41 protein-coding genes, 1 tRNA gene and 2 pseudogenes (2 of these 44 running past the window's edge) are annotated in these 57,671 nt (G+C 74.4%); 21 read left to right on the top strand and 23 right to left on the bottom strand.

The genetic code is table 11. The features are described from left to right. Positions 1-273, top strand: the 3' end of a protein-coding gene (locus tag AB0H53_RS03375) for a superoxide dismutase (RefSeq protein ID WP_362106389.1). 372 nt of this gene lie to the left of the window's left edge; 273 of the gene's 645 nt are visible here — the last part of the coding sequence; its start codon lies beyond the left edge, outside the window; it ends in the stop codon at positions 271-273. 164 nt (positions 274-437) lie between these two features. Here AB0H53_RS03375 and AB0H53_RS03370 read toward each other — a convergent pair whose 3' ends face one another. Further along, the gene (locus tag AB0H53_RS03370) at positions 438-1,070 is read right to left on the bottom strand and encodes a disulfide bond formation protein DsbA (RefSeq protein WP_362106386.1); all 633 of its coding nucleotides are present in this window, start codon (positions 1,068-1,070) and stop codon (positions 438-440) included. 134 nt (positions 1,071-1,204) lie between these two features. Here AB0H53_RS03370 and pepN (AB0H53_RS03365) point away from each other — a divergent pair, with 134 nt between their 5' ends. From pepN (AB0H53_RS03365) to pepN (AB0H53_RS03345), 5 genes are all read left to right on the top strand, one after another. Beyond that, a complete protein-coding gene (gene pepN / locus AB0H53_RS03365) occupies positions 1,205-3,769 on the top strand; it encodes an aminopeptidase N (RefSeq protein ID WP_362106384.1) in 2,565 nt (854 codons plus the stop codon). A gap of 164 nt (positions 3,770-3,933) precedes the next feature. Further along, the gene (locus tag AB0H53_RS03360; RefSeq protein WP_362106381.1) at positions 3,934-4,920 is read left to right on the top strand and encodes a hypothetical protein; all 987 of its coding nucleotides are present in this window, start codon (positions 3,934-3,936) and stop codon (positions 4,918-4,920) included. A 182-nt stretch (positions 4,921-5,102) separates the two neighbouring features. Then, positions 5,103-8,420: a S8 family serine peptidase gene (locus tag AB0H53_RS03355; RefSeq protein WP_362106378.1), complete on the top strand. Its 3,318-nt coding sequence runs from the start codon at positions 5,103-5,105 to the stop codon at positions 8,418-8,420. A gap of 155 nt (positions 8,421-8,575) precedes the next feature. Further along, positions 8,576-9,604, top strand: coding sequence for an aspartate-semialdehyde dehydrogenase (locus AB0H53_RS03350; protein ID WP_362106375.1), 1,029 nt, complete (start codon positions 8,576-8,578; stop codon positions 9,602-9,604). A 108-nt stretch (positions 9,605-9,712) separates the two neighbouring features. Beyond that, positions 9,713-12,274: an aminopeptidase N gene (pepN, locus tag AB0H53_RS03345; protein WP_362106372.1), complete on the top strand. Its 2,562-nt coding sequence runs from the start codon at positions 9,713-9,715 to the stop codon at positions 12,272-12,274. A gap of 375 nt (positions 12,275-12,649) precedes the next feature. Here pepN (AB0H53_RS03345) and AB0H53_RS03340 read toward each other — a convergent pair whose 3' ends face one another. The 3 genes from AB0H53_RS03340 to AB0H53_RS03330 are packed head-to-tail and all read right to left on the bottom strand — an operon-like array spanning position 12,650 to position 15,222. Then, positions 12,650-12,877, bottom strand: coding sequence for a hypothetical protein (locus AB0H53_RS03340; RefSeq protein ID WP_362106369.1), 228 nt, complete (start codon positions 12,875-12,877; stop codon positions 12,650-12,652). A 20-nt stretch (positions 12,878-12,897) separates the two neighbouring features. Then, on the bottom strand, positions 12,898-14,991 hold the full coding sequence (gene malQ / locus AB0H53_RS03335) for a 4-alpha-glucanotransferase (protein ID WP_362106366.1): 2,094 nt from the start codon (positions 14,989-14,991) through the stop codon (positions 12,898-12,900). After that, positions 14,992-15,222 (bottom strand): hypothetical protein, encoded by a 231-nt coding sequence (locus AB0H53_RS03330; RefSeq protein WP_362106363.1) that lies wholly within the window; start codon positions 15,220-15,222, stop codon positions 14,992-14,994. Positions 15,223-15,537: 315 nt separating this feature from the next. On the opposite strand from AB0H53_RS03330, the gene AB0H53_RS03325 reads away from it, so the two are divergent. Beyond that, positions 15,538-18,495 (top strand): beta-N-acetylglucosaminidase domain-containing protein, encoded by a 2,958-nt coding sequence (locus tag AB0H53_RS03325; protein WP_362106360.1) that lies wholly within the window; start codon positions 15,538-15,540, stop codon positions 18,493-18,495. Between the two features lie 19 nt (positions 18,496-18,514). On the opposite strand, the gene AB0H53_RS03320 is transcribed toward AB0H53_RS03325, so the two are convergent. After that, positions 18,515-19,051: an HNH endonuclease gene (locus AB0H53_RS03320; protein ID WP_362106357.1), complete on the bottom strand. Its 537-nt coding sequence runs from the start codon at positions 19,049-19,051 to the stop codon at positions 18,515-18,517. Between the two features lie 248 nt (positions 19,052-19,299). On the opposite strand from AB0H53_RS03320, the gene AB0H53_RS03315 reads away from it, so the two are divergent. The 10 genes and pseudogenes from AB0H53_RS03315 (at position 19,300) to AB0H53_RS03270 (ending at position 31,642) form a co-directional block, all read left to right on the top strand. Then, positions 19,300-20,355, top strand: coding sequence for a mechanosensitive ion channel family protein (locus AB0H53_RS03315; RefSeq protein ID WP_362106354.1), 1,056 nt, complete (start codon positions 19,300-19,302; stop codon positions 20,353-20,355). Between the two features lie 209 nt (positions 20,356-20,564). Further along, on the top strand, positions 20,565-21,851 hold the full coding sequence (locus AB0H53_RS03310) for an ROK family transcriptional regulator (RefSeq protein WP_362106351.1): 1,287 nt from the start codon (positions 20,565-20,567) through the stop codon (positions 21,849-21,851). Between the two features lie 7 nt (positions 21,852-21,858). After that, complete coding sequence (locus AB0H53_RS03305; RefSeq protein WP_362106348.1) at positions 21,859-23,124, top strand: 6-phospho-beta-glucosidase; 1,266 nt, start codon at positions 21,859-21,861, stop codon at positions 23,122-23,124. Then, complete coding sequence (locus AB0H53_RS03300) at positions 23,115-24,092, top strand: BadF/BadG/BcrA/BcrD ATPase family protein (RefSeq protein WP_362106345.1); 978 nt, start codon at positions 23,115-23,117, stop codon at positions 24,090-24,092. The genes AB0H53_RS03305 and AB0H53_RS03300 overlap by 10 nt, the downstream gene beginning before the upstream one ends. Before the next feature lie 348 nt (positions 24,093-24,440). Beyond that, positions 24,441-25,511: a hypothetical protein gene (locus AB0H53_RS03295; RefSeq protein ID WP_362106454.1), complete on the top strand. Its 1,071-nt coding sequence runs from the start codon at positions 24,441-24,443 to the stop codon at positions 25,509-25,511. Between the two features lie 30 nt (positions 25,512-25,541). Further along, positions 25,542-26,801: a hypothetical protein gene (locus tag AB0H53_RS03290; protein WP_362106342.1), complete on the top strand. Its 1,260-nt coding sequence runs from the start codon at positions 25,542-25,544 to the stop codon at positions 26,799-26,801. Between the two features lie 519 nt (positions 26,802-27,320). After that, positions 27,321-28,232, top strand: a pseudogene (locus AB0H53_RS03285) (tetratricopeptide repeat protein); the annotation flags it as partial. 3 nt (positions 28,233-28,235) lie between these two features. Then, positions 28,236-29,504: a PP2C family serine/threonine-protein phosphatase gene (locus AB0H53_RS03280; protein WP_362106339.1), complete on the top strand. Its 1,269-nt coding sequence runs from the start codon at positions 28,236-28,238 to the stop codon at positions 29,502-29,504. Positions 29,505-29,538: 34 nt separating this feature from the next. Further along, a pseudogene (locus tag AB0H53_RS03275) lies at positions 29,539-30,204 on the top strand (hypothetical protein); the annotation flags it as partial. A gap of 43 nt (positions 30,205-30,247) precedes the next feature. Continuing rightward, complete coding sequence (locus AB0H53_RS03270; protein ID WP_362106336.1) at positions 30,248-31,642, top strand: FHA domain-containing protein; 1,395 nt, start codon at positions 30,248-30,250, stop codon at positions 31,640-31,642. Here the strand turns inward: AB0H53_RS03270 and AB0H53_RS03265 are convergent. Then, positions 31,636-32,643 carry a methyltransferase domain-containing protein gene (locus AB0H53_RS03265; protein ID WP_362106334.1) on the bottom strand — a complete coding sequence of 336 codons (1,008 nt, stop codon included), beginning with the start codon at positions 32,641-32,643 and terminating at the stop codon, positions 31,636-31,638. The genes AB0H53_RS03270 and AB0H53_RS03265 overlap by 7 nt on opposite strands. Positions 32,644-32,745: 102 nt before the next feature. On the opposite strand from AB0H53_RS03265, the gene AB0H53_RS03260 reads away from it, so the two are divergent. Then, positions 32,746-33,150: a globin gene (locus tag AB0H53_RS03260; RefSeq protein WP_362106332.1), complete on the top strand. Its 405-nt coding sequence runs from the start codon at positions 32,746-32,748 to the stop codon at positions 33,148-33,150. Positions 33,151-33,252: 102 nt separating this feature from the next. On the opposite strand, the gene AB0H53_RS03255 is transcribed toward AB0H53_RS03260, so the two are convergent. From AB0H53_RS03255 to AB0H53_RS03225, 7 genes are all read right to left on the bottom strand, one after another. Continuing rightward, the gene (locus AB0H53_RS03255) at positions 33,253-33,912 is read right to left on the bottom strand and encodes a hypothetical protein (protein WP_362106329.1); all 660 of its coding nucleotides are present in this window, start codon (positions 33,910-33,912) and stop codon (positions 33,253-33,255) included. Continuing rightward, complete coding sequence (locus tag AB0H53_RS03250) at positions 33,909-34,373, bottom strand: thioesterase family protein (protein ID WP_362106326.1); 465 nt, start codon at positions 34,371-34,373, stop codon at positions 33,909-33,911. The genes AB0H53_RS03255 and AB0H53_RS03250 overlap by 4 nt, the downstream gene beginning before the upstream one ends. A 2-nt stretch (positions 34,374-34,375) precedes the next feature. Next, positions 34,376-36,040: an energy-dependent translational throttle protein EttA gene (gene ettA, locus AB0H53_RS03245; RefSeq protein WP_362106323.1), complete on the bottom strand. Its 1,665-nt coding sequence runs from the start codon at positions 36,038-36,040 to the stop codon at positions 34,376-34,378. Positions 36,041-36,223: 183 nt separating this feature from the next. After that, the gene (locus AB0H53_RS03240; RefSeq protein WP_362106321.1) at positions 36,224-37,639 is read right to left on the bottom strand and encodes a Cys-Gln thioester bond-forming surface protein; all 1,416 of its coding nucleotides are present in this window, start codon (positions 37,637-37,639) and stop codon (positions 36,224-36,226) included. Positions 37,640-37,907: 268 nt separating this feature from the next. Then, on the bottom strand, positions 37,908-38,345 hold the full coding sequence (locus AB0H53_RS03235; protein WP_362106318.1) for a single-stranded DNA-binding protein: 438 nt from the start codon (positions 38,343-38,345) through the stop codon (positions 37,908-37,910). 248 nt (positions 38,346-38,593) lie between these two features. Then, a complete protein-coding gene (locus tag AB0H53_RS03230; RefSeq protein ID WP_362106315.1) occupies positions 38,594-40,312 on the bottom strand; it encodes a GTPase in 1,719 nt (572 codons plus the stop codon). Then, positions 40,309-41,964, bottom strand: coding sequence for a dynamin family protein (locus tag AB0H53_RS03225; RefSeq protein WP_362106451.1), 1,656 nt, complete (start codon positions 41,962-41,964; stop codon positions 40,309-40,311). Before AB0H53_RS03225 ends, AB0H53_RS03230 begins: the two co-directional genes overlap by 4 nt. 314 nt (positions 41,965-42,278) lie before the next feature. Here AB0H53_RS03225 and AB0H53_RS03220 point away from each other — a divergent pair. Next, positions 42,279-42,351 (top strand) — tRNA-Arg (locus tag AB0H53_RS03220). 780 nt (positions 42,352-43,131) lie between these two features. Here AB0H53_RS03220 and thyX read toward each other — a convergent pair. After that, complete coding sequence (gene thyX / locus AB0H53_RS03215; protein WP_362106313.1) at positions 43,132-43,908, bottom strand: FAD-dependent thymidylate synthase; 777 nt, start codon at positions 43,906-43,908, stop codon at positions 43,132-43,134. A 151-nt stretch (positions 43,909-44,059) separates the two neighbouring features. Here thyX and AB0H53_RS03210 point away from each other — a divergent pair, with 151 nt between their 5' ends. Together AB0H53_RS03210 and AB0H53_RS03205 are read left to right on the top strand one after the other, a co-directional pair. Next, positions 44,060-44,986, top strand: a complete 927-nt coding sequence (locus tag AB0H53_RS03210) for a UbiA family prenyltransferase (protein WP_362106310.1) — start codon at positions 44,060-44,062, stop codon at positions 44,984-44,986. Positions 44,987-45,119: 133 nt separating this feature from the next. Further along, on the top strand, positions 45,120-46,928 hold the full coding sequence (locus AB0H53_RS03205; RefSeq protein ID WP_362106307.1) for a response regulator: 1,809 nt from the start codon (positions 45,120-45,122) through the stop codon (positions 46,926-46,928). 187 nt (positions 46,929-47,115) lie between these two features. Here AB0H53_RS03205 and AB0H53_RS03200 read toward each other — a convergent pair whose 3' ends face one another. The 9 genes from AB0H53_RS03200 to AB0H53_RS03160 form a co-directional block, all read right to left on the bottom strand. Beyond that, positions 47,116-48,387, bottom strand: a complete 1,272-nt coding sequence (locus tag AB0H53_RS03200; protein ID WP_362106304.1) for a cytochrome P450 — start codon at positions 48,385-48,387, stop codon at positions 47,116-47,118. Beyond that, on the bottom strand, positions 48,384-49,628 hold the full coding sequence (locus AB0H53_RS03195) for a nucleotide sugar dehydrogenase (RefSeq protein WP_362106302.1): 1,245 nt from the start codon (positions 49,626-49,628) through the stop codon (positions 48,384-48,386). The genes AB0H53_RS03200 and AB0H53_RS03195 overlap by 4 nt, the downstream gene beginning before the upstream one ends. 11 nt (positions 49,629-49,639) lie before the next feature. Next, complete coding sequence (locus tag AB0H53_RS03190) at positions 49,640-51,403, bottom strand: cobalamin-dependent protein (protein WP_362106299.1); 1,764 nt, start codon at positions 51,401-51,403, stop codon at positions 49,640-49,642. 3 nt (positions 51,404-51,406) lie between these two features. Then, positions 51,407-52,981: a class I adenylate-forming enzyme family protein gene (locus AB0H53_RS03185; protein WP_362106297.1), complete on the bottom strand. Its 1,575-nt coding sequence runs from the start codon at positions 52,979-52,981 to the stop codon at positions 51,407-51,409. Positions 52,982-52,995: 14 nt separating this feature from the next. Continuing rightward, positions 52,996-53,955 (bottom strand): pseudouridine-5'-phosphate glycosidase, encoded by a 960-nt coding sequence (locus tag AB0H53_RS03180; RefSeq protein WP_362106294.1) that lies wholly within the window; start codon positions 53,953-53,955, stop codon positions 52,996-52,998. Further along, complete coding sequence (locus tag AB0H53_RS03175) at positions 53,952-54,413, bottom strand: PaaI family thioesterase (RefSeq protein ID WP_362106291.1); 462 nt, start codon at positions 54,411-54,413, stop codon at positions 53,952-53,954. Before AB0H53_RS03175 ends, AB0H53_RS03180 begins: the two co-directional genes overlap by 4 nt. Continuing rightward, entirely contained in the window at positions 54,410-55,090 is a 681-nt protein-coding gene (locus AB0H53_RS03170; protein ID WP_362106289.1) for a 4'-phosphopantetheinyl transferase superfamily protein, read from the bottom strand. The genes AB0H53_RS03175 and AB0H53_RS03170 overlap by 4 nt, the downstream gene beginning before the upstream one ends. Positions 55,091-55,094: 4 nt before the next feature. Further along, positions 55,095-56,570, bottom strand: a complete 1,476-nt coding sequence (locus tag AB0H53_RS03165; RefSeq protein ID WP_362106286.1) for an MFS transporter — start codon at positions 56,568-56,570, stop codon at positions 55,095-55,097. A 61-nt stretch (positions 56,571-56,631) separates the two neighbouring features. Continuing rightward, positions 56,632-57,671, bottom strand: the 3' portion of a protein-coding gene (locus tag AB0H53_RS03160) for an AMP-binding protein (protein WP_362106283.1). It continues 490 nt past the right edge of the window; the window shows 1,040 of its 1,530 coding nt (coding positions 491-1,530); its start codon lies off the right edge, out of view; it ends in the stop codon at positions 56,632-56,634.

Below are 57,671 nucleotides of genomic sequence, written 5' to 3'. Positions count from 1 at the left end.
GCCGCCACCACCCAGGGCTCGGGCTGGGGCGTGCTGGCGTACGAGCCGGTCAGCGGCCGGTTGATCGTCGAGCAGGTCTACGACCACCAGGGCAACGTCGGCCAGGGCTCGGTGCCGGTCCTGGTCTTCGACGCCTGGGAGCACGCCTTCTACCTCCAGTACAAGAACCAGAAGGTCGACTTCATCGACGCCATGTGGCAGGTCGTGAACTGGCAGGACGTGGCCAAGCGCTACGCCCGGGCCAAGGAGCGCACGCCGCTGATCGCCCCCTGACCGGGGAGCGGTGAGAACGCCCTGCTCGTGATCGTCTTCTCAGCCTTCACCGGGCAGGCGGAAAAGAGGAAGTGCCCCGCGAGGACGTGACTCGCGGGGCACTTCCGCACCCGCGCACGGGACGGGCCGGCCCGTGCCCGTACCGGCCGGACGGGGGGGAGCGGTCAGCCGAAGACGGGCCCGGCGGTCCTGGTGCGCTTGATCTCGTAGAAACCCGGCGTCGAGGCCACCAGCAGCGTTCCGTCCCACAGCCGGGCCGCCGCCTCGCCCCGGGGGGCCGGGGTGACGACCGGGCCGAAGAAGGCGACCTCCTCGCCGCCCGGCCCCGGGACCGCGATGACCGGGGTGCCGACGTCCTCCCCGACCTTGCCGATGCCCTCCTTGTGGGAGGCGCGCAGCTCGGCGTCGTAGGTGTCCCGGTCCGCGTACTCCAGGAGCGAGGCGGGCAGGTCCGCGTCCCGCAGCGCGGCGGCGACGGCCTCCCGGGTGGCGCCCATGCCCTCGTTGTGGAAGCGGGTGCCGAGCGCGGTGTACAGCCGGCCGACGACGTCCTCGCCGTGCAGCAGCCGGGCGGCGGTCACCACCCGGACCGGCCCCCAGGCCTGGCTGCCGAGCAGCTCGCGGTACTCCTCGGGGAGCTCGTCGAGCTTGTCCTCGTTCAGCACGGCCAGGCTCATCACGTGCCAGCGCACGTCCACCGGGCGCAGCCTCTCCACCTCCAGCATCCAGCGGGAGGTCAGCCACGCCCAGGGGCACATCGGGTCGAACCAGAAATCGGCGGTGATCCTTTCGGACATGACTCTCCTCTTGGGGTGGTGGTGCGCCTCGACCGGCCAGCGTACGGCGGGGCCGGGGAATTCCCGCATGCCGTCCGTCAGCGGCACATGGGAGGATCACTCCTGTTTCCCGACGTGCCACGAAGGAGTAGCCCGTGCCCGGTGAGAATCTGTCCCGCGACGAGGCCCGCGAGCGGGCCGAGTTGCTGTCCGTCGACGGGTACGAGGTCGCGCTCGACGTGCGGTCCGCCGTCGGGGAGAGCGCGTCGGAGCAGCGGACCTTCCGCTCGGTGACCACGATCCGGTTCCGCAGCGCCGTGCCGGGGGCCGCCACCTTCGTGGACCTGATCGCTCCGTCCGTCGACGCGGTGACGCTCAACGGGCGGGAGCTGGACGTGGCCGCGGTCTTCGACGGCGCCCGGATCGCCCTGGAGGGCCTGCGGGAGGAGAACGTCCTGGTGGTGGACGCGCGGTGCGCGTACAGCAGGACCGGCGAGGGGCTGCACCGGTTCGTCGACCCGGAGGACGGCGAGGTCTACCTCTACACCCAGTACGAGCCGGCCGACGCGCGGCGGGTCTTCGCCAACTTCGAGCAGCCCGACCTCAAGGCGCCCTTCCGGTTCACCGTGACGGCACCGGACGACTGGTCGGTGTGGAGCAACGGCGCCGAGGAGTCCCGGGAGGGCCAGGTGCGGTCCTTCGCGCGGACCGAGCCGATCTCCACGTACATCACGGCCGTCGTGGCCGGGCCGTACCACTACGTCACCGACACCTACCGGCGCGGTGAGCTGGAGATCCCGCTCGGCGCGATGTGCCGCAAGGGGCTGGCCAAGCACTTCGACGCGGACGACGTCTTCCTCATCACCAAGCAGGGCCTGGACTTCTTCCACGACAACTTCGACTACCCCTACCCCTTCGGCAAGTACGACCAGGCCTTCGTGCCCGAGTACAACCTCGGCGCCATGGAGAACCCGGGCATGGTCACCTTCCGCGAGGAGTACATCTACCGCGGCAAGGTGACGCGGGCGGCGTACGAGCGGCGGGCCAACGTCATCCTGCACGAGATGGCGCACATGTGGTTCGGCGACCTGGTCACCATGAAGTGGTGGGACGACCTGTGGCTGAAGGAGTCGTTCGCCGACTTCATGGGCTCCTTCTCGCTGGCGGAGGCGACCCGGTTCACCAACAGCTGGGTGACCTTCGCCAACAACCGCAAGGCCTGGGCGTACCGGGCCGACCAGCTGCCGTCCACGCACCCGGTCACCGCCGACATCCGGGACCTGGAGGACGCCAAGCTCAACTTCGACGGCATCACGTACGCCAAGGGCGCCGCGGTGCTCAAGCAACTGGTCGCGTACGCGGGGCGGGAGGCGTTCCTGGAGGGCGCCCGGCGGTACTTCAAGCGGCACGCGTACGGCAACACCCGGCTCGACGACCTGCTGTCCGTCCTGGAGGAGACCTCCGGCCGGGACATGAGGACCTGGTCCCGGGCCTGGCTGGAGACCTCGGGCGTCAATGTGCTGACACCGGCGGTGACGTACGACGCGGCCGGCCGGATCACCGAGCTGGCCGTGGTGCAGGAGGGCGAGCCGCTGCGCCCGCACCGGGCGGCGGTCGGGCTGTACCGCCTGACGGACGGCGAACTGGCGCGGTACGCCCGCGCGGAGGTGGACGTCACCGGCGGGCGGACGGTGGTGGCGGAGCTGGCGGGCGCCGAACGGCCCGCGCTGGTGCTGGTCAACGACGACGACCTGACCTACGGCAAGGTCCGCCTGGACGAGGGTTCGCTCAAGACGCTGCGGGCGCACCTGGGCGACATCACCGACCCGCTGGCCCGGGCGCTGTGCTGGTCGGCGCTGTGGAACATGACCCGTGACGCGCTGATGCCGGCCCGGGACTTCCTGTCGCTGGTGCTGGACTTCGCGGGCCGCGAGACGGACATCGGCGTGCTCCAGATGCTGCACGCCTGGGCCCGGTCCGCGCTGACGCACTACGCGGCGCCGCAGTGGCGCGAGGAGGGCGGCCGGCTGCTGTCGGCGGGTGCGCTCAAGGAGCTCCGGCTGGCCGGTCCGGGCAGTGAGCACCAGCTGACCTGGGCGCGGTTCCTCGCGGCGACGGCGACCACGGACGCCGACCTCCAGCTCCTGGAGGGCCTGCTGGCGGGTACGGCCCGGATCGACGGGCTGGACGTCGACCAGGAGCTGCGCTGGTCGTTCCTGGAGCCGCTGGCCGCGCACGGCCGTGCGGACGAGGCGGCCATCGCGGCCGAACTGGCCCGCGACGACACCGCCTCCGGCAAGCGCCACCAGGTGCGCTGCCTGGCGGCCCGGCCGTCCGCCGCGGTGAAGGCCCAGGCGTGGGCGCAGGTGGTGGAGTCCGAGGCGCTGTCCAACGCGCTGGTGGAGGCGACGATCGCGGGCTTCGTCCAGCCGTCGCAGCGCGAGCTGCTCGCGCCGTACACCGAGAAGTACTTCGCGGCGATCGAGCGGGTGTGGGCGGACCGGTCCATCCAGATCGGCATGGACGTGGTGCGGGGCATGTTCCCGGGCCTGCAGGACGCCCGGCCCGCGCTGGAGGCGACCGACGCCTGGCTCTCCGCCCACGAGTCGGCGCCCCCGGCGTTGCGCCGGCTGGTCCTGGAGGCCCGCGACGACCTGGCCCGCGCGCTGCGCGCTCAGGCGTGCGACGCGGCGGCGGATCGGGCGCCGACGGCGGGCTGACGCCCGACGCTCCCGTCGGCACGGCTGTGACCAGGGGCCCCGGAATTTTCCGGGGCCCCTGATCGGCAGTCGAACGGCTGTCCTTTAGGACGAGGCTGTCCCGGATTGTCGACGGCTGTGTAACAGCGGTTAGCCCGTGGCGGGTCGGCGGGAAACCCGGCAGCATGACCAACACCCCGCTCTCCCCCCGTCCCCTCTCCCACCTCGCCGAGGCGCGGCGGCGCGTGATGTCCGCCGCGCAGCTGCGGGCCCATGGTGTGTCCGCCGCCGAGGTCGACGCGCAGTGCCGGCCCGGCGGCCCCTGGCAGCGGCTGCTGCCGGGGGTGTACCTGCTCCATCCCGGGCCCCCGACCAGTGAGGAGCGGCTGCGGGCCGCGCTGCTGTACGCCGAGCGCCGGCCCGGCGACGGGCAGGTGATGATCACCGGGCTGGCGGCGCTCGCGCTGCACCGGTTCACCGCCGCTCCCCCGCTGCCGTCCCTGAACCGGATCGACGTCCTGGTGCCGGGCACCCGGCGGCTGCGGTCCACCGGCGCGGTACGCGTGGTGCGCGCCCAGGAGCTCCCGGTGGCCCAGGAGGTCACCACCCTGCCGGTCGCCCCGGTGGCCCGCGCCCTGGCCGACGCCATCGGACCGCTGGGGGACGCCCACGCGGTGCGGCGGCTGCTGAGCGAGGCGGTGCGCGCCGGGCACTGCGAACCGGCGGCGGTGGTGCGCGAGCTGCACCGGGGCCGGCTGCTGACCCGCCCCCACGTGATGGACGCGGTGGACGCCCTGCTCGCCGAGGGGCGGGCGCTGGCCGAGGACCGGCTGTACCGGATGGTCCGCTCCCACGGGCTGCCGGAACCGCTGTGGAACGTGGACCTCCGGCTGCCCGGCGGCCCCTTCCTGGGCGGCGTGGACGCCTACTGGCCCGACCACGCCGTCGCGGTGGAACTGGACGCCCGCGCCCCCCACCAGGACGACGAGGTGACCCGGACCGAGTGCGCCCGCAAGCGCGAGCACCTGGACCGGATCGGCATCACTCTGGTGCACCTCGCGCCCAGGAAGCTGCGGGAGGCGCCCGACCAGCAGGCCGTGGTGGTGCGGACGGCCCTGATGGCGGCCGGCGACCGGTCACCGGCCGCGTACGTGGTCGTGCTGCCCCGGTGAGCCGGCCGCCGGGGTGAGTCGTCCGGGTTCGTTCCCGATGGCGGGGAGTGCACAGTGGCGGGTTCCCGCCATGGCGGTATCCCGGCTCCGCCAACCCTCCCCAAACACGGGTCATTTGCGACAGGCTGAGCGGTCATCCGGCACCGAATTCCGGACCGTGTCTTTCACCAACAGGGATGCTGATGACCACCCCCGAATCTCAGAGCCCCATATCCGGGGGCTCGACCCCCGGGCACAGACGGGCGGCCCGCGTGGCCGCCGCCGCCGGCCTGGTGGCCGCGCTCGTGGCGGCCGGTACGGCCCCCGTGCTCGCCGCCGACGGCCCGGCGGGCACCGAGCCCGTCAAGGCGTCGGCCGACAAGCTGGGTTCGGCCGACGCCGACCTGCTGGCCGAGGCCCAGGCGCAGGGCGAGAAGACCGTCACCGTCATGGTGGCCACCGCGCCGGGCGCGACCGAGCAGGTCGCCGCGCAACTCGACGCGGTCCACGGGGCCTCCGTCGGCCGGACGTACGACAAGCTGGGCTATGTGCGGGCCACCCTGCCCACCGCCCGCGCCGAGGCGGCCCTCGACGCGGCGGCCGCGCTCCCCAGCGTGCACGGCATCGACCTCAAGCACGAGATCGCGCTGGACGACCCGACCCCGTCCGCCGACCGCGCCGGGGCCGCCCGCACCGCCGCCACCGCCGGCGCGTACCCCGGCCCCGACGCCAGGACGCCCGCGAAGAACCCGTACAACCCGTCCTTCGAGACCGGCGCGGTCGACTTCGTCGCCAAGCACCCGAAGTTCGACGGCCGGGGCGTGACCATCGGCATCATGGACTCCGGCGTCGACCTGGGCCACCCCGCGCTGCAGAGGACCAGCACCGGTGAGCGCAAGATCGTCGACTGGGTGACGGCCACCGACCCGATCACCGACAACGACGGCACCTGGCGCGCCCAGATCACCCCCGTCGACGGGCCCACCTTCACGGCCGCGAGCCGCACCTGGACGGCGCCCGCCGGGAAGTACCACTTCAGCCGGTTCTCCGAGGCGATCACCGCCAACGGCGACATGAAGGGCGACGTCAACCGGGACGGCGACACCACCGACGTCTGGGGTCTGCTGTACGACCCGGCCGCCGGCACCGTCCGGGTCGACCTGAACGGCAACGCCGACTTCACCGACGACGCCGCGATGAAGCCGTACAAGGACGGCCACCAGATCGGGTACTTCGGTACGGACAACCCGGCCACCGAGGTGGCCGAGCGGATCCCGTTCGTCATCGAGGTGCGCAAGGACGTGCCCATGGACCCGCTGGGCGGGACCTGGGTGGGCAAGAAGGCCGACTTCGTCAACGTCGGCATCATCGAGTCCGAGCACGGCACCCACGTGGCCGGCATCACCGCCGCCCACGGCCTGTTCGGCGGCAGGATGGACGGCGCGGCGCCCGGCGCCAAGCTGGTCTCCTCGCGCGCCTGCTCCTGGAGCGGCGGCTGCACCAACGTGGCGCTCACCGAGGGCATGGCCGACCTGGTCATCAACCGCGGCGTGGACATCGTCAACATGTCCATCGGCGGCCTGCCCGCGCTGAACGACGGCAACAACGCCCGCGCCGAGCTGTACACGCGCCTCATCGACGAGTACGGCGTCCAGCTCGTCATCTCGGCGGGCAACGAGGGCCCCGGCACCAACACCATCGGTGACCCCGCCCTGGCCGACAAAGTGATCTCGGTCGGCGCCGCGATCTCCAAGGACACCTGGGCCGCCAACTACGGCTCCGAGGTCGAGAAGAAGTACGCGATGTTCAACTTCTCCTCGCGCGGCCCGCGTGAGGACGGCGGCTTCGCCCCGACCATCTCCGCCCCCGGCTCGGCCATCAACACCATCCAGACCTGGCTGCCCGGCGCGCCCGTCGCCGAGGCCGGTTACCGGCTGCCCGCCGGGTACGGCATGCTCCAGGGCACCTCGATGTCCTCGCCGCAGGCGGCGGGCGCGAGCGCACTGTTGCTGTCGGCCGCGAAGCAGAAGAACATCGACCTGCCGCCGGCCGATCTGCGCACCGCGCTGACCAGCACCGCGAAGAAGATCAGCGGGGTGGCGGCGCACGAGCAGGGCTCCGGCCTGATCGACGTCGTCGGCGCCTGGAAGGCGATCCGCGCGGGCGCCACCGCGCACGAGTACACGGTCAAGGCACCGGTCGACACCGCGATCGACTTCGCGCTGAAGACCCCCGGCTTCGGCACCGGCCTGTACGACCGCGAGGGCGGCCTGAAGGTCAAGCAGAAGAAGACCTACGACGTCACCATCACCCGTACCACCGGCCCGGACGGGCCCGTCCGGCACGAGCTGGACTGGAAGTACAACGACGGCACCTTCGACCTGCCCGGCCCGGGCTCCGTGGTGCTGCCGCTGAACAAGCCGGTCACGGTGAAGGTGACGGCCAAGGCCCTCTCCGCGGGCGCGCACAGCGCGATCCTGGAGGCGGACGACGTCCGCACCGAGGGCGTCGACAAGCAGATCCTCACCACCGTGGTCGCCGCCAAGGAGCTGGCCAAGCCGTCCTACGCGTTCGCCACGACGGGCTCGGTGCAGCGCAACTCCTCGAAGTCGTACTTCGTGACCGTGCCGCAGGGCGCCAAGTCCCTGGAGGTCACGCTCGGCGGGCTGAAGGGGCAGAGCCAGACCCGGTTCATCTCCGTCCACCCGTACGGTGTGGCCGTCGAGGACACCGCGTCCAGCGTGTGCTACCCGAACTACAACCCGGCGAACACCTGCCGCCCCGACCTGCGCTCGTACGCCGACCCGCAGCCGGGCGTCTGGGAGATCGAGGTCGAGTCCCGCCGCACGTCCCCCGAGCTGGACAACCCGTACAAGCTGGGTGTGACGGTGCTGGGCGCGGCCTTCGACCCGGCCGTCAGGACCGTCCCCGAGGCGAAGGTCGGCACGCCCGCCGCGGTCGACTGGAAGGTCACCAACACCTTCGCCGCCGTCGACGGCAGGCTGAGGGGCGGTTCGCTGGGCTCCGCCAAGGTCGCCGCTCCGACGATCGGCAACCACGAGCAGCAGACCAGCACGGTCACCGTCGGTGAGGGCGTCGAGCGCCTCGACGTGGCGATCGGCAACACCTCCGACAAGGGCGCCGACCTCGACCTGACCGTCCTGAAGGACGGCAAGCAGGTCGGCCAGTCGGCGGACGGCGACTCCGAGGAGTCGGTCACCCTGACCAAGCCGGCCGCCGGTACCTACACGATCGTCGTGGACGGCTACGCGGTCCCGGCCGGGACGACCACGTACGACTACAAGGACGTGTACTTCTCGTCCGCGCTCGGCACGGTCGAGGTCGACGAGGCCAAGGCCGTCCCCCTGGCGAACGGCGCGACCGCGCAGGTGGGCGCCGAAGTGCTGGTCAACGGCCCGGCTCCGGAGGGACGGCAGTTCTTCGGTGAGGTACGCCTGGTCAACGCGCGCGGCACCACCGCGGGCAGCGGCAGCGTGGTGATCGGCAAGGTCACGCAGTAGCGCTTCCGGTACGAAGGGTGAGGGCGGGCGTCCGGTGGGCGCCCGCCCTTTTCCGTGCCGCTTCTCATCCCCCGGACAATGGATTGGACAAGGTTGCCCAGGAGAGACGCATGATGGGTCGGCACCAGGCCCGCAAGCACGTACGGAGGAGTCCCGTGAAGGTCGGAATCGTCGGAGCCACCGGTCAGGTCGGCACGGTCATGCGCAAGATTCTCGCCGAGCGGAACTTCCCGGTCGAGAAGCTGCGGCTGTTCGCCTCCGCCCGCTCCGCGGGCTCCACCATCGAGTGGGGGGGCGAGGGGATCACCGTCGAGGACGCCTCCACCGCCGACTACTCGGGGCTGGACATCGTGCTGTTCTCGGCCGGCGGCGCCACCTCCAGGGCGCTCGCCGAGAAGGTCGCCTCGCAGGGCGCCGTCGTGATCGACAACTCCTCCGCCTGGCGCCGGGACCCCGAGGTGCCGCTCGTCGTCTCCGAGGTGAACCCGCACGCGGTCAAGGACCGCCCCAAGGGCATCATCGCCAACCCGAACTGCACCACGATGGCCGCGATGCCGGTCCTCAAGCCGCTGCACCGGGAGGCGGGCCTGTCCGCCCTGGTCGCCACCACCTACCAGGCCGTCTCCGGCTCGGGCGTGGCCGGTGTCGCCGAGCTGCGCACCCAGGCGTGCGCGGTGGCGGAGAAGGCCGACGAGCTGGCCTTCGACGGTGAGGCCGTGGCCTTCCCCGAGCCCGCCGTCTACCGGCGTCCGATCGCCTTCAACGTGGTGCCGCTGGCCGGCTCGATCGTGGACGACGGCTCGCACGAGACCGACGAGGAGCAGAAGCTCCGCCACGAGTCCCGCAAGATCCTGGAGATCCCGGAGCTGAAGGTCTCCGGCACCTGTGTGCGCGTGCCGGTCTTCTCCGGCCACTCCCTCCAGGTCAACGCCCGCTTCGAACGTCCCATCAGTGTGGAGCGCGCCTACGAGCTGCTGAAGGACGCCGAGGGCGTGGAGCTGTCCGAGATCCCGACCCCGCTGCAGGCGGCCGGCAAGGACGTCTCCTACGTGGGCCGCATCCGGGTGGACGAGACGGTCGACAACGGCCTGGCGCTGTTCCTGTCCAACGACAACCTCCGCAAGGGCGCGGCGCTGAACGCCGTGCAGATCGCGGAGCTGGTGGCGGCGGAGCTGAACGGCTGACACCGGTACGGGTACGAAGGAGGCGGTCACCGACGACGGTGGCCGCCTCCCGCGCTTCCCGCCGTGGAAGGATGGCCGCGAAACGTCCGATACGGAGGAGATGACCGGGTGCCTGGCACGAACCTGACCCGTGAAGAGGCCCAGCGGCGGGCAAAGCTGCTGACCGTGGACTCGTACGAGATCGATCTCGATCTGAGCGGCGCGCAGGAGGGGGGCACCTACCGGTCCGCGACCACGGTGCGCTTCGACTCCGCCGAGGAGGGGGCGGAGACCTTCATCGATCTGGTGGCGCCGGCCGTGCACCGGGTGGTGCTCAACGGCGAGCCGCTGGACGCCGCCGAGGTCTTCCGCGACTCGCGGATCGCGCTCCCCGGCCTGCGCGAGGGCCGCAACGAGCTGACGGTCGTCGCCGACTGCGCGTACACCAACACCGGCGAGGGCCTGCACCGGTTCGTCGACCCGGTGGACGACCAGGCCTACCTGTACACCCAGTTCGAGGTGCCGGACGCGCGGCGGGTCTTCGCCAGCTTCGAGCAGCCCGACCTCAAGGCCACCTTCCGGTTCACCGTGAAGGCGCCGGCCGGCTGGTCGGTGATCTCCAACTCGCCGACGCCCGAGCCGAAGGACGACGTCTGGTACTTCGAGCCGACGCCGCGCATCTCGACGTACGTCACGGCGCTGATCGTGGGCCCGTACCACAGCGTGCACAGCAGGTACGAGAAGGACGGCCAAGTGGTGCCGCTGGGCATCTACTGCCGTCCGTCGCTGGCCGAGTACCTGGACGCCGAGGCGATCTTCGAGGTGACACGGCAGGGCTTCGACTGGTTCCAGGAGAAGTTCGACTACGCCTACCCCTTCGCCAAGTACGACCAGCTCTTCGTGCCGGAGTTCAACGCGGGCGCGATGGAGAACGCGGGCGCGGTCACCATCCGCGACCAGTACGTGTTCCGCTCCAAGGTGACGGACTCGGCCTACGAGACGCGCGCCGAGACCATCCTGCACGAGCTCGCCCACATGTGGTTCGGCGACCTCGTCACCATGGAGTGGTGGAACGACCTGTGGCTGAACGAGTCGTTCGCCACCTTCACGTCGATCGCCTGCCAGGCCGACGCGCCGGGCTCGCGGTGGCCGCACTCGTGGACCACGTTCGCCAACTCGATGAAGACCTGGGCCTACCGGCAGGACCAGCTCCCCTCGACCCACCCGATCATGGCGGAGATCGGGGACCTGGACGACGTCCTGGTCAACTTCGACGGCATCACCTACGCCAAGGGAGCCTCGGTCCTCAAGCAGCTCGTCGCCTACGTGGGCGAGGACGAGTTCTTCCGGGGCGTCCAGGCGTACTTCAAGCGGCACGCCTTCGGCAACACCCGGCTGTCCGACCTGCTGGGCGCGCTGGAGGAGACCTCCGGCCGGGACCTGAAGACCTGGTCGAAGGCGTGGCTGGAGACCGCCGGCATCAACGTCCTGCGCCCGGAGATCTCCGTGGACGCGGACGGCGTCATCACCTCCTTCGCGGTCCGCCAGGAGGCCCCGGCGCTGCCGGCCGGCGCCAAGGGCGAGCCCACCCTGCGCCCGCACCGCATCGCGATCGGCCTGTACGAGCACCGGGACGGCTCCCTGGTCCGTACCGACCGGATCGAGCTGGACGTCGAGGCGGCCGGGCTGACGGCCGTGGACGCGCTGATGGGCAGGCGGCGGCCGGCGGTCGTGCTGCTCAACGACGACGACCTGTCGTACGCCAAGGTGCGCCTCGACGAGGAGTCGCTGCGGACCGTCACCCAGCACCTGGGGGACTTCACCGAGTCGCTGCCGCGCGCCCTGTGCTGGGCGTCGGCCTGGGACATGACCCGGGACGGCGAGCTGGCCACCCACGCCTACCTGGAGCTGGTGCTGTCGGGCATCTCCAAGGAGTCCGACATCGGCGTGGTGCAGTCCCTGCACCGCCAGGTGAAGCTGGCCCTGGACCTGTACGCGGCGCCGGAGCGGCGCGAGGCGGCGCTGGCGCGCTGGACCGAGGCGACGCTGGCCCACCTGCGGACCGCCGAGCCCGGTGGCGACCACCAGCTCGCCTGGGCCCGCGCGTTCGCGGCGACCGCCCGCACCCCGCAGCAGCTCGACCTGCTGACGGGCCTGCTGGAGGGCAGCGAGACCATCGAGGGCCTGACCGTCGACACCGAGCTGCGCTGGGCGTTCGTGGAACGGCTGGCGGCCACCGGTGTCTACGACGAGGCGGAGATCGCCACCGAGTACGAGCGGGACCGGACGGCGGCGGGTGAGCGGCACGCGGCCACCGCGCGGGCGGCCCGGCCCACCGAGGAGGCCAAGGCCGAGGCGTGGGCGTCGGTCGTGGAGTCCGACCACCTCCCGAACGCGGTGCAGGAGGCGGTGATCGCCGGCTTCGTCCAGACCGACCAGCGCGAGCTGCTCGCCCCGTACGCGGAGAGGTTCTTCGCGGCGGTCAAGGGCGTGTGGGAGTCCCGCTCCCACGAGATGGCCCAGCAGATCGCGGTCGGGCTCTACCCGTCCCTCCAGGTCTCGCGGGCCACGCTGGACGCCACGGACGCCTGGCTGGCGAGCGCCGGACCGAGCGCCGCACTGCGCAGGCTGGTGTCGGAGTCGCGGGCGGGCGTGGAGCGCGCGCTCAGGGCCCAGGCGGCCGACGTCTAGGGCGATCGGCACATCGGCGGGGGCGCGCCCCCGCGTCACCCGCGCGACGCGGCGGCCCCGGTCCCGGGGGTGCCGCGTCGCGCGCGTTCCGCGCCGCGCGCGGCACCGGCGCGACGGCCGTGCCCGCCGCCACCATGGCCGGGATGCGCCGTCCGTCCGGCCGGACGGCGGGCGGGCCGGGGGGCCGGCCACCGGGGAACGCGACCGCCCGGGTGGTCGCGGGCGACCACCCGGGCGGGTCGGCGGAGCACACGGCCGGCGGGGCGGCCCCGCCCCGGCGGGCGCGGTCGCGCCGGCAGGGAGGACCGGCGGGCGCGCACGACCGTCGGCGGGGGCCCGCGCGCCCCGCGTGGGGCGGGCCGGGCCCCGGGGGCGTCAGACCTTCTTGGACTTGTCGAGCACCATCACCAGACCGGCGATCACCAGGAACAGCACGATCGGGGCCGCGACGTACAGGCCGAGCGTCTCGGCCACGCTCAGGCCGGATCCCGGGTCGTCACCGTCGTCGCGGGTGAGCGCGAGCGCGGGGGACGACATGAGCAGCATCATCAGCGTCGTACCGGCCGCGACGGCGCCGGCGCGCAGGGTGTTCTTCTTGTCCACGCAGCAAACGTAGCGAACGCCTAGAGCAGCCGCGCGTCCGGGGGCCCCGTAGGAGGCGCCGTCCCGCGCCTCAGCTCGTCCATCAGGGCGTGCAGCCGGGGTGAGACGGCCAGCTCCTCCAGGGTGACGGGGCGTCCCCGGGCGTCGGAGAGGGGCAGCCGCCAGTTCGGGTACTGGTCCCAGGTGCCGGGCAGGTTCTGCGGACGGCGGTCGCCGACCGCGTCGGGCAGCCACACGCCGGTCATCCGCGCGGGGGTGCGGCGCAGGAAGCGGTAGACCGCCCGGATCTCGGCCTCCTCGTCACGCGGGCCGGCGGGCAGCAGGTCCAGTTCCCTCAGGTAGGCCAGCCACTCGGCGACCTCCTGGGCGTCCTCGTCCCGTTCCTCCTCCAGGGGCCGGGTCAGCAGTCCCAGGCGGTGGCGCAGCCCGACGTGCTCGCCGGTGAGGCGGGCGGCCGTGGAGGGCAGGTCGTGCGTGGTGGCGGTGGCCACGCAGTCCTCGCGCCAGGTCTCCGGGGGCAGCGGTCGCCCGGTGCCGGTCCAGTCCCGTTCGAACCAGAGCACGGACGTGCCGAGGACACCGCGCCGCTGGAGGGCCTCGCGCACGCCGGGTTCCACCGTGCCCAAATCCTCGCCGATCACGGCGGCGCCCGCGCGGTGGGCCTCCAGGACGAGGACGGCGAGCATGGCGTCGGCGTCGTAGCGGACGTAGGTGCCCTCGGTGGGTTCGCGCCCCTCGGGCACCCACCAGAGCCGGAACAGCCCCATCACGTGGTCGATGCGCAGGGCGCCCGCGTGCCGCAGCAGGCCGCGCAGCAGGTCCCGGTAGGGGGCGTAGCCGGAGGCGGCCAGCGCGTCGGGCCGCCAGGGGGGCAGACCCCAGTCCTGGCCGCGCGCGTTGAACGCGTCGGGCGGGGCGCCGACCGACATCCCGGCGGCGAAGGCGTCGGCCTGGGCCCACGCGTCGGCGCCGCCCGGGTGCACGCCGACCGCGAGGTCGTGCACGATGCCGATGTCCATGCCGGCGTCACGGGCGCCGTGCGCGGCGGCGGCGAGCTGTTCGTCGGTCAGCCAGGCGAGCCAGCGGTGGAAGTCGACCCGGTCGGCCAGCTCGTCGCGGGCCCGCGCGGTCCTGGCCGACCGGGGGTCGCGCAGGCCCGCCGGCCACTGGCCCTGGTCGGAGCCGTACCGCTCGGCGAGCGCGCACCAGGTGGCGTGGTCGGTCAGGGCCTGCCCCTGCTCGGCGCGGAACGCCCGGAAGGCCGCCGCGCGCCCGGGGCCGAGGGGCACCTGCCGCAGCAGCTCCAGGGCCTGCCGCTTGAGCACCCACACGGCGTCCCGGTCGATCAGGTCGCCCTTGCGCAGCACCCCTTCGCGCAGCTCCCCGGCACGCCCGGTGAGCGCGTCGAGTGCCGCGCGGTCCTCACCGCGCAGGTAGCCGGACTCCGGGACGTCCTCGATCCTCAGGTGGACGGGGTCGGGGAAGCGGCGCGAGGAGGGGCGGTACGGGGAGGGGTCGGTCGGTGTTCCGGGCACGGCCGCGTGCAGCGGGTTGACCTGGACGAACCCGGCGCCCAGCGCCCGGCCCGCCCAGCCGGCGAGCTCCCGCAGGTCGCCCAGGTCGCCCATGCCCCAGGAACGGGCGGACAGCAGCGAGTAGAGCTGGACCAGCACGCCGTACCCGCGCCCGGCGGGCTGGGGCACGCGGGCGGGCGCGACGACGAGCGCGCTGCGCGCGGTCCGCCCGTCGCGCGCGGCGGCCTCCAGCCGGTGGACCCCCAGCGGCAGCCGCTCCCACCGGGGCGTGCCCGAGACCTCGTCGCCGTGCTCGGTGGTGATCCGCAGCTCGGTGCCCGGCGGGAGCGCCGCCAGCGGGCGGGGCAGCTCCGGCGGGGCGCCCTGCCACAGGACCAGCGTCGGCGGGAGCAGCCGCCGGGCCCCGGCCGCCTCGGCGGCCGCCAGCGAGGCCTCGATCGCCTCGGGTGTCCCGGCGTCGACGTCGAGCGCGGCCAGGACCTCGGTCACGGTGATGTCGGGGACGGGGACCGTGACGCCGGCCGACGGGGCGTAGGCGGTGGCGACACCGTGCAGGGCGGCGAGCCGGGCAAGGGTCATTCAGGCTCCTGGGGACTCCGGTCCGCCGGCCGTGCCGTGCGCCGTCGGCTCGCTGGTGAGGGGGGTGAAGTCGGTGAGCGGGGGTTCGCTGGTGAGCGGAGCGGCGTCGGCGAGCGGGGGCTCGCTGGTCAGCGGGCCGGGACCCGGGTCCGCGAGCGGCGGAACACCGGCCCGGGGGCCCGGGACCTGTTTGGAGAGGGCGGAGAGCAGGAGCTGGGCGGACGCGGCCACGGGTGGCCTCCCTGTCAGGTGACGGCGGTGGGTCACAGCAGCCCTACCCACCGGGCGGCGCCGCATCCGCAGAACGTGATGTGGGTCACACCCGTTTGCCGGCGGGGAGCCGGCCGCCGCACCGGACCGGGGCGGCCCGGGCGCGCGGGGGCCGGTGCGGTCCGGCACGGCGGAGGTCCTCACCCCGGTGGGCATATACGACACAACGGCCACACACATTGACACCGTCGGCGACTCGGTGGTGGGCTCGAAGCCCACCGGTACGGCCACCGGCCAAGCTACCCGCAGGACAACGGAAGACGAGGGGAGACGCGCGTGCAGTCGGGACGCAGAAGGCTGACCGCGACAGCCGTCGCCGCAGCCGTGATCGGCGGACTGCTCGGCGCCGCGCCCGGCGCCCTGGCCGCGCCCGGCGGTCCCGGCCCGTCCGGATCCCCCGCCGGCGCGGCGCCCGGGGGCGACCGCGCCGCGCGACCGCCCGCCGTATGGCCCCGCCCCCAGTCGCTGCGGGCGGGCGGCGCCGCGATACCGCTCGGCGACGAGGTGACCGTCCTGGCGGACGGGGACGGGGGCGCCGACCCGCCCACGGTGGCCGCCCTCGGAGCCGTCCTGCGGGACGCGGGCGTGCGCAGGGTGAGCACCGGCCCGGACGGCGGGCGGGGACCCGTGGTGCTGCTGGGCGGCGACGGCGCGCGCGGCGCGCTGCGTGCCCTGCGCGTGCCCGAGCGCGCCGACCTGCCCTCCGGCGGCTACCGGATCGCCACCGGCCGGGTGGCCGGCCGCGACACGGTCGCCCTCGACGGGGTCGGGGACGACGGGCTGTTCCACGCCGTCCAGACACTGCGCCAGCTGATAACCGGCCGCGCGGTGCCCGGCGTCGTCGTGCGCGACTGGCCGGGCACGGCCGTGCGCGGCATGACGGAGGGCTTCTACGGACGGCCCTGGAGCCACCAGCAGCGCCTGGCGCAACTGGACTTCATGGGCCGCACCAAGCAGAACCGATACCTCTACGCCCCCGGGGACGACCCGTACCGCCAGGCCCAGTGGCGCGAGGCGTACCCGGCCACCCAGCGCGCGGAGTTCCGGGAGCTCGCCGAGCGGGCCCGGCGCAACCATGTGACGCTCGGCTGGGCCGTCGCGCCCGCCCAGTCGATGTGCCTGGCCTCCGACGGCGACGTGCGGGCGCTGCTGCGCAAGGCCGACGCGATGTACGCGCTCGGGGTGCGGGCCTTCCAGCTCCAGTTCCAGGACGCCAGTTACAGCGAGTGGCACTGCTCCCGGGACGCGGACGCCTTCGGCTCCGGCCCCGAGGCCGCGGCCAGGGCGCACGCGCGCGTGGCGAGCGCGCTGGCCCGGCACCTGGCCGACCGGCACCCGGACGCGGAGCCGCTGTCGCTGATGCCGACCGAGTTCTACCAGGACGGCGCCACCGCCTACCGCACGGCGCTGGCCGGGGAGCTGGACGACCGGGTCCAGGTGGCGTGGACCGGGGTCGGGGTCGTACCGCGCACCATCACCGGCCGGGAACTGGCCGGCGCGCGGGCGGCGTTCGAGCGGCACCCGCTGGTCACCATGGACAACTACCCGGTCAACGACTACGCGCAGGACCGCATCTTCCTCGGCCCGTACACCGGCCGCCAGCCGGCCGTCGCGGCCGGCTCCGCCGGCCTGCTGGTCAACGCCATGGAGCAGGCGTCCGCGTCCCGCATCCCGGTCTTCACCGCCGCCGACTACGCCTGGAACCCCAAGGGCTACCGCCCGCAGGAGTCGTGGCGGGCCGCGGTGGACGAGCTGGCGGGCGGTGACGCGCGGGCCGGGCAGGCGCTGGGCGCGCTGGCCGGCAATGACGCCTCGTCGATCCTCAGCCCCACCGAGTCGGCGTACCTGCGGCCGCTGCTGGCGGACTTCTGGCGGACCCGGGCGGGGGCGGGCGCGGCACTCCGCGACCGGGCGGCGCGCGAACTGCGCGCGGCCTTCACCGTGATGCGCGAGGCCCCGCAGCGGCTGGCGGGACCCGCGCAGGGCCGGCTGGACGACGAGGTGCGCCCCTGGCTGGACCAGCTGGCGCGCTACGGCCGGGCCGGCGAGAAGGCGGTCGACATGCTCCAGGCGCAGGCACACGGCGACGGCGCGGCGGGCTGGCGCGCCTCGCTGGAGCTGGAGCCGCTGCGCACGGAACTGAGGGCGAGCCCGGTCCGGGTGGGCCACGGCGTGCTGGACCCGTTCCTGGAACGGGCCGTGCGGGAGGCCGCGGCCTGGACGGGCGCCGCCCGCGCCGCCGGCACGGCCGTGCCCGGCGACGGCGCCCACACGGTGCGGCTGGACCGGCCCAGGCCCCTGGAGGCGGTCACGGCGATGACCGTGCCCCGCGGCGGTGCCGCCGGTGCCGGGGCGGGCACCGTCGAGGCCTACGTCCCCGGTGAGGGCTGGCGCCGGCTGGGCGCCCTGTCGCCGAGCGGCTGGACGCAGACGCCCGCGAAGGGACTGCGCGCCTCGGCGGTGCGGGTCGCCTGGAGCGGCGAGGCACCGGCCGTACGGGCACTGGTCCCCTGGTTCGCCGACGAGCCCCGGGCCCGGCTGGAGCTCGGCCGGGCCGAGGCGGACGCGGTGATCGGCGGGCCGCCGCTGCGGGTGGACGCGGTGCTGTCGGCCACGCGTCCGGGCGAGGTGCGCGGCGCGCTCACCGCGAAGGCCCCGAAGGGCGTCCGGGTCACCGTCCCCAAGCAGACCACCGTCCCGCGCGGTACGGCCGCCACCGTCACGGTCACGGTCACCGTCCCGGCCGGCACCCCGGCCGGCGAGTACCGGGTGCCGCTGTCGTTCGCGGGGGAGGAACGCGTCCTGACGGTCCGCGCGTACCCGGGGACGGGCGGACCCGACCTGGCCCGTACCGGCACCGCTTCCTCGTCCGGCGACGAGACCGCCGACTTCCCGGCCGGCGCCGCGGTCGACGGGGACCCCGGCACCCGCTGGTCGTCCCCGGCGGAGGACGGCGCCTGGTGGCAGGTGGAACTGGCCGCGCCGGCCCGGGTGGGACTGGTGGAGCTGCGCTGGCAGGAGGCGTACGCGGCCCGGTACCGCGTCCAGGTGTCGGCGGACGGCCGCACCTGGCGCACGGCGGCGACCGTCAGGGAGGGCCGGGGCGGGCACGAGGCGGTCCGCATGGACGCCCCGGGGACCCGTTTCGTCCGCGTCCAGGGCGACGCGCGCGCCACCCGGTACGGGTACTCGCTGTTCTCCGCCGAGGTGTACGCCGTACGGCCGCCGTCGTAGACACCGATGGCCCGGACCGTCAGGCGGAGACGCCGTCGATCCGGGCCATCGCGTCCTCGGCGCCGTACGGCTGGAGGTACGGCAGCCAGCGCGGGTCCCGGTGGCCGGTGCCGATGATGCGCCAGGCCAGGCCGGAGGGCGGGGCGGGCTGCTGGTGCAGGCGCCAGCCCAGCTCGCGCAGGTGCCGGTCGGCCTTGACGTGGTTGCAGCGGCGGCAGGCGGCCACCACGTTGTCCCAGGCGTGCTGGCCGCCGCGGCTGCGCGGTACCACGTGGTCGACGCTGGTCGCGACGGCACCGCAGTACATGCAGCGCCCGCCGTCGCGGGCGAAGAGCGCCTTGCGGGTCAGCGGAACGGGCCCCCGGTAGGGGACCCGGACGAACCGCTTCAGGCGCACGACGCTGGGCGCGGCGATCACCCGCGTCGCGCTGTGCATGAAGGCGCCGGACTCCTCGAGGCATACGGCCTTGTTCTCGAGCACGAGGACGAGCGCGCGGCGGAGCGGTACGACACCGAGGGGTTCGTACGACGCGTTGAGGACCAGGACATGCGGCACCGATGCCTCCTTGTACGCCGGCGGCGCGTGGCTCGCGCCGGGACGATCTGCTCTCAGTCTCTCCTCATGCCAGGTCGAAGCGCCACCACGTACCGGTAACGGGCTCGGAGTGTTTTCGACCACATCGAACTCATCCCCAGGTCACCCCGGGGTGAGACGTTCCTCTCCCTCGAACATGGCAACGAAGGACCCCGGGTGCCCCGTTAGTGTGGTTGGTCAGCCATTGTCATGCCTGGAGGTTCCCCGCCGTGTCCTTCCCATGGGCCGCCGAGCCCTCACCCCGCCCGGTGACGCTCGACGAGGCCGCCAAGCAGGCCGGTGAGGCCGCCGGCTGGGTGGAGGAGAACTGGTCCACCTGGCTGAGCACCGGCCTGCGCATCCTGCTGATCCTCGTCGTCGCGCTGGTCCTGCGCATGCTGATCCGCCGCGCCCTCACCAAGCTGATAGCGCGGATGAACCGCAGTGCCCAGGCGGTGGAGGGCACCGCCCTGGGCGGCCTGCTGGTGAACGCCGAGCGCCGCCGGCAGCGCTCCGAGGCCATAGGTTCGGTGCTGCGCTCGGTGGCGTCCTTCCTGATCCTGGGCACCGCGGGCCTGATGATCCTGGGCGCCTTCAAGATCGACCTGGCGCCGCTGCTCGCCTCGGCGGGTGTCGCGGGCGTCGCGATCGGCTTCGGCGCGCGCAACCTGGTCACCGACTTCCTCTCCGGCGTCTTCATGATCCTGGAGGACCAGTACGGGGTCGGTGACTCCATCGACGCGGGCGTGGCATCCGGCGAGGTGATCGAGGTCGGTCTGCGGGTGACGAAGCTGCGCGGCGACAACGGTGAGATCTGGTACGTCCGCAACGGCGAGATCAAGCGGATCGGCAACCTCAGCCAGGGCTGGTCCACCGCGACGGTGGACGTCACGGTCCGCCCGACCGAGGACCTGGACCGGGTGCGCGCGGTGATCGCCGAGGCGTCGGAGGCCATGGCCAAGGAGGAGCCGTGGAACGAGCGCCTGTGGGGCCCGGTGGACGTCCTGGGCCTGAACGAGGTGCTGCTGGACTCCATGACCGTCCGCCTCGCGGCCAAGACGATGCCCGGCAAGGCCCTGGGCGTGGAGCGCGAGCTGCGCTGGCGCATCAAGCGGGCCTTCGACGAGGCGGGCATCCGCATCGTGGGCGGCCTGCCGGCCCCCGCGGAGGACCCGGCCCCGGACCCGACGGCCGCCATGGCGCCCCCGTCGGCCTTCGCCGCCCCCACCTCGCCGCAGTCGGTCGCCACGACACCGCTCACCCCGCCGCCGAACCTGTCGAAGTGACGCCCGGCCCGGCCGCGACGTCCCCCGCCCGCGGGTGCGGGGGCGCGCGGGTGTGCGGGCCCGCGGTGTGGGGGTGTGCGCGGGGTGTTGACGCGCCCGCGCCCCCTGGCTAGGTTCCCGGGCAACGAACAGGAAACCTTCCTTACAGTCGGCGGAGAGCGGGTGCGGCCGTGTCCGGGACCCCCGGTACCCCGCGTGTGCTGCGGGCGATGAACGACCGGGCCGCGCTGGACCTGCTGCTGGCGCACGGGCCGCTGTCGCGGACGCGGCTCGGCGGACTCACCGGCCTGTCCAAGCCCACCGCCTCCCAGTTGCTCGCCCGGCTGGAGGCCGCCGGGCTGGTCGTGGCCGCCGGGACCAGCCGGGGCCGGCCGGGACCCGGCGCACGGCTGTACGGGGTGAACCCGCGGGCCGGGTACGCCGCCGGGCTGGACGTCACGCCCCGGCGCATGCGCGCGGCCGTCGCCGACGTGACCGGAGCGGTGGTGGGCGAGTACGAGTCGGCGACGCCCGGGCGGCGGGCCGGAGGCGCGGTGGCGCGGGTGGCCGAGGCGCTGGACGGGGCGGTGGAGGCGGCCGGGATCCACCGGCGGCAGGTGCGCCGGCTGGTGATCGGTACGCCCGGCGCGTTCGACCCGTCGACCGGGCGGCTGCGGTACGCGTCCCACCTGCCCGGGTGGCACTCCGCCACGCTGCTGGAGGAGCTGGCCGCCGCGCTGCCGGTGCCGGTGGCCTACGACAACGACGTGAACCTGGTCGCGGTGGCCGAGCAGCGGCTCGGGGCGGCGCGCGGCCACGAGGACTTCGTCCTGCTGTGGAACGAGGAGGGCCTGGGCGCCGCCCTGGTCCTGGGCGGGCGGCTGCACCGGGGGTGCACCGGCGGGGCCGGTGAGGTCGGCTTCCTGCCGGTGCCGGGCGCGCCGCTGGTCCGGCGGGTCACCCGGGCCAACAGCGGCGGCTTCCAGGAGCTGGCCGGGGCCCGGGCGCTGACCCGGCTGGCCCGCGAGCTGGGCGTCGCCGACGTGCCGAAGGGGCCGCCCGCGCGGGCCGCCGCCACGCTGCTGGCGCGCGCCGCCGAGGCCGGCCCCGGCCCGTACCGGCGGCTCCGGGACGTCTACGCGACCCGGCTCGCCACCGGTCTCGCCTCGCTGGTCGCGGTGCTGGACCCGCGGTTGGTGGTGGTGTCCGGCGAGGTGATCACCGCCGGCGGGGAAGCGCTGCGCGCGCGGGTGGAGGACGAGCTCGGTGAACTGGCCGCGTCCCGGCCGCGGCTGGTCATCGGCGCCGTGCGCGACCGTCCGGTGCTCCGGGGCGCGCTGGAGAGCGCCCTGGCGGCGGTCCGGGACGAGGTGTTCGACACCTCACGCGGGGACGGCGGGCACCCGGCCGGGGCCGGCGCCGTTCCGGGCGCCGCGCCGGCCGGAGTGAAGGCGCCGGCCGGAGGTGAAGGTGCCGGACCGGCCGAAGGTGTGGGACCGACCGAGGGGAAGGGCTGAGCCGCGTATGAGACTGGCTGTGGTGGGGGGCGGTTCCACGTACACCCCCGAACTGGTCGACGGTTTCGCGCGGTTGCGCGAGACGCTGCCGATCACCGAACTGGTCCTGGTCGACCCGGCCGCCGAGCGCCTGGAGCTCGTCGGAGGACTGGCCCGGCGGATCTTCGCCCGGCAGGGCCATCCCGGTGCCGTCACCACCACCTCCGATCTGGACGCCGGTGTCGCCGGCGCGGACGCGGTCCTGCTCCAGCTCCGGGTCGGCGGGCAGGCCGCGCGGCAGCGGGACGAGACCTGGCCGCTGGAGTGCGGCTGCGTCGGCCAGGAGACGACCGGCGCCGGTGGCCTGGCCAAGGCACTGCGCACGGTGCCGGTGGTGCTGGACATCGCCGAGCGGGTACGGCGGTCCAGCCCCGACGCCTGGATCATCGACTTCACCAACCCGGTCGGGATCGTGACGCGGGCGCTGCTCCAGGACGGGCACAAGGCCGTCGGCCTGTGCAACGTGGCCATCGGCCTGCAGCGGAAGTTCGCCGGGCTGCTCGGCGTCGCGCCGGGCGAGGTCCACCTGGACCATGTCGGGCTCAACCACCTCACCTGGGAGTTCGGGGTGCGGCTCGGCGGGCCGCGGGGCGAGGACGTGCTGCCCGGGCTGCTGGCCGGGCACGGTGACGCGATCGCGGCCGACCTGCGCCTGCCGCGCCCGCTGCTGGACCGGCTGGGCGTCGTCCCCTCGTACTACCTGCGCTACTTCTACGCGCACGACGAGGTGGTGGGCGAGTTGCGCGGCGGTCCTTCCCGCGCCGAGGCGGTCGCGGCGATGGAGCGGCGGCTGCTGGAGATGTACGGCGACCCGGCACTCGACGAGAAGCCGGCGCTGCTGGCCCAGCGGGGTGGCGCCTTCTACTCGGAGGCGGCCGTGGAACTGGCCGCGGCGCTGCTGGCCGGCGGCGGGCCGGCGACACAGGTCGTCAACACCCGCAACGACGGGACGCTTCCCTTCCTCCCGGACGACGCGGTGGTGGAGGTGCAGGCGGCGGTGGACGGGCGGGGGGCCGCCCCGCTGGCGGTGCCCGCCGTGGACCCGCTGTACGCCGGGCTCATCGCCCACGTGACGGCGTACGAGGAGCTGGCCCTGGACGCGGCGCTGCGCGGTGGCCGCGACCGGGTGTTCAAGGCGCTGCTCGCCCACCCGCTGGTGGGGCAGTACGAGTACGCCGAGACGCTCACCGACCGGCTGATCGCGCACAACCGGGAGCACCTGGCGTGGGCGTGAGGGCTTCGGTACTCGCGATCGACGCGGGCAACAGCAAGACGGACGTGGCCGTCATCGGCGCCGACGGGACGGTGCTGGGCGCGGCGCGCGGCGGGGGCTTCCAGCCGCCGGCGGTGGGGGTCGAGGCCGCCGTCGACGTCCTGGCCGAGGCGGTCGCCGAGGCGAGCGCGGCGGCCCGGCTCGCCGGCCCGCCGTACGCCGGCCATGTCTCGGCCTGCCTGGCCAACGCCGATCTGCCGGTGGAGGAAAGGCGGTTGGCCGAGGCGGTGCGGGCGCGCGGCTGGGGCGCGACGGCCGAGGTGCGCAACGACACGTTCGCGGTGCTGCGCGCGGGGGCCGACGAGCCGCGGGGCGTCGCGGTGGTGTGCGGCGCCGGGATCAACTGCGTGGGCATGCTGCCGGACGGGCGGACCGCGCGGTTCCCGGCGCTCGGCCGCGTCTCCGGTGACTGGGGCGGCGGTTCGGGGCTCGCCGAGGAGGCGATGTGGTGGGCGGCCAGGGCCGAGGACGGGCGGGGCGGGCCGACCGAACTGACGCGGACCCTGCCCGCGCACTTCGGGCTGGACTCCGTGTACGCGCTGGTCGAGGCGCTGCACCTGGGGCGGATCCCCCGGGAGCGGCGGCACGAGCTGGCGCCGGTGCTGTTCGCCACCGCCGCCGGCGGCGACCCGGTCGCGCGGGCGCTGGTGGAACGGCTGGCGGAGGAGGTCGTCACCATGGCGGCGGTCGCCCTGGACCGGCTCGGCCTGCTGGACGCCGAGGTCCCGGTGGTGCTGGGGGGCGGCGTGCTGGCCGCGCGGCACCCCTTGCTGGAGGAGCCCATCGGTCGGTCACTGGCCGTCAGGGCCCCCAGGGCGGTGCTCCGTGTGGTGACCCGGCCACCGGTGCTGGGTGCCGGGCTGCTGGGCCTGGACCACGTGGGCGCCCCGGCACGGGTGCGGGCGGCGCTGCGGGCGCACTACGGGTAGGCCCGCGCCACGGTGCGCCGAGCCGGGGAGGGACTGCCGGGGCGCGGTCCGGTGCGGAGGCAGCCCCGCCGGGGGAACCGATCGGGGCCGATCGTCGTGTCCCAGAGAGGGGTTGGGCCGCACGGGGGTGCGAGGGGCGGGGCGGGTTCCCGCACGGCGGGGCACGACCGGGGCGGGTGCGGCGACCGCCCGGCGCGGCAAGCACAAGATCGAGTCAAGCCTGGTGTGAACGCCGGCCCCTGTGGCCATACTGCGGTGAGCGACCGAGGGGGAGGTCACGTGACAGACGCACCGGACGCTCCGGACGCGCCCGCCCGGCCCGGGGCGTGGGCGGACGGCGGCGCACGGCTGCGGGCCGCGGCGACCACCGAGCCGGGGCGGCTGCGGATCCTCGGTGCCGTCCTGGCCGCGCCGGTCGTGACGTTCGGCGCGGTCACGGCCGTCGAGGTCACCGACCGCGCAGCGGCCGCGGACGACGTGGTGGGCCGCAGTCAGCCGCTGAGCGCCGACGCGGCGGACATCTACCGCTCGCCGGCGGACGCCGACACCGCCGCCGCCGGTGGTTTCCTGGCCGGTGTGCGGGAGCGCGCCGAGGTGCGCCGGTGGTACGAGAAGGACATCGCGACCGTCTCGCGGCTGCTGGTGAGGGCGGCGGCGAACACCGAGGGTTCGGCGGAGTCGGTGCGGGGGATCACCGTCCTGACCGAGAACCTCCCCCGCTGCACGGGCCTGGTCGAGCGCGCCCGCGCCGCCGGCCGGCAGGGACTGCCGCTGGGCGGCGCCCATCTGCGGTACGCCGACGCCGACCAGCGGATGGCCACCCGGCTGCTGCCCGCCGCCGAGCGGCTCCACGCGGCCGGGACCGCCCGGCTCGGCGGGAACGACCGTGCCGCGCGGGCGTGGCCGTGGCCGTCGCTCGCCCTCGGCGCCGTGGCCGTCGCCGCGCTCCTGTGGGCCCAGCGGCGTTCCCGCCTGCGCACCAACCGGGTGTTCGACGTCGGCCTGCTCGCCGCGACCGCCGCGGCGACGGTGGCCCTGGCGTGGCTGGCCGCCGGTCACGCGGTCGCGCGGGCGGACCCGCACGAGGCCGGCGCCCGTGGTCAGGATTCGCTCAAGGTGCTGAACGAGGCACGGATCGGCTCCCTCGAGGCGCGGGCCGACGAGACCCTGACCCTGGTGGCCCGGGGCGCGGTGCTCACCGACGACGGCAAGCACGACAAGTACGAGACGGAGTACGCCGCGGGGATGGACACGTTGGGCGCCGCGCTGGGTGAGGCGGGCCGGCTCGCCGACGACCCGGCGGGGCGCGCGCCGGTGGCCGACGCCGTGGGCGCCTGGGCCCGTGCCTACGACACGTGGCTGCGCGCCGACCTGCCGGGGATATCCGGCCCGCCGGTGCCGAAGTACCGGACCGACTGACCGAAGCGGGCGAGAGCGGAGAGGTGATCGATGGGCGTCACGGGCCCTCCCGGGCAGGTGATGGACCGGGACGAGGTGGACCGTGCGCTGGCACGGCTGGGAGCGGAGCACAAGGCGGTGGAGGACTCGCTGCTCGCTCTGCAGGACCACGCGGGCCGCAGACTCCTCGAAGGCGCCGAGCTGACCGGCACGACCAGGGACCGCTGGGCCGGCGCGGAGCGGACGATCGGCCTGCTGTGGACGTACTTCGACGCGTACACCGCCGCCCTGGACGACGCCCGCCGGCTGCGTGCCCGGCGGCGCTGGCCCAGCCACGAGGACTTGGTGGAGCTGACCGAGCGGCTGCGCGGTGAGAGCGTCACGGTCCCCGGCGGCGGTTCGGCACTGGCCGAGCGGTTCACGCTGGAGCGGCTGGTGGACCGGATGAACGAGCTGTACGCGAGCTCGCTGGACCTGATCGTGACGGCCGACGCGGTGTGGTCGGCGCTGCCCGCGCGGATAGACCTGCTCGCCGCCGAGCTGCGCCGTACGCGGTCACTGGCGCACTCCGTGGGGGTGCGCCCCGGGGAGCACCCGGCCGGGGACGACCTGGAGTCGATCACGCGTGAGCTCGCCGCGCTGCGGGCCCGGGTGCTGACCGACCCGCTGGCGTTCTGGCGTCCGGCGGCGGGCAGTTCGGCGCCCGGCGGTGGGCGGCCGGACACCGAGAGGTACGACCGGGCGGCCCGGGCCCTGGAGGAGGTGCGCCGCGAGATCGAGGCGGTGCTCCAGGTCCGGCAGGACTCGGAGGCACGGCTGCTGCGGCTGCGTGACGTGCTGTCGCGGGCCGACCGCACGCTGGCCGAGGCGCGGGCGGCCCGGGGCGAGGTGCTGGCGAAGATCGCCGCCTCCGAGGTGCCGGCGGTCAGTGGCCCGCCGACCGCGCTGCAGGAACGGCTGGCGATCGCCGCGGAGTACCGGCGCCACGCCCAGTGGCACCGGCTGTCGCCGCTGCTGGAGGCGCTGGAGCGGGAGGCCGAGGAGGAACTGCTGCGGGCGCGCGAGTCGTTGACCGCCGTCACGGCGCCGCTCGCGGTCCGCGCGGAACTGCGCGGGCGCCTCGACGCCTACCGGGCGAAGGTGGCCCGGCACGGTCTGGCGGAGGACCCGCTGCTGATCGAGCGGTACGACCTGGCGCGCCGGATGCTGTGGAGCGCGCCGTGCGACCTGCGGGCGGCCGAGCAGGCGGTGCTGCGCTACCAGCGGGCGGCCCTGGAGGCGCTGTCCGGGCCACCGGACGGCGGACGGTAGGGGGAAGGGCCCGTGAAGAGCTGTCAGCGCCCGGGCTGCGCCGGTTCCTGCGAGGACATGGGCGGCGGTGAGCTCTGCTGCGACCACTGCGGGCTCCCGCCGCTGGGGGCCGCCCCGGCCGGCCGGCGGGAGCCCGGGGCGGGCCTCGTGGCGTCGCCACCGACGGGCGTCGCCGGCGGTCGCGGAGGCGGGGGTGCGGGCGGCGGCACGGGCGGCGGCTCAGGCCCCTCGGCGCGGCCGTCGGGGGGCCCGCCGTACGCGTCCGGCGCCTCCCCCGCCTCCGGCCCGGCGCGCTCCCCGGCGTCCCGCCGCCCGGTGCCGGGGCGGCGCTCCGGCGGCCTGTCGGACGGTGCCGGCACGGCGTCCCGCTCGGTGTCGGTGCGCAGTGCGGGCGGGTCCGCCGGCCGGTCGGGCCTGTTCGGCCGGGCCCGGGTGGCGAGGAGGAAGAACGGTTCCGCAACCGGGTCGCCGGCCGCCCCGGGCCCCGCCCTTGCCGTGGCGCCCCCGCCGGCCCCGTTCGACACCCACGCCGGCGCGCTGGCCCTCCCCGTGCCGCGCGTGGACCCGGGTGACCCCGGCGCCGGGATCCTGGCCGGGCTGCCGGCCGCCGCCCCGGCCGAGCTGGTCGCCGCGCTGCGCTCGGCTCCGGTGAGCTCCCCGGAGCCGCGGCTGCGCGAGGTGCGGGCGCACCTGGAACTCGCCGACCCGGTCCGGGCGCCGGAGACGCTGGCGGCGCTGGAGGAGCGGTACCCCGGCGACTGGCGGGTCGTCTGGTACCGGGGTGTGGTGTCGCTGGCCACCGGTGACCACCACCGGGCATCGCTGTCCTTCGACGCGGTCCACGACGCCTTCCCCGGCGAGCCGGCCCCCGAGCTCGCCCTGGGCGTGTGCGCCGAGGTGCTGGGCCGGACCGGTGACGCCGCCGGGTACTACCGGCTGGTGTGGAGGACCGACCCGGGCCATGTCAGTGCCGCGTTCGGCCTGGCCCGGGTGCGGCTGGCGGCCGGTGACCGGGCGGGAGCCGTACGGGTCCTGGAGTCGGTCCCCGAGGCGCCGGTCCACCGGACGGCGGCCCGGGTCGCGGCCGTGCGGGCCCGGCTGCGCGGCCGGCACGGGCACGAGCCGCCGCTCGACGACCTGACCGCCGCGGCGGGCCAGGTGGCGGCGCTGCGCCGGGCCGGTCTCGACACGGTGCGCGGTGCGCGACTGACGGCCGAGGTACTGGGTAAGGCACTGGACTGGGTACTCTCCGGTAGCCCCGGGGCGAGGCCCGAACAGGCCCGGCTGCTCGGCAGCGAACTGGACGAACGCGGCTTGCGCCTCGGCCTGGAACGCTCGTACCGGGTGCTCGCCCGGCTCGCTGAGCGCGGCGAGGAGAGGATCGACCTGGTGGAGCGGGCCAACCGCCTCCGCCCCCGGACATGGGTGTGAAGGATGTCGCAGATGCACCAGCTGTCCGCCTGCCCCAGCTGCGAGGAGCCGCTGGAGTCGGGTGACCTGTTCTGTGGCGCGTGCGGGTACGACCTGTCGGTCGTACCCGCGCCGCCCGAGGAGCGGCCCGCTCCCCCGGCCGGTTCACCGCCCGGCGGTGTGGCGCGGCCCGGTGGAGCGGCCCGGGGCGGCGGGGACTTCGAGCTGCCCGCCCCCGGACCGCGCGGCGCACAGCCGCCCGCACCGCCCGCGCCGCCGGGACCTCCCCGGTCGCCGGCAGCACCGCCGCCGGCGGTGCCTTCCCCGCCCGCCGCACCACCGCCGGCACCGCCCGCCGCACCGGCGCCCGCCTCGGCCGGGTCGTGCGTGGCCTGCCGGACCGGCCGGGTGGACCCGGACGGGCACTGCGAGAACTGCGGCCACGCCCAGCCCCGCGAACGCGACCACATGGAACGGGAGCTGGGCCCGGTCGCCGCGGTCAGCGACCGGGGGCTGCGCCACCACCGCAACGAGGACGCTTTCGCGGTGTCGACCACCGCCCTGCCGGACGGCTCACCGGCCGTCGTGGCGATCGTCTGCGACGGGGTGTCGTCGGCCACCCGCCCGGACGAGGCGTCGGCCGCCGCCGCGACCGCGGCGAACGACTCACTGCTCCGGGCGCTGCCCGGCGGCACACATCCGCGGCAGGCGATGCACGAGGCCATCGTCGCCGCCGCCGGGGCGGTCGACGCCCTCGCCGGCCAGGACGAGGACGCGGGACACGATCCGCGCCGCCACCGCAACGCCCCGGCCTGCACCGTGGTCGGCGCGGTCGCCGCCGGTGGCCTGCTGGTGGTCGGGTGGGTCGGCGACAGCCGGGCCTACTGGGTGCCGGACGACCGCGACGTCCCGCCGGCCCGGCTCACCGAGGACGACTCGTGGGCCGCGCAGATGGTGGCGACGGGCCTGATGAGCGAGGCCGAGGCGTACGCGGACGCCCGCGCCCACGCCATCACCGGCTGGCTGGGGGCCGACGCGTACGAGGTGGAGCCGCACACCGTCTCCTTCGAACCGGACCGGCCCGGTGTGGTGGTGGTGTGCACCGACGGCCTGTGGAACTACGCGGAGGGTGCCGAGGAGATGGCCCGGGTCGTGCCGCCGGACGCCGCCGCCCGGCCGCTGCACAGCGCGCGGGTGCTGGTCGGCCACGCGCTCGACGGCGGCGGCCACGACAACGTGACGGTGGCCGTGCTCCCGTTCGCCGCCTCCGCGCCGGGGGCGGGACCGGCCTGAGCCCGGGTGGCCGCCGGTCCGGTGGTCCGCCCCCCTGCTCCCACTGTCGTACGGGAAGGGGATCGCGGGCGTCGCCCCGCGACGGCGGACGCCGGCCGGGGGCGAGCCCAGGTACGTCACGCGAGTGGCGCCGACCGTCGAGGACCTGACGGGCCGCCGCATTGGGGCGGGGCCGCGCGGCGCGGCGGGGGGACTGCCCGACCGGCTCGTGGGGCAACGAGTCACGCGACTACCACCTGTGCTGTACCCGTGCCGGAGGCCGGGGCCGGCCAGGGGATGCCGGCCCGGTCCCCGCTGTCCTGCCCGGCCCGGCGGGCGGGACGCCGCGCACGCTCGCTCAGGGTCTGGTGCGGGCGGTGTGGACGGATGACCTGACCGCCCGGACCGCCATCAGCCCCCGGGTCTCCCACTGCGCCGGACAGGCCGAATCGGCGCAACTTGCCCACAAGGCATTGAAGCCCGCAAGGCAGGCGGTTTCCCGGACGCCACCGTAGAGCTGGGCCGCGCGGTGCGGCTTGCGACCGCCTCGGGCAACACGGACACTGCGAAACTGCTTGCGAAGGTGGTGGACGTGGTCGACGTGGCGACGGGTACTGTGCGACTGAAGGCGAAGGTCGCGGAAGCGGACAGGATGACGCTCGAAACGCGCTCCACCAAGACCGTTCGCGTGCAGGAACAGAACGAAGAAGTAGGCATCTGACCGGCCCCCGGGGGGCCGCACGGGGAGAGGGGGAAGCGCCGACATGCCGACCTGCCCGAACGGACACCAGTCGGGTTCCGACGACTGGTGCGAGGTCTGCGGCCATCGCATGGCCGGGCCGGGCGCGCCCGCGAGTGCCGCCGCGCCGCCTCCTCCCCCGCCGCCACCGCCGCCGCCGCCGGCGTACGGATACCCGGGCCCGGACGGCCCCGGGAGCCCCGGCGGCCCCGGCCGGGACCCGAACGCCACCGTCCAGGCGGAACTGTGCCCGCAGTGCCGCACCCCGCGCGAGGCCATGGCGCCCTTCTGCGAGGAGTGCCGGTGGAACTTCATCACCAACACGGCGACCTCCTACACCCCCCTGGCCCCACGACCCGCCCCCGGCACCCCGGGCGGCGGTCCCGGCGGTCCCGGCCGCGCGGGTGGTCCGGGCGGGCCGGGCGCTCCCGTGCCGCCCCCGCTGGACCTGCCGCCCGGCTTCCAGTCCCAGCAGCCGCCGCGCCCGCCGGACCCCTACGAATACCAGGCGTCGCGCCCGTCCCGGGTGAACCCGCCCGCCGGGCCGCTGAGCGCCGAGCCGTCGGCCCCGCAGGGCCCGCGCGGTGCGCAGGGCCCCCACGGCCCGCAGGGCGGGCCGGCGCAGGCAGGTCCTCCGCCGGTTCCGCAGGCGTTCCAGCGGCCGGCCGGGCCGCCTCCGCCGCCTCCGGCGTTCCCGCAGCCCGGCGGCCCGCCCCCGGCGCCGCAGCAGCCGCAGCAGCCGGCCGGTGGCGACGACGACTGGGTGCTGCCGCCCCCTGCCCGGCCGCAGGCACCGCAACCGCACCAGCCGCATGCCCACCCGTCGCCGCCGTACCAGTCGCAACCGCAACCCGCACAGCACCAGCAGGCACCCGCACCGCAGCAGGCCCCCGCGTCGCAGGCACCGCAGGCACCCCCGCGGCAGCACGGCTCGCACAGCGCGCAGCCGCCGCAGCAGCCACAGGCACCCCACGCGCCGCAGCCTCCTCAGCCGCCGCACTACCAGCCCCCCGCCGGCTGGACGGCGGTCGTGGCGCCGGACCGGGAGTACTTCCGGGCCATGATGCAGCGCAGTGGCCCCGAGGCGGTGGGCCTCAACCTGCCCACGTACTCACCGGAACAGCGCCTGACGCTGTCCGGCAACCAGATCACCATCGGGCGCCGCCGGCACTCCACGGGCGAGTCGCCGGACATCGACCTGTCCGTGCCGCCGGAGGACCCGGGCGTCTCGCACCAGCACGCCGTGCTGGTGCGGCAGCAGGACGGCTCCTGGGCCGTGGTCGATCAGGACTCCACCAACGGCACCACGCTCAACGGCGCCGAGGACCCGATCCAGCCCTACGTCCCGGTTCCGCTCAAGGACGGCGACCGGGTCCACGTGGGCGCGTGGACGACGATCACCATCCACCGCGGTCAGTAGGCGTAGGGCCGGTCGACGTTCCCGAGGGGCCACACGAAGGGCCCCTCGGGATCGTCCAGCCACGCCCACTGCCGCTCACCGCTGACCGTCACGCCGAACCGCTCGCGCACCGGCCGCCGCTCGCGCCGCCACAGTTCGTACGCCTCCCCCGGCTCCAGGACTCCCGCGGTGAGCGTCAGCAGGAAGTGGAACAGCTCGTTGTCGACCGCGTGCCGGGGCAGCCCGGTGGTGCGCACCGGCAAAGCGCCCCCGGTCCCGCCGCGCAACGGAACGAAGTACGCGGAGGTGTGCAGGAACCGCCCCTCGGCGTGGCCGGCGTCCCGTACCCGCAGCGCGATCAGGCCGGTGGCCAGCGGTGCCAGGACCCGCGCGCCGGGGCGGCACTGGGCGAGCCAGGCGGGCGGTACGGACGGCAGCGCGCAGGTCGCGACGATCCGGTCGTACGGCGCCCGGTGCGGACAGCCGCGCGCCCCGTCGCCGGTGACCACCTCGGGGCGGTAACCGGCCGCCGCGAGGTGGGCGCGGGCGGCCTCGGTGATCTCCTCGTCCAGGTCGACGGTGGTGACCCGTTCGGCACCCAGCCGGTGGGCCAGCAGCGCGGCGTTGTACCCGGTCCCGGCACCGATCTCCAGGACGTGGTCGCCGTCCCCCACCTCCAGGGCCTCCAGCATCACGGCCATCAGCGAGGGCTGGCTGGCGGAGGAGACCAGCTCCCCGTCCCGTACCCGCGTGGCCAGCGGCCGGTCGGCGTAGGCGCCGGCCAGCCAGCGCGACCGGCGCTCGGGGTCGGGGTCCTGGCACCACAGCCTCTCGTAGCCCGCCACGGCCCCGACGTAGTAGTAGGGCACGAACAGATGGCGGGGCACCGCCTCGAACGCCGCCCGCCAGGCCGGGTCCCGCAGGTCCCCCCGTGCGACGATCTCGCGCACCAGCGCGCGCCGCGCCACGGCGGCGGGCCCGGCGAACGGGTCCTCGCGGTGTGCGCCCGTGTCTGTGGCCATGTCTCCACTGTGCTGCGCCGGGAGCCGGGAGGCGAGTAGTCCCGGGAGGCCGTCGCGACCCAGGGCCCGGTCCTCGGCCGGTGTGTCTGAGACGATGGACGGGTGAATGAGATTCCGCGCGGCACGCTTCAGGAGCAGACCTTCTACGAGCAGGTCGGTGGTGAGGAGACCTTCCGTCGCCTGGTCCACCGCTTCTACGAGGGTGTGGCCGGGGACCCGCTGCTGCGGCCGATGTACCCGGAGGAGGACCTGGGTCCGGCCGAGGAGCGCCTGGCGCTCTTCCTCATGCAGTACTGGGGCGGCCCCCGTACCTACAGCGACAACCGCGGCCACCCCCGGCTGCGGATGCGGCACGCCCCGTTCACCGTCGACAGGGCGGCGCACGACGCGTGGCTGAAGCACATGCGGGCGGCCGTCGACGGGCTCGGGCTGTCGGAGGAGCACGAGCGGACCCTCTGGAACTACCTCACCTACGCCGCCGCGTCGATGGTGAACACGGCGGACTGACCCGCCTGGCGCCACCGGCGGTACCCGGGCCCCGGGCCCGCGCCCCTCGTCCCGCCGGGCCCGGTGGTCCTCCGCGGGGCAGGTGTCTCAGGGGCAGGTGTCTCAGACGGGTACGACGCTCAGGCCGCCGGCTCCGCCGGTACGGACGGCGATCGAGCCGAACGGGGTGCGCAGCCGCAGCCATGACCCCGCTTGCAGCAGGGCCACGGGTATCCGGCCGCGCGGCGGGAGGAAGCCGAGCGACTGGGCGGCGTGCGCCGCCCGCAGCGGCAGGCCCGTCCCGCCGATGGTCCGCGACCAGATCTCGCGGCCGATGCGGTCGCGCTCCGCGCGGGTGCGCCGCCCTTCGGGCAGTTCCTCGTCCCGCGTCCGGAACTCCGCCACCGCCGCGGCGACGGCGCCGCGCAGTCCGGCGGCGTCCGGCAGCCCGGGTATCTCCCGCCAGCCGCCGCGCGGGGGCAGCAGCCCCGTCCAGGGCGGGCCGGTCACCGGGGCGGGCAGCGTCGCCTTGCCCGCCGTCTCGTCGACGCCGTCCAGGAGCTGGCCGGCCGAGACGGTGACGTCCAGCGGCGCCGTGTCCACGAGCCCCGCCGTACGGATCGCCAGGACCTCGAAGGACGCCGGCCGGCCGAACACGGCCAGGACCCCGCCGGCCGCCTGGAGGCGGACGACCGCGGCCTTGTCGTAGTGGATGAGCCGGGCCAGGAAGGCGGCGAGATCGGCCGCCTCCCTGGCGTCGGCGAACCCCAGCGGCGCCGTCATACGGCGGCGGTCTCCTCGGCGGCGTTCTGGCCCCGGGCACCACCGTCGCTCCGCATGCCGTCGTCCATGTACGCCTCCAGGAACGACCGCTCCTCCGCCGTGATGCGGCGGGGCCGCTGCGCGGTGAGGTCGAACGGGACGACGACCGTCGAGGCCCGGACGTACACCTGGTCCGGGTCCTTGACCTCGTACGCGATGGTCAGCGACGCGGCGCCGATCTTCGTCACCCAGGACTCGATGGTGACCGGCTCGTGCCGGTGCACCAGCGGCCGCAGGTAGTCGATCTCGTGCCGGGCCACGACCGAACCGCCGCGGAACGACGGCGAGCCGTCCCCCGGCGCCAGCCGGAACATGAAGTCGATGCGGGCCTCCTCCAGGTAGCGGAGGAAGACCACGTTGTTGACGTGCCCGAAGGCGTCCATGTCCGCCCAGCGCAGGGGGCAGGAGTAGATGTGCCGCACGCTCAGCCTCGGGTCAGCTTCTTGTAGGTGGCACGGTGCGGGCGGGCCGCGTCCGGGCCGAGACGCTCGACCTTGTTCTTCTCGTACGACTCGAAGTTGCCCTCGAACCAGAACCACTTGGAGTCGCCCTCGTACGCCAGGATGTGCGTGGCGACCCGGTCCAGGAACCAGCGGTCGTGGGAGACGACCACGGCCGCGCCCGGGAACTCCAGCAGCGCGTTCTCCAGCGACGAGAGCGTCTCGACGTCGAGGTCGTTGGTCGGCTCGTCGAGGAGCAGCAGGTTGCCGCCCTGCTTGAGGGTGAGCGCCAGGTTGAGGCGGTTGCGCTCACCGCCGGACAGGACACCCGCGGGCTTCTGCTGGTCCGGGCCCTTGAAGCCGAACGCCGACACATAGGCGCGCGACGGCATCTCGACCTGGCCCACGTTGATGTAGTCCAGCTCGTCGGAGACCACGGCCCACAGGGTCTTCTTGGGGTCGATGTTGGCGCGGCTCTGGTCGACGTAGGAGATCTTGACGGTCTCGCCGACCCGGATGATGCCGGAGTCGGGCTCCTCCAGTCCCTGGATCATCTTGAACAGCGTGGTCTTGCCCGCGCCGTTCGGGCCGATGACGCCGACGATGCCGTTGCGCGGCAGCGAGAAGCTCAGGTTGTCGATGAGGACCTTGTCGCCGAATGCCTTGTTCAGGTTCTCGACCTCGACGACGACGTTGCCCAGGCGCGGGCCCGGCGGGATCTGGATCTCCTCGAAGTCCAGCTTCCGCATCTTGTCGGCCTCGGCGGCCATCTCCTCGTACCGGGCCAGACGCGCCTTGGACTTGGCCTGCCGTCCCTTGGCGTTGGAGCGGACCCACTCCAGCTCTTCCTTGAGCCGCTTGGCGCGCTTGGCGTCCTTCTGGCCCTCGACCTTGAGCCGGGTCTGCTTGGTCTCCAGGTACTTGGAGTAGTTGCCCTCGTAGGGGTAGGCGCGGCCCCGGTCGAGCTCCAGGATCCACTCGGCGACGTTGTCGAGGAAGTACCGGTCGTGGGTGATGGCGACGACGGTGCCGGCGTACTTGGCGAGGTGCGCCTCCAGCCACTGCACGGACTCGGCGTCCAGGTGGTTGGTGGGCTCGTCGAGCAGCAGCAGGTCGGGGGCCTCCAGCAGCAGCTTGCAGAGCGCGACGCGGCGCTTCTCACCGCCGGAGAGGTTGGTGACGGGCCAGTCCCCGGGGGGGCAGCCGAGGGCGTCCATGGCCTGCTCGAGCTGGGCGTCCAGGTCCCACGCGTTGGCGTGGTCCAGGTCCTCCTGGAGCTTGCCCATCTCCTCCATGAGCGCGTCGGAGTAGTCGGTGGCCATCAGCTCGGCGATCTCGTTGAACCGGTCGAGCTTGCCCTTGATCTCGGCGACGCCCTCCTGGACGTTCTCCAGGACCGTCTTCTCCTCGTTGAGCGGGGGCTCCTGCAGCAGGATGCCGACCGAGTAGCCCGGGGAGAGGAACGCGTCACCGTTGGAGGGCTGCTCCAGACCGGCCATGATTTTGAGAACGGTGGACTTACCGGCGCCGTTCGGGCCGACCACACCGATCTTCGCGCCGGGCAGGAAGCTCAGCGTCACGTCATCGAGGATGACCTTGTCGCCGTGCGCCTTGCGCGTCTTGCGCATCGTGTAGATGTACTCAGCCAAGAGAAACCGTCCGGCAAATCGATGAGTGGGCAGATACACCCCATCTTGCCGTACGTCCATCCCCCGATGGAAACCCGTATCCGGCGGACTGGTACGGCAGGGGCTCCGGGCGGGCCTCCGCGTCCGCCCCGATGGCCCCGGCCGGCGACTGCGGGTCGCCGGCCGGTCCCGGCCGACCGGGGGTCACTCCCCGGCCGGGAGGTCCTGCTTCCTGCGGAGGAAGAAGACCGCGGCGCCGCCGGCGGCCAGGAAGACGAATGCCACTGTGGCGATCATGGGGGTGGCGTTGGACGCCCCGGTCTCGGCGAGGTCCACCCCGCCGCCGCCCGCCGCCGAGCCGGCCGAGGTGCCGCCGGCCGAGAGCGGGCTGGGCTGGGAGCCCGCCTGCCCGGCCGCCACGACCGTGCTGCCGGTGGTCTCGCAGTCGAAAACGCCCTTGAAGGTCTTCCCCCGCGCGCCGGGCCCCTGGACGGTGAAGTCGTACGCCTGGTCCTCGGCGACCGGGATCGTCAGCGTCCGGGTCCGGCCGGCCTCGACCGTGTACCGGACGCCCATGAGCGCGAAGCCGAAGGCGGCGTCGCCCCTGTTGTCGACGGTGAGGTCCACGCCGCCCTCGGCGCAGTTCCTCCTCGCCGACAGCGCCGGTACGGCACCCTTGCCGGCCCAGGTGGCGCCGGCCGTCGCGGAGACCGTCGACCGGCTGGACCCGGCGAGGATCTGCGTCTGGCTGCGGGTCACCCCGGCGAAGGCCCGGCCGACCGGTACGGAGGTGGTGGCCTGCACGGTCAGCGCGGCCGAGCCGTCGGCGGCCTTGCGCGGCACGTCGAAGAAGAGGCGGCTGCCGTCGACCGCGGCGTCCACCGGCCGGCCTGCCGCGTCGGTCACCCTGACGCCGCTGGTGGCGGCGTCGGCGGGCGGGGTGACCGTCACCCGGTCCGCGTCGGTACGGACGGTTACGGGGCCGATCCGGGAGCCGGCCCGGCCGGAGACCGCCACCGGATCGAGGCTCAGCGAGGCCCGGGGCTCGGGGGCGCTGCCGGCCTTCCGCTCCAGCCAGTCGGCCAGCTTCTCCGCCGCCGGGTCGAGGGCCTCCACCTGGGCACCGTCGGAGTAGCGCCAGATCGCCACCTGGGTGCCGGCGGCGGCGGTCTCCCGGGTCAGCGGCCCGCTGCCGGCCTTCTTCGCCAGCCCCACGAGGTCGTCGACCTGCGGGTAGGAGTGCTGGAGGATCCAGCGGATGCGGCCCGCGTCCTTGTTCACGCCGAGCGAGGTCTGGTCCCAGGAGGTCTCCAGGTACCGGGCCTTCTCCTGGGTGGGGTTGTGGATGTCGACGCAGTACGTCTTCAGGGTGCCGCCGCCGTCGACGGTCATCTCGAACAGGCCGGCCGGCAGCTCGTGGTCCTGGCCGTCGAGGTGGAGCACCGCCCGGTCGAAGGTGGTCAGCCCGCCCAGCGTGGCGGCGGCGCCGCCCTGGTGCTGGGGGGCCTCGTCGGCCGAGGCCGGTGCCGCGCCGGCCACCGCGCCGACGGCGGCCAGCCCGAAGGCCACGACCGCGGCGGCGACGCGAGCGGCGCGTCCCTCCCGCCTCCGTACAGACAACGCTGCGAACACAGAATTCCCCTCCGGGCGAGGCGCGTTCGCGATGGGACGCGTGGGGGGAGTGCCTCGCCTGCCGACTCAAGTGCCCCGTGGTACCCGGGAATCCTAGAGAGACGATCTTGCACAATCCCCGGTCCTACCGTCGGACAACCATTCCGACTCGCAATCGTTATCGCGAACACCGCACGCCACAGCCTTCGCTCGCGATATCTCCACATCGGTGAGGAGTGCCCGGGGCGGCCCGCCGTGCCGTGCCGCGGCGCGCGGGTCACGGGACCAGCTCCACCGGGCGGGCGGTCTCCGCGCCCGGTGCCGGGTCCGGGCGCCGGGCGGTCAGGCGCGGGTCGGCCTTGACCACTCTGCGGAACGCCGAGGTGCCCCGCGCCAGGTCGTGGCCGACGGACACGGCGTCGATGTCCACGAACGTTCTGCGCTGCCCGTCCCGTTCCTCCTCGCGGACCTTCAACCGGCCGTGCACCAACAGCGGTTCGCCCACCGCGACCGAGGCGGCCAGGTTGGCGCCGAGCGCGCGCCAGGCGTTGACCGTGTAGAAGCTGGTGTGCCCGTCGGCCCAGGCGGCCTTCTCCCGGTCCCAGCGGCGTGCCGTCACCGCGAAGCGGAACCTGGCCACGCCGCCCGCCGGGGTGTCCCGGAACTCCACACCGGTCGCGACATTGCCCACCACCGTCACCATGGTGTCGTTCATGACGCCCTCCCCTGCCCGTCCGCCGGTCCCGTACCGGCCGTCGACCCGTTCCATGCTGGGGCGCCGGCGCGGATCGTGCCGGCGCCTGTGGACAACCGGCGGGTTGTGCACAACTCCGTCACCCCGCGGGGCCGGCCGGACCGGTCAGCCGCGCTCGGGGGCTCGCGGCCCCGGGGCTCGCGGTCCCGGGAGCGCGAGCCCCGGGAGCGCGGTGGTCCACCCGGCGGGTGGCCCACCCGGCCGGTGCCTCACCCGACCCGGCGGCCGCCCGCCACCGTCGCGTACTGCTCGCGCACCTCGCGGTACCGCATCAGCTCCGCCGTGATCGGATCGAGCACCATGGCGCGCCCGCACCCGGCCGCCGCCTCCCGCAGCCGCCGTTCCGTCTCCTGGCCGTACCGCCGCGCGGGCCCCCGCGCCGCCGCCGCGCAGGCCCACTCCACCAGTGGCCCGCCCACGATGCCGGCCAGCATGATCAGCGCGGGTGGCAGCAGCCCGGGGGCCAGGACGCCGATGATCTGGCCGACCAGCCAGAGCGCGCCGTAGAACTGAAGCAGCGTCATGGCCGCCTGGGCCAGGACCGCGACCGGCCACCAGGCGGGGCGCGGGGGCCGGCTGCCGGCGCGGGGCTTGCGGGCGGTGACCGCCAGGTCGTCCAGTGCCTCCGGCAGTCCCTCGGATCCGCGTACCGCCGCCTCGCGCACGGCCTGCGCCCAGGGGGCCGGCAGGCCGAGCGACGCCTCGTCGGCGACGATCCGCACCGCCTGCTCGACCCGCTGGCGCGCGGTGAGCTCCTCCTCCACGGGCACCTCGGCCCGCGGTTCCGTGCCGCCCGGCGTCCGCAGCCGCTCGTACCAGCGCCACAGGCGCAGCCACGGTGTGCCGCAGGCCCGGCCGGCGTTGCGCCGCCACTCCCGCTCCGCCGCCTCGCCCGCCGCCGCCGCGCCGATCGCGACCGCCAGCCGTGCCCCGAAGTCCTCGCGGGAACGCTCTCCCAGCCCGGGCCGGCCCTCCGCGACGTACACCGGGCGCAGCCGCGCCGCGGCCGCGTCCACGTCCGCCGACAGGCGCCGCTCGGCGGCGTTCCGGCCCTGGACGAACGCGCCGAGGAGTTCGCGCAGTTCCCCCACGCCCTCCCCGGTGAGCGCCGACAGCGCCAGTACCGTGGCGCCCGGCTCGCCGTGCTCGCCGAGGGCGAGCCCGTCCTCGTCGAGCAGTCGCCGCAGGTCGTCGACGACCTGGTGGGCGGTGTCGCCGGGCAGCCGGTCGATCTGGTTGAGGACGACGAACATCACCTCGGCGTGGCCGGCGAGCGGCCGCAGGTACCGCTCGTGCAGCGCCGCGTCCGCGTACTTCTCCGGGTCCACGACCCAGATCACCGCGTCCACCAGGGCCAGTACCCGGTCGACCTGGTCGCGGTGGGCGGTGACCGCCGAGTCGTGGTCGGGCAGGTCGACCAGGACCAGGCCCTGCAGCCCCTCGTCGCCCGCCCCGCCCGCCAGGGGCCTGCGCCGCAGCCGGCCGGGGATGGCGAGGCGGTCCAGCAGCCCTGCCGCGCCCTCGGACCAGACGCAGGCGATGGGGGCCGATGTGGTGGGCCTGCGCAGCCCGGTCTCCGAAATGGGCACCCCCGCCAGCGCGTTGATCAACGTCGACTTCCCGCTGCCGGTGGCACCGGCGATGGCGACGACGGTGTGCCGCGACGACAGCCGTTGCCGCGCGGCGGCCTCGTCCAGCACCCGGCCCGCCTCGGCGAGCGTCTCGGTCTCCAGCCGGGCCGTCGACAGGCCCACCAGTTCACGCAGGGCGTCCAGGCGGCTCCTGAGGGTGCCCTGGTAGGTCTCGCCGATCGGTGTGTGCGGCTCGTGCGGCCCGGGGGTGCCGGCTTCGAGCTCGGCGTGCTCCTCGGCGCGGCGGGCGATCAGCCCGTCGTCCCAGCGTTCGTCAACGGCGCTCACCACCGTCACCTCTCCTTCTGCAGTACGGACAGCGCGGCGATGAGTTCGGCCTGCGGCTCGGGGCCCACGTCGAGCGCGCGGAGCGGTGCCAGCCGCCGGCTGCGCTCCTCGTCCAGCACGCGGTCGATGTACGTGGACACCAGCTCGCCGCCCCGGTCGCGCAGCCGCAGGGCGGCCTGCGCGCCGATCAGTTCGGCGAGCCGCTCCCCCGCGCCGCGGGCCCGGCGCCCGCCCAGCAGCGCGGCAGCGAGGAGGGCGGTCACGGTGTCGGGGTCGGGCGCGGCGGTCCGCTCCATCCGCCGCACCTCGTCGTCGACCACCTCCTCCAGGACGCGCCGCCAGCGCCGTACCGCCATCCCGATCCGCTCGCCCGCCTCCCGGTCCGGCCCGGCGTAGGGGACGCGCCGGCCGGCGCGTCCGGCCGGGCCGGGGCGTTCGGGGTGGCCGGTGGCGACGGCCCGGCCCGCCGGTTCGCGCCGCCAGGCCTCCCACACGCGCTCGTCGGCGGCGGCGACGGCGCACTGGAGCAGGGCGGCGAGGGACTCGGCGAGCGAGTCGAGCAGTTCGGTGGCCGTGCAGTCCCGGGGGTAGCCGCGCCAGCGGGTGCGGGCGTCGCCGGCGAGTACGGCGCCGCGCTGGAGTTCGCGCCGCACCCGGTCGCGCTCGTGGCCGTAGGCGTTCTCCACGGCGCCGCTGAGCCGGACGGCGGCCGCGTACTGGGCGGCGACCGCCCCGGCCAGCTCCGGCATGCGCACCCGCAGCGAGTCGATGACCCCGTTGGCGGTGCGGCCGACGGCCTGCTGCCGGGCGGCCGGGTCCTGGGCGTGGTGCGCCAGCCAGGCGCGCAGCGGGGCGACGGCGGTGTCGGGGAGCAGCCCGTGGCCGCCACCGGCCGACTCGGGCAGCTCGGGGATGGTGAAGCGCGGTACGTGGCCCAGCCCGGCCCGGATGAGCAGGGCCTCGTACTGCCGCGACACGTCGGTGATCACCTGGTGCGGCACCCGGTCGAGCACGGTGACGAGCGCGGCGTCGTACTCCTTGGCGGTCCGCAGCAGGTGCCAGGGCACGGCGTCCGCGTAACGGGAGGCGGTGGTGACCATCACCCACACGTCGGCGGCGCACATCAGTTCGGCGGCCAGTTCACGGCCCTCGACCACGAGCGAGTCGATGTCGGGCGCGTCCAGCAGCGCCAGCCCGCGGGGCAGGGTGTGGGCGGTCTCCACGCGCAGGACCCGCTCCGCGCCCTCCGGCGGCCCGGCGTCGCCCTCCTCAGCCCCCGGACCCGCGTACGCCGGCTGCCACACCCGGGTGAGCTGCGGCAGTACCCGCGCATCGGCGAACCAGGGGTGGTCGTCGGGGTGGCAGACGAGGACCGGCGTACGGGTGGTGGGCCGCAGCACCCCGGCCTCGCTGACCCGTCGCCCCACAAGGGAGTTGACCAGGGTCGACTTCCCGGCGCCGGTCGACCCCCCGATGACGGCGAGCAGCGGGGCTTCGGGCTGCTTGAGACGGGGAACCAGATAGTCGTCGAGCTGTGCGAGCAACTCGTCCCGGGTCTGCCGCGCGCGGGGCGCACCCGGGAGGGGAAGTGGAAGACGCACGGCAGCGACACGGTCGCGCAGGGCGGAGAGTGCGTCGATCAGCTGAGGCCGTACGTCCAAGGTCACCACATGCGAAGAATGCCCAATTTCGGCACCTTTTTGAAGCGTATGGCCTTCCCTGCGCGCCGGTCGGACACTTGGGACAGACGGGACGAGTGGGACTCAGGCATAACGAGTAGACAACACCCGGGGCGCGTGGCGCGAAAAGCGCTGCGAGAATCGCACCTGCCTGCGATTATCGTTTCGCTTCACCGAACCTCCACATCGTGCCACGCAGGTGAAGCGACCGGGCCAAGGTGATCGGAGCCCTATCCTTGTCCCCGGCAAGGTCACGGACCACCCAACCGGGGCTCCAGGCCACATGGCCACCATTGGCCCCCGTAGCTCAGTGGATAGAGCAGGCGCCTTCTAAGCGCTTGGCCGCAGGTTCGAGTCCTGCCGGGGGCGCAAACAGCCTCTCACCAGGTGAAACGGGTGAGGGGCTTCTTCGTGCCCGGGAGCCCGGCGCATGGAGACCAAGCGCCTCGACGACTTCCACCCGGCGGCCCGGTCGCCTTCGAGCCGTACGGATCGCGCCACTCGCCTCCCCCGGGATCGCTCGCCGCGCGCCCGCCGCCGGTCCGTCAGCACCCCGGCGGAGCCGCGCACGAGCACCGGCGGTCCGCTGGACCACCCCCACAACTGCGCGCGGGCACAGGACGATCCGGACACCCGGTGGGTGCCGGCGGGACGGACGGCGTCAACGGGGCCGGCCCGGCCCGCGCGGGGCCGCCGGAGGTGACGGCATGACGCGGGTTCGCGCGGAGGGGCGGGCGGCAGGACCGGCCCTCCCGCCCGGCTGCGGCTTCCCGCCGCCGCACGACGGTTCCGGCGGACCGGTGTGCGGCCGTGACGGGGCGCGCCACCGCCCGTCCGGGCCGCCGCCCGTACCGCTGCCCTGGAGCCGTACCGGCGCCGGTGCGCGTGCGCGACGCCGCCCGGCCCCGGGGCGTCGCGCGGCTTCCTGGTGCCGGGGCCGAGGGGCCGACCGGCCGCACTGGCCGGCGGGGCGGCCGGCCGGCCGGGTCTCCCGTCGCGGCCGGCCGGGGCCCCGCACCGGATCGGTGGGCGGCACCCGACCGCGCCGGCGACGAGGGCCGGGGGGGGCGAGCGGGCGACGCGGCGGGGAGCGGTGACCCCGCCCGATCCGGCCGTACTCGGTCCGGCGACACCGCGCCCGCCCCGGGGTCAGACCTTGCGCCAGCCCGGGATCCAGGCGCCGTCCTGGACCGTGTAGTCACCGAAGAGGGCGGGGGCCTCCTTCGTCATCACTTCCGCGACCCTGCCGAAGAGGAGGCGGATCTCCTCCTCCGCGCCGGGTGCCGTGCGGTTCTCGATGACATGGCGCAGGGTGCGCACATTGGCCGTCCAGACCAGGCCCGTGGCCACCCCCTCGGGCGCGAAGCGGCGCATGAAGGAGGTCTTGGCCTTCTTCTCGCCGAAGGGCACGCCCTGCTCGTCCAGGCCGAAGTGGCCGGCCATCCAGTGCTGGAACTGCTCCATCTGCTCCAGCAGGGCCGTGGCGCGCTCCATCAGTTCGGTGTCCCGCTGGGCCCAGTCCGGGAACCAGAACGGCAGGTCGTCCAGGCGGACGAAGCGCAGTGACTCCTGGGAGACGGCGGCGCCGGCCCGGTGCCTGACGAGCTCGTGGGTGGCGACCCGGCTGACGTCGTGCAGCACGAAGGAGAAGTTCAGGTGCTCCAGGACCGAACCGTGCGCGCTGGCCAGGATGTTGCGCAGGTAGGCGTCCTGTTCGGTGCGGATGCGGGTGACGTTGGGGTTGAGGCCCGGCTCCCAGGAGCGGTAGCAGATGCGCCCGGCGAACTCCGCCAGGTTCTGGGCGTCGTCCAGCTCCCCCCGGTCCACCCGTTCGAGCCAGCTCTCCCCTCCGACGTCCGCGAGGTACGCGGCGACCTCGTCGTAGTCCAGTTGCGGGCGGGCGATGAGGCGGACTCCGGGTTCCACACGGCGCAACGCGATTCCTCCATACGGCTCGGGCGGGAGAAGGACCGAGTCTGCCATGCCGCTGGACGCGTCGGCCAACGCGGTTGCCGCGCAAGGGCGTTGGGGCCACCGGCACCCCCCTCGGCGGCGTTCCGTGCTGGACACTTCCCCCATGAGCAGCCACAGCGAGCCCACCGTGCGGCCGAACCGGCGGCGCCCCTTACGCATCCTCTTCCTCTGCCTGCGGGAATCCCGTGTCCCGGTGCAGGTGATCTTCGCGCTCCGGCTGCTGGTGGCCGCGGCACTGACCGGCCCGGCCGACCGCAATCCGCTCTCCCGGTCCGTTCTGCTGGGCCTGGTCTCCTGGAGTTGCGCCGTCTTCTTCGTCTATCTGCTCAACGGCGTCACCGACGTCGAGGAGGACCGGGTCAACGGCTCGAAACGCCCCATCGCCTCGGGCGCGCTGAGTACCGGGGAGGCGTCCTTCGTCGCCCGCGCGGCGGCGGTCGTCGCGCTGGGGTGCGCGGCGCTGCACGGCGTGACCCTGCTGGTGCCGCTGGCCCTGCTCCTGGCCCTGGGGTACGGGTACTCCGCGCCCGGCGTCGCCTGGAAGCGCAGGACCCCGACCGCCGTGGGCGTGGTGCTGGCCAGCGGGCTGCTCACCTACCTGGCCGGGCACGTGGTCGCCCAGGACTCGTCGGGCGGCCGGGTGCGGGTGGTGGTGTTCGCCGTGGCGATGACGGCCTGGATGGGACTGGTGGGCACCCTGGCCAAGGACTTCTCCGATGTCGAGGGGGACGCGGCGGCCGGGCGGCGCGGTGTCGTCGTGGTGCGCGGCGCGCGGGCGGCCCGGTTGCTGTGCGGGGCGAACGCCCTGGTGGTGGGCGGGACCTTCGCCCTGTGCGCCGCCCTGTTCGCCCCCGAGCTGCTGCTGCCGGCGCTCGCCGTCTGCCTGGGCGCGCTGTGCCTGGTGGCCACGCTGGCGTGGTGGCGCGGCGGGAGGGCGCCCCGCCGCCCCTACCGCGTGTTCATGGCCACCCAGTACTCGGCGCACACCACGGCCCTGGTGATCGCTTCGGACTTCGGCGCCGTGGCCTGATCCTTGCCCGGCGGGCCTGTCATTACCGCCTCGTAGAATGAAAACCGGTCGACGAGCGGGAGGGGAGACGCCTGTTTTTCCCCGTTGGTCACCATCCGGCCGGATACGCGTAATTGACGTGAGGGGGCTCCGGGTGAGGGATACCGAAAGACCATTAGCCGGCGGCGGCACACTGGGCGAATACCTGACGGCTCAGACGCTCGACATCGTCACCACCTACCGGGCCTTGCTGCACGGCTCGCAGAATCCACTGGCCGACGACGAGGCCTGGGACGGATGCGCCGCACAGGCCCACAGCATCATCGCCGAATGCGTCCGGGCACTGACCACCGGGGACGCCGAGGAGGCCGGGGCCACCGACGGCACCGGGCCCGGCAGGGGCCGGGAACGCCCCTCCGCCGTACGGGTGGCCGGTATCGGGGCGCTGCGGGCCCGGCAGGGAGTGCACCCGGTCCACTCGCTGCGCGCCGGGCGGATCCTCACCGGCCTGGTCCTCGGCGTGCTGGAGCGGGCCGTCGAGGAGCAGGCGGCCGACGCGTCGCGCCTGGTCCGGTGTGTGGCGGCGCTGGAGCACGCGGTCTGGGAGCGGATCGAGGCCGGGGCCGCCGGGTACGACAGCCACCTCCTCAACGAGGTGCGGGCGGTCAACTCCGAGTCCCGGCGGGCGCTGGCCCGCGAGGTGCACGACCGGCTCGGCAATCACCTGGGCCTCGCCGTCCGGCAGGTGGAACTGTGCGCGGCGCTGGCCGACGAGGCACCGCGGGGCCTGCGCGAGGAACTGTCCCTGGTGCAGAACACGCTCGCCGAGACCCTGGACGCGGTACGTCATCTGGCGACCGGACTGCGCCAGTCGGACAACTCCGGGTCCCTGGAGAACACCATCAAGGCGTTCGTCCACGCCATGGAGTTCGAAGAGCCGGTCGTGCACGTCCAGGTCAACGGCGACGAGGCATGGGCCTCCCCCGCGACGCTGAACGAGCTGGTGCTGATCGTCCGCGAGTGCCTGCGCAACACGCTGGCGCACGCCGGAGCCCGGACGCTCCTGGTCCGGGCCGACATCGCACCGCACGAGATCCGCGGCCATGTGGAGGACGACGGCCTGGGCTTCGACGTGCGGGAGGTGCTGGCCCGGGGGGAGACGAACGGCCTGGCCTCGATGTCCGAGCGGGCCAAGCTGCTCGGCGGCCGGCTGCTGGTCACCAGCGCGCCGGGCCGTGGCACCCGGGTGAGCTTCTCCCTGCCCAACAGGAGCCCGTCGGCGGGTGACCGGCGCAAGGACGTCCGGGTGATGCTGGCCGACGACCACACCCTGCTGCGCTCGGCGGTCGGCAAGCTGCTGGAGTCCGAGGGCGGCGTCACCGTCGTCGCCGAGACCGGCTCCGGCCGGGACCTCGTGGAGCTGGCGGAGCGCCACCACCCCGACGTCCTGCTGCTGGACGTGGAGATGCCGGACAGCCACGTCCACTCCACCATCAGCGACCTGCGTCGGCGGATGCCCCAGCTCTGCGTCCTGGTGCTGAGCATGCACGACGACCCGCGCCTCATCCAGGAGCTGCTGAACCTGGGCGCCCGCGGATACCTGCACAAGGGGGTGAGCAACCAGGCGCTGATCTCCGCCATCCACGACGTGGTCGCCCACCCCACCCAGGTGACCGTGGCCGTCCCCAGCCAGAGTCTGGCCCCCACTCCCGCGCCCGCCCCGGGCTCGGCGTCCGGGGCGCTGTCGGTACGGGAGGTGGAGGTGCTCGCCCTGGTGGCCGCCGCGCTCACCAACCGGCAGATCGCCCACCGGCTGGTGATCACCGAGGGCACGGTGAAACGGCACCTGCGCAACATCTTCCGGAAGCTGGGCGTCACCTCGCGGATCGAGGCGGTCAACCGCGCCACGGCCACCGGGCTGCTGAGCCCCCCGGCGCAGTCCCCCCGCCGCACCGGCCGCTGAGCCGCGACCGCGGACCGGCCGGCCCCACCGGACCACCGGGTCACCTGGCCCGTCACGGCCACCCGGCCGCCACATGGGCCCCCACGGCCATCCGGCCGCCGCACCGGGCCACCTGGCCCGTCATGGCCACCCGGGCCACCGGACGGCCCCTGGCCACGGAGGCCGACCGGGGCCGGCAGGACCTCGCCTACCGTACGGAGACCAGCACACTGCGCGGAGCCCGGAAGGCCAGCGACGCCAGGTACGGGGGCCGCTCGGGTCCCACCCTGCGCAGGCCGGGGAAGCGGCGCACCGCCAGGCGCAGCACCGCGTCGCCCTCCGCGCGGGCGAGTTCGGCGCCCGGGCAGCGGTGCACTCCGGTGCCGAACGCCAGATGGGCGCGCAGGTTGGGCCGCGCCGGGCACAGCCTGTCCGGCTCGTCGAACACCTCGGTGTCCCAGCCGCTGCTGGTCAGGAGCAGCAGCAGCTCCGCCCCGGCGGGCAGGGCCACGCCGCCCAGGGTCACCGGGCGGGCCGTCACCCGCCGCCAGGCGGTCAGCGGCGCGTCCCGGCGCAGTACCTCCTCCAGCCAGGCGGGGATCTCCTGGGGGGCCTGCGCGAGCCGCCGCCAGGTCCCCTCGCCGTCCAGGGCGCGCAGGAAGGCCGAGCAGAGGAACTGGCCGGTCGTGACATGGCCGGCGACCAGCACGTTGTAGAGGACCGAGGCCGCCTGTTCGGTGGCCAGCGGCGTCCCGCCGGGCAGCCGGTGCCGGCGCAGCGCCCCCAGGACCGAGTTGGCGGGCACGTCGGTGCGCCGGACGGTCTCGGTGAGCCAGCCGTAGAAGGCGGCGGCGCCCTGTGCGAGGTCCCGCTGGCGGACCGGGTCGGGCCGGCCCCAGAACAGCTCGATGGACGCCTGCGTCCAGTCGTACAGCGTGTCCACGCCCGGCGACTTCTCGATGCCCAGCAGGCCCAGCAGGACGCGGATGGGGACGCTGCGGGCGACGGTGCGGGCGATGTCGGCCCGGCCCGAGCGGTCCAGTTCCTCGCCGAGCAGGTCGAGTTCCTCGGCGACGATCCCCTCGATGTCCGGCAGGCCCGCGCGCACCCGCGCGGCGCTCAGGAACCGCAGGGCCAGGGCGCGCAGGCCGGTGTGGCTGTCCTCGCTGTTGTTGAACAGCGCCGGCGGCAGGACGAAGTCCGCCCGGGCGAGGGCCCGCAGGGCGGGGACGCGCAGGGCGGTGACGGCGTTCAGGGTGTTGTCGTTGCGGAAGGTCCCCGGGTCCAGCAGCACCGCGCGCACGTCGGCGTGGCGGCTGACCAGCCACAGCCCCGTGGTGTCGTCGTGGTGGACGGGGTGGTCCTCGCGCAGGGCCCGCAGCGCCGGGTAGGGGCAGGCGGCGAACTCCTCGTCGAGGAGGTCCAGCCCTTCGGGCGTCCACGCCGCCGGGCCGGCCTCCGGGGAGGGCGGCGGGTTCATATCGACTCCACGGTCTCGCCGCGCTTGAGGCGGTTGCGGCAGTCCAGCACATAGGGGGCCTCGGCCCGCAGCAGGTCGTAGTCGATGCCCTCGTGGTCGGTGAGCAGGACCACCGCGTCCGCCTCGCGGAACTCGGCGGCACTCGCCTCCACCCGGGTCAGGCCGGGTGGCAGGGCGGTGCTGGCGGGCACATAGGGGTCGATGGCCCGCACCCTGGCCCCCAGCGGCAGCAGCAGTTCGGCGACCCGCATCGCCGGGGACTCCCGGCAGTCGGCGACGTTGGGCTTGTAGGCGAGGCCCAGCAGCAGGACCCTCGCCCCGTTGACGGCCTTGTTGCGGCGGCCCAGGCCCTCGGTGAGCCGCTGCACGACCTGGGAGGGGCGCCGGCCGTTGATCCGGCGGGCCAGCGCCCAGAACTGGAGCTCCTCGCCGGTCTCCCGCTCCAGGCGCCAGGACAGGTACTGGGGGTCGATGGGCAGGCAGTGGCCGCCCACCCCGGGGCCGGGGGTGAACTTCATGAAGCCGAACGGCTTGGTGGCGGCGGCGTCCAGGGACTCCCACACGTCGATGCCCAGGGCGTGGGCCACGTCGGCGAGCTCGTTGACCAGGGCGATGTTGACGGCCCGGAAGGTGTTCTCGATGAGCTTGGTGAACTCGCCCTCCCGGGTGCCCGACAGGGGTACGACGGTGTCCACCAGCCCGGTGTAGAAGTCCCGTACCGCGCACAGCGAGCGCGGGCCGACGCCGGTCACCACCTTGGGGGTGTTGACCAGCCCCCAGCGGGGGTTGCCCGGGTCGATGCGCTCCGGGCTGAAACCGAGGAAGAAGTCCTCCTCGGCGCCGAGCCCGGAGCCCTCTTCGAGCAGGGCGCCCACGACCTCCTCGGTCGTTCCCGGGTAGGTGGTGGACTCCACGACCACCGTGGCGCCCCGGTCGAGGTACTTGCCGATGGTGACGGCCGCCGCCTCGACATGGCTCAGGTCCGGGGCGCCGGCCCGCAGCGGGGTGGGCACGGTGATGATGGCGACGTCGAAGCCCTCCAGTACGGCCGGGTCGGCGGTGGGGAGGTAGCGCCCGGCGTCCAGGACGGCGCGCAGCCGGCCGGAGTCGACGTCCTCCACGTACGACTGCCCGGCTCTGAGTCTCCGTACGCGGGCGGTCGCGGTCTCGTACCCGACGACCGTGTGCCCGGTCTCGGCGGCTCTGACGGCCAGCGGGAGGCCCACATATCCCTGACCCACGACGACGACTTTCACGATGACCTCTCAGCTTCCAGTGACGTGAGGGAATCCAGCACATCCACCGGCCACCCCGTTTCGTCGAACCAGCGGCCACCGATGTCCCGGTTGATGGGGAACGCCTGGTTGCGCACCCCCGAGAACAGCACCTGGTTGTTGCGGCGGAGAATGTCGTCGCCCAGCGCGTCCAGGGCGGCGGCGCGGGCCCGTGGATCGGCGATGCAGTCGGCCTCGTGCACGACGTCGATGAACTCCAGGGCGTCGTCGATGCCGGCGTTGTAGTTGCGCACCCAGGCCCCGGGCAGGAACCTCAGGTCGCGCTTGGCCTCCATCAGCCGGCGCACGGCGGTGAAGCCGACGTGGACCAGGTCGCGCCGGCTGAGCCACTTCGTCTCGTAGTTGATGCGGTTGATCAGGGAAGCGCGCTCCATGCCCCTGCGGTGTTCCTCGGCGGTGCGGTGGAAGACCCGGTAGCCGTGCTGTTCGGGGTTCTCGAAGAAGGTCGACGCCGGGTCGAGGAAGGGGATCATGGGGCAGAGCATCGGGTTGACCCGCATGCCCTGGAACCTGGTCAGCAGGTGCTGGCAGTACTCCACGGTCTCCATGACCGAGCGCTCGTCCTGCTCGGGCATCCCGATGAAGTACCAGACGTCGATCTGGTGGATGCCCAGGTCCAGTGCCCGGTGGATCCAGTCCTCCATCTCCTCGTTGGTGAAGACGCCGCGCCCGGCGAGCTTGGCCACCCGCGGGTCGTGGCTCTCCGGGGAGAGGGTGATGGAGGTGTGCCGGTTGGCCTCGGCCATCCGCTTGAGCGTGTGCTCGGGCGTGAGCCGGAACTGTTCGTAACTGATCGACTTGAACCGCGACTCGGCGACCCGGTCGAGGAAGAACTCCATGCCGTGCCGTGTCTCGTTGTACGAACCCACCGAGTAGAAGTGGTAGTTCTCCGCGCCCTCGACCCGGTTCATGGTCTCGAACTCGTAGGCCACCTCCTGCTGCGGCTTGCGGGCCATCGACGGCTTCCGCTTGAAGATCCGGCGGAACGCCTCCCGGGAGCCCCCGCACCAGCCGCAGTTGTAGGCGCAGCCGGCGTTCTGGGTGGAGAGCACCTCACGGATGCCCGACCCGGCCGACGGGTCGGGTCCGGTCGTCCAGTCCACGCCGCAGGAGAAGGTGGCGGGCAGGTACGAGAAATCGTTGTCGTGCACCTGGCCGTCCGGGGACTTCCACAGCAGGTTGGGCACGTCCGGGAAGTCGGTCCGGCCCCGGCGGACCGCCGCCATGAGCGCCGCCATCGGCTCATGGGTGTCGTAGCCGCGCATCACCATGTCGACCTCGGCCATGCGGACCAGCTCGTCCGCGTAGTACGTGGACGACGTGCCGCCGAGCAGGACCTTGATGTCCGGGCGCGCGGCCTTGATGCGCCGGGCCACCTCCAGGCTGCCCTGGACGTGCACCATCCAGTGCAGGTCGATGCCGACCACGGGGGTGTCCAGGGCCGCGATGACGCTGTCCATCGAGATCTGCGGATAGCGCAGCAGCAGTGAGCTGAGGTTGAGCAGCTTCACGTCGTTGCCGCGCTCGCCGAGGAAGCGCTGGAGGGTCTTGAAACCGATCGGGAAGTACTCGTACAGCGGTGTGATGGGGACGTCGCCCGAGGTGCCGAGGAAGGGGAAGTAGATGTCCCGCCGGTCCCGGAAGTCGAACACGGCCGGCGCGTGCAGGAAGAGGATGTCGGCGCGCAGGGGCGGCAGCGACCTCGCGGTGGCAGCAGGCATCGGTCAGCTCTTCCCCGGAAGGCCCGCCGGGGCCGCGGCGGGACGGCCGGCCAGCGACCGGGCGAGCAGCCGGCGACGCACCTTCCACGACCCGGTGAAGGGGATGTCCTCCCACCGCGTCTCGTGGACCGGCACCCCGGCCAGCCCCAGCCTGCCGGCCGCCCGGTCCCAGGCTTCCCGGTCCAGTGGCGAACCGTCGCGCACGCACACCACGGCGGCCAGGCTGTCCCCTTCCGGTTTGACCAGCACCACCTCGCACAGCGGTGGCAGCGCCTCCAGCAGGGCGTCCTCCGCCTCCAGCAGGCTGGCCACGCCGTCGGCCCGGTCCACCACCCGGTCGAGCAGTTCGAGCTCCCCGTTCTCCAGCAGGCGGCCGACGTCCTGCATGGACCACCAGCCGTCCCGCGGGGGCGCGGCACCGCCGACGTACCCCAGGCTCAGGCCCTCGGTGCGCACCTCGATCGTCCCGGCCGTGCCCGGCGGCACCGGTTCGCCGTCCTCGCCGGTCACCCGCACCTCGGACACTCCGGGGATGGGGCTGCCGACGTTGCGGCCGGAGACGCCGTCCAGGTCGGCCCGGGTGATCACGCGCAGGGTGGTGGGGCCGGTCTCGGTCTGGCCGTAGCCCTGGAGGTAGACGGCGTCCGGCTGGTCCGACGCGTTGAGCAGGGCCCGCACGGTCCGGGGGTGGATCGCGTCGAAGGTGCTCACGAAGCGCCGCACCTGGGCGAAGGGGCGGTCCGGGTCCTCGGTGAGCGACTCCCAGAGCAGGAAGAGGTTGGGGTGGGACTCGACGCTCACCGGCCGGTGGGTCAGCAGCAGTTCGCGGACGTGGGCCGTGCCGGGGTCGGCGACCGCCACCAGCGGGGTGCCCATGACGAGGTTGCCGAGGAGCGCGGAAGAGGCCCGGGTGTGCGTGGGCGATATGCAGCGCAGCGAGAACTCCGTCTGCGGTCCGGTCCGCTGGGCGACCCGCAGCGTCGGCACGGCGTGCGCGTGGAGCGAGGCGGTGGACTGGGCGATGAGCTTGGGCAGGCCCGTCGTCCCGGAGGAGTGGGTGATGATCGCCTCCGCGCCGTCCGGGTTGCGGTGGGGGCGGTGCTCCTCGCCGGCGGCCAGTGGCCGGATCCACGCCGTCCGGGTGCCGTCGACCGACCAGGCGGACGCGGTGAGCCGCGAGACCTCCGCCCGGACGGGGGCGAGGCGGCCGGCGCCGTACGCGTCGGTCAGGAGCACCGGTTCGTCCAGCCGGTCCAGGAGGGCGAGCACGTCCTGGACGTCCAGCCGGCCGGACAGCAGGGCCGGCACGGCCCCGATCCGGACGGCGGCGGCGGCCAGCGCCTGGACGTCGATGTGGTCGCGCTTGACCACGGCGACCCGGGTGCCGGGCCGGACCCCCGCGGTCCACAGCCGGTCGGCGAAGTCGCCGACGAATCGGGCGAGTCCCGCGTGGTCGAGGACCTCCTTGCCGGTGCCCGCCCACTCCGCGTCGGCGACCAGCGGGGTGCCGGGGTGCCGCTCGGCGGCGAGGAAGACGGCTTCGCTGAGGGTGATCGGTGCCTGGGTGTGCACGCTCATCGGTGGTCCTTCGGTCAGGGGGAGGTGGGGGCCCCGGCGCCCGGGGGCGTGCGCCGGGCCAGGGCGGCGGCGATCCGGCCGGCCAGCGCCGCGCAGTTCAGCAGGACCGCCCGGTTGGCGGCCGCGCCGCGCCCGCCGGTGGCGGCGCCGACGTGCTTCATCAGGTAGGGCGTGAGCGCCTGGCCGCGTACGCCGTCCTTCTCGGCCGCGTCCAGGGCCTCCTGGACCACCCGGTCGTGCTCGGCGGGGTCCAGTGCCGCCGCGGCCGGGACGGGGGTGGCCACCAGCAGGCTCCCGCCCCGGCCCAGCGCCCAGTGGTGACCGGCCGCGGCGGCGATCTCCTCGACCTCGTCCAGCCGGTGCGGTACGGGGAAGGCGCTGGCCGGGCTGTAGAAGGCGGGGAACCGCGAGCAGCCGTGGCCCACGACCGGGACGCCCTGGGTCTCCAGGTACTCCAGCGTGGCGCCGATGTCGAGGATGCTCTTGACCCCGCCGCACACGACGACGGCACGGCCACGCGTCAGCTCCACGAGGTCGGCCGAGACGTCGAACGAGGCGCCCGCGCCCCGGTGCACCCCGCCGAGCCCCCCGCACGCGACCACCGGGATGCCGGCCGGGCCGGCGACGGCCAGGGTGGCGGAGAAGGTGGTCGCGCCGATGCCGCCGCCCGCCAGGACGGGGCCCAGGTCGCGGTTGCCGACCTTGGGCACCCGCCCGGCCGTCGCCAGGCGCTCGGCGTCCCGCGGTCGCAGACCGACCCGGACGGTTCCGTCCAGCACGGCGACCATGGCCGGTACGGCGCCACCGTCCCGTACCGCCCGCTCCGCCTCGGCCGCGGCGCGCAGGTTGTGCGGGTGGGGCAGACCGTGGGCGACGACCGAGGACTCCAGGGCCACGACGGGCCGCCCCGCCGCCAGGGCGTCCCGCACCTCGGGCGCCAGGACGAGCGGGCCTCGCGGGGCGGCGGCGCTCATGCCGTGGCCTTCCGGGTGATCTGGGTGGCCACGCCCCGGCAGCACAGGGCGCCGCCCTGCGAGACCCGCACCTCGACGGTGGCGTGCCGGTGGGTCAGTTCGGTCGCCTCCGCCTCGACGCGGACCGGGCCGGGGCGGACCGGGGCGACGAACTCCAGCGCGAGGTCGCCGGTGAGGAAGTCCACCCCGTCCGGCAGGACGGTGTACATCACCAGGCCGGCGTACTGGTCGACGAGGGCGGCGACATAGCCACCGAAGATCGTGTTCCGGGCGACCGAGAACTCCTCCGAGCAGGAGAAGTCGACCGTGACCCAGCCCGGGCCCCAGCTGTCGCAGTTGGGCAGCCGCAGCCTGCGGATGTACGGGGGAGCCGGCGCGGTGCCGGCCACGATGTGGTCCAGCAGCGTACGGCGCGCCGATCTCTCGCCCGGTGCCGGGAAGCCCGGGAGGGGTGTCACACCAAGGCCAAGGACAGTGCTGTCCACCATTCACCTACCTGTGTCGAGACCACACAGACCGTGCGGTCGGGGCCGGTCGTGCCGGTGTCGGCCGCCCGGGGAAGCGCGCACACGGCCGCCCGCTCACCCCGTGGCTCCAGCGGCAGCGCCCGGGGGCGGAAGGCGCCGCCCGACCACGCCGACGCCGCCTTGAACACCGCCTCCTTGGCGGCGAACAGCCGCGTCGGGTCGAGCCAGGACGGTTCGCCGCGCAGGGCCGCCAGCTCCGCTTCCCCGCACAGCAGGCGCAGCGCCCCGGGCGGGACCTGGCCGTGGTGCTCCAGGTCCACGCCCAGGCCCGCGACCCGGTGCGCGGCCGGTCCGCCGCGCCAGGCGACCCCGACGGCGTACCGGCCCCGGTGGGTGAGGGACACCGCCGTGCCCTCGGGGGCCACCGGGGCCCCGGTGGCGGAGCGCGCCAGGTCCCCGGGGGCCACGCCGAGCGCCCGCAGGGCCGTGCTCAGCGCCCGCCGCCCGCCGACCCGTTCGGCGGCGCGCGGCCAGGAGGGGCAGGCACCGGGCCGCGCGGCGGCGAGCGGCGGTCCGCCGAAGGGCAGTACGCAGACCGCGATCCGCCCTCCGGCCAGTTCACTCACCCGGACGGCCGGCCCCCGGTGACGGCGGTGTCCCCCGGTCATCGCGTCACGGGGCCGTGGCCGGCGGCGCCGGCTTGGGCAGTTTGGCGATCAGGGCAGCGGACACCAGGAACACCACGACCATGAGGACCAGGCCGGCCGCGAAGCCGTTGCCGAGCTGCCGCGCGGTCGCGGACTCCAGGACGCCGCCGGGCACGGCCGCCAGGACCGCGAGGCCCACCACCGCGATGCCCACGGCACCACCGATCTGCTGGCTGGTGGACAGCAGCCCGGAGGCCACCCCGGCCTCGGAGGAGCGGATGCCGGCGAGCACCGTCGACAGCAGCGGCGCCAGGACGAGACCGAGACCGCAGCCGGTCACGAACAGCGGCGGGACGATCCACAGCGACAGCGTCCAGTCGTGCACCAGGATCACCGGAACGATCATCAGCGCGCTGCCGGCGGCGGACGCCAGCGCGCCGGACAGGGCGACCTTGCGTCCGCCGTGCCGTCCGATCAGCCCCTTGGAGCGGGTCGAGGTGATGAACGAGCCGATGGAGTACGTGACCATGCTCAGCCCCGCGTAGAGGGCGGACTCCCCCAGCCCGTACTGGAGCAGGTAGGAGAAGTAGAGAAAGAAGGAGTACAGGGCGCTGAAGAAGACGAAGTAGAGCGTCACGCCCAACCGGAAGGCGCGGTCCTTCCACAGCCCCGGCGGCAGCAGCGCGGCGCGTCCGCGCTGCGCGATCCACCGCTGCTGGGCCAGGAATCCCCAGGCCAGCGGCACGGTCGCGGCCAGCAGCAGCCAGGCCCACAGCGGCCAGTCGTGGTCCCGGCCGATCGTCAGCGGGGTCATCAGGACGACGAGCAGGGTGCTGAGCAGGGCGACGCTCGACACGCTGACCCGGCCCCCGGCCGAGTTGCGGGCGACCGGCACGAGCTTCTGGGCGAGGACCAGGACGACCAGGCCGATGGGCACGTTGATCAGGAAGACCGCGCGCCAGCCGGTGCCCGCGATGTCCAGGGCGATCAGGACACCGGCGAGGATCGGCCCGGCGATGGTGCCCATGCTGATCACCGCGCCCAGCGCGGCGAAGCCGCCCGCCCTGCGCTCGGGCGGCAGCACCGTCTGGATGGTGGCGATGACCTGCGGGTACAGCAGTCCGGCGCTGAGGCCCTGCACGATCCGCGCGCCGATCAGGAACCCCGGTGAGGGGGCGAGGCCGCAGGCCAGCGAGGCCAGTGTGAACAGCAGCAGGCCGGTGCTGAACATGGCCCTGCGCCCGGTGATGTCACCGAGCCGGCCACCGGTGACGAGGAGAGCCGCGTAGCCGATCTGGTAGCCGGCGACGACGAGTTGGATGTCGGCCAGGCCGGCGCCCAGGTCGCCCTGGATGGCGGGGGCGGCGGTGTTCACGATGGACACGTCGGCCAGCACCATGAACGCCGCGGTCAGGACGAGAGCGACGGAACGGTTCGCGGTCCGGTCCGCGTCCGTCGGTCGGGAGGGCACCGTGGAAGGGGAGGTGGCCCTGTCGGACATGAAATCTCCTCGTGGAGCGAAACAGCCAGGGGGAACGACAGCCAGGAGCGGTGGTCGGGTTCTACATCGGCGTCCCCGCCCTTCGGTTCCGCTCGTCGGCGAGCATCCGGGCGGCCCGGTCGCGCAGTTGGCGGCGCAGCAGCTTGCCCGCCGGGTTGCGCGGGATCCGCTCGACCGGCAGGAACCGGCTGGGCCGCTTGTAGCTGGCGAGCTCCCGCACGGCCAGGTCCAGCAGTTCCCGCTCGTCGAAGGCGTCCGGTCCGGCCGGCTGCACGAAGGCCCAGGGGGTGTGGCCCCAGTCCTCGGAGGGGACGGCGACCACGGCCACGTCGGCGACGTTGGGGGAGGTGCGCAGGACGCGCTCGACCTCGGCCGGGTAGACGTTCTGGCCGCCGCGCAGGATCAGGTCGGTCCTGCGGTCGACGGTCCACAGCCGCCCGTCCTCCTCCAGGTAACCGAGGTCGCCGGTGTGCAGCCAGCCGTCCTTGAGGGTGTGCGCGGTGGCGTCGGGGCGCCGCCAGTACTCCCGCATGGTGCCCTCGCCGCGCAGGCAGATCTCGCCCACCTCGCCGGCCGCGGCCGGGCTCCCGTCCCGGTTCAGCACCTTGGCGTCCACGCCCAGCATCGGCACCCCGGCGCACCTGGCCCCGGGGTGGCGCGGGGCGGCGGCCGGGCCGTCGGAGCGGTTGGTGACCACCGGGCCGCCGCCCTCGGTCAGTCCGTACACGTTGAGCAGCGGGCGCCCCAGCCGCCGCACGGCCTCCTGGTGCAGGCTCTCCGGCATCGGCTCGGCGGTGTGGACGATGAGCCCGACACTGCTGAGGTCCGCGGTGTCCAGGGCCTTCGTCCGCACCAGCAGCCGGATCATGCTCGGCACCATCAGCACGTGCTCGACGCGCCACTCGGCGAGCGCGGTCAGGCAGCCCTGGGGGGTGAAGCGGTCGAGCACGCAGACGGTGCCACCGGCGGCGAGGTAGTCCAGGGCGATGACCATGCTGCCGTGGAAGAGCGGGCTGGCGTTCAGGTAGACCGTCCCGGCGGGCGGGCGGACGTCACCGAGCCACGACAGCGCCTGCGCCTGGAGGGAGCGGTGGGTGGTCA

The sequence above is a fragment of the Streptomyces sp. NPDC050856 genome (assembly GCF_040653855.1).
GTDB lineage: Bacteria > Actinomycetota > Actinomycetes > Streptomycetales > Streptomycetaceae > Streptomyces.
This window is presented reverse-complemented; position numbering and strand designations above follow the sequence as displayed.

Excerpts from the sequence above, each read along its gene's own strand:
- AB0H53_RS03370 (WP_362106386.1), bottom strand. The coding sequence starts at position 1,070 with ATGTCCGAAAGGATCACCGCCGATTTCTGGTTCGACCCGATGTGCCCC.
- AB0H53_RS03360 (WP_362106381.1), top strand. The coding sequence starts at position 3,934 with ATGACCAACACCCCGCTCTCCCCCCGTCCCCTCTCCCACCTCGCCGAG.
- AB0H53_RS03355 (WP_362106378.1), top strand. The coding sequence starts at position 5,103 with ATGACCACCCCCGAATCTCAGAGCCCCATATCCGGGGGCTCGACCCCC.
- malQ (WP_362106366.1), bottom strand. The coding sequence starts at position 14,991 with ATGACCCTTGCCCGGCTCGCCGCCCTGCACGGTGTCGCCACCGCCTAC.
- AB0H53_RS03310 (WP_362106351.1), top strand. The coding sequence starts at position 20,565 with ATGAACGACCGGGCCGCGCTGGACCTGCTGCTGGCGCACGGGCCGCTG.
- AB0H53_RS03305 (WP_362106348.1), top strand. The coding sequence starts at position 21,859 with ATGAGACTGGCTGTGGTGGGGGGCGGTTCCACGTACACCCCCGAACTG.
- AB0H53_RS03290 (WP_362106342.1), top strand. The coding sequence starts at position 25,542 with ATGGGCGTCACGGGCCCTCCCGGGCAGGTGATGGACCGGGACGAGGTG.
- AB0H53_RS03280 (WP_362106339.1), top strand. The coding sequence starts at position 28,236 with ATGTCGCAGATGCACCAGCTGTCCGCCTGCCCCAGCTGCGAGGAGCCG.
- AB0H53_RS03270 (WP_362106336.1), top strand. The coding sequence starts at position 30,248 with ATGCCGACCTGCCCGAACGGACACCAGTCGGGTTCCGACGACTGGTGC.
- AB0H53_RS03265 (WP_362106334.1), bottom strand. The coding sequence starts at position 32,643 with ATGGCCACAGACACGGGCGCACACCGCGAGGACCCGTTCGCCGGGCCC.
- AB0H53_RS03255 (WP_362106329.1), bottom strand. The coding sequence starts at position 33,912 with ATGACGGCGCCGCTGGGGTTCGCCGACGCCAGGGAGGCGGCCGATCTC.
- AB0H53_RS03235 (WP_362106318.1), bottom strand. The coding sequence starts at position 38,345 with ATGAACGACACCATGGTGACGGTGGTGGGCAATGTCGCGACCGGTGTG.
- AB0H53_RS03210 (WP_362106310.1), top strand. The coding sequence starts at position 44,060 with ATGAGCAGCCACAGCGAGCCCACCGTGCGGCCGAACCGGCGGCGCCCC.
- AB0H53_RS03200 (WP_362106304.1), bottom strand. The coding sequence starts at position 48,387 with ATGAACCCGCCGCCCTCCCCGGAGGCCGGCCCGGCGGCGTGGACGCCC.
- AB0H53_RS03190 (WP_362106299.1), bottom strand. The coding sequence starts at position 51,403 with ATGCCTGCTGCCACCGCGAGGTCGCTGCCGCCCCTGCGCGCCGACATC.
- AB0H53_RS03185 (WP_362106297.1), bottom strand. The coding sequence starts at position 52,981 with ATGAGCGTGCACACCCAGGCACCGATCACCCTCAGCGAAGCCGTCTTC.
- AB0H53_RS03180 (WP_362106294.1), bottom strand. The coding sequence starts at position 53,955 with ATGAGCGCCGCCGCCCCGCGAGGCCCGCTCGTCCTGGCGCCCGAGGTG.
- AB0H53_RS03170 (WP_362106289.1), bottom strand. The coding sequence starts at position 55,090 with ATGACCGGGGGACACCGCCGTCACCGGGGGCCGGCCGTCCGGGTGAGT.
- AB0H53_RS03165 (WP_362106286.1), bottom strand. The coding sequence starts at position 56,570 with ATGTCCGACAGGGCCACCTCCCCTTCCACGGTGCCCTCCCGACCGACG.